The following is a 57667-nucleotide window of genomic DNA, read 5'->3' as shown; positions in this document are numbered from 1 at the left end:
TGATAGGCTGGGTGTGTAAGCGTAGCGATACGTTGAGCTAACCAGTACTAATGAACCGTGAGGCTTAACCTGACAACACCGAAGGTGTTTTGTCTGAGAGACGAACAGTAGATGAAGTAAGCTTGTTTAAGATTGAATATTGCTGGTTATTGCGTAGAGATACACAATAACGGGTAATAAAACCGAATTTGCTTGGCGGCCATAGCGCAGCGGACCCACCTGAATCCATGCCGAACTCAGAAGTGAAACGTTGTAGCGCCGATGGTAGTGTGGGGTCTCCCCATGTGAGAGTAGGGAACTGCCAGGCATTAATTAAAGCGTTAGTGTTAAATAACATTAATCGCGCAAAGAATACGCGGAGCGGTAGTTCAGTTGGTTAGAATACCTGCCTGTCACGCAGGGGGTCGCGGGTTCGAGTCCCGTCCGTTCCGCCAACTATTTAGGGGCGTAGTTCAATTGGTAGAGCACCGGTCTCCAAAACCGGGTGTTGGGAGTTCGAGCCTCTCCGCCCCTGCCAGTTACCAATTAAGTAATAACAAAATTTATACTTCTTTGTAGCCCAGTTAATTAACTGGGCTTTTTGTTATTTATATATTCTCAATATTTACTGCTCTAAACACTCATCAACTAACCTACCAATACACTCCTTTTACCAATGTTTATCGGTAATATTTTCTGTTATATATTATGAATTCTAGAGATAAAGCTTAAATCCAAAAGTTATTCGTTAATATCATGGATAACTATATAGAGTAGATTTAAGCTTTATTGATTATTTATCGGCTGTTTTAATAGTTGTTGTATCAATACTTGCTGATCACTAGTATTTAGCCAAACCGCAAATAAAGGTTTTTGAATAATTTCTGTTGAGGCAGGAGCAAGATCTGAATAAAGATCGAGCCAATGTGTAGGTAGAAATGCAACTGCTTGAGTTGTTTTCATTAATTGATAAGCAATCATGGCGGAGTTAGTGGTCAAAATAGGATCAATTTTTTGCACCGCTCCATTAGGAAGAAAAGGCTGAAAATCAGCGCTCCATTCAATTTTGATAAATTGTGCTATTTCTTCTGTTTTATTTGATGCTATTTTCATCAACTGGAAAGTAATATCACCAATAATTTTACTTTCTAATTCATCCATCTTTGGTGATTCAGTCGTAAAAAGAAGGTCGAGTTCTCTTGCATGAAGTTGTTTTACAAGAGATTGCCTTGTAGAGACTCTAGATTCGATTCTGAGCTCTTTTCTTTCTAGATAAGATTCCTGTAACCAAGATGTTAGATATGCTTCCCAGAGTGATGCTGTGGCGCCAATTGATAGCTCTGAATGTTGTGAAGCATGGCTAATCTCTTTTTTAGCGAGAAGCCATGTATTCATTAACGATTCAGCATAAGGGATCAGCCTTTCACCCGCGACAGTTAGGCGAATATTATTGCGATGGCGTGTAAAGAGATTTGTGCCTAATTGTGTTTCCAATTGTCGTATTCTAAAACTAACCGCAGACTGCGTTAAATAAAGAGATTCAGCGGCTCGTCCAAAGTGTCTAGTCTTACTGACTTCCAAAAAGGTTTTCAGTAATTCGGTATCCACATCTATCTCCAAAAAAATTTGTCGTTACGATTTAAATATTTTGTTTTACAGAACCGCATGACTATCTAATACTCCGCGCCATAAGTATGACGATAGAGAATTAGGAGTGTGTCAGATGGCAGAAAGTTTTATCACGACTAATCGTTTTTTTGACAATAAACATTATCCGCGTGGTTTTTCTCGTCATGGCGATTTCACTATCAAGGAATCCCAGATATTGGAACGTCATGGTCAAGCCTTTAATGAGCTTGATTTAGGCAAACGAGAGCCTACAACTGAAACGGAAAAATTATTTGTTGCCATGTGTCGTGGCGAACGAGAAGCAGCAACGGTCGAAGAAAAAATTTGGAAGAAATATACTAGTCGTATAAGTCGTCCAAAACGTTTTCATACATTATCGGGTGGAAAGCCGCAGCTCGATCCATCTGATGACTATACCGACTCTGATGATTAATATCATTAGTTTTAGTTAAAAGGGGCGTATTTTCGCCCCTTTTTATTTATCCATCTAGTTGCTTTTGTAAATAGATCATTAATCTATCCATTGCACGAAAGCTTAATGCTTCAATTAAATGATTTCTTTGTATTTTTTCTTCATTTTCAAGGTCTGCGATAGTTCTCGATACTCTTAAAATCTTATGCCAAGCTCGTATTGATAATCCTAATTTATTTAGTGTGTCCTCAAGAAAAGTTGCATCATTAGTACTCAACGAGCAATAACATTCAATCTCTTTTCCGGTTAAATAAGTATTCACTTTCCCACATCGCGCAAATTGCTTTTCTCTTGCCTTTAGAACACGTTCTCTAATTGTAGTACTACTTTCCGCGGTAAGTGTAGGATGAATAAGCGCGCCTTGAGGAAGCAGTGGCATTTCGACAGATAAATCAAACCTATCTAAAAACGGCCCAGAAACCTTGTTTAAATAACGTAGGATCTGTTTTATTGGTACTCGATTGTGAGTACCTTGATAGTGCCCTGTTGGGCTTGGATTTAATGCACCGACTAATAATACGTTGGCTGGGTAGCTTATTTTGGCTTTTGCTCGTGAAATAGTAATTTCTCTAGCATCTAGAGGTTCTCGTAATGCATCGAGTACACGGCGTTCGAATTCAGGCAGTTCATCTAAAAATAAAATACCATGATGTGCTAATGTAATTTCTCCTGGTTTAGGCAGAGAACCTCCTCCTGTTAAAGCAACCGCAGAGGAAGTATGATGTGGGGCTCTAAATGGTCTTGTTGGCCACTTTTTTTCATCAAATGTCACTCCTCTTAAACTACTAATGATTAATACATCAAGTGCTTCTTTAGCAGTTAAAGGTGGAAGAAGCGTACTTATCCTTTGTGCTAACATTGTTTTGCCTGTTCCTGGTGGGCCAAGAAATAAAATATTGTGATTTCCTGCTGCTGTGATTTCTGCTGCCCTTTTTGCATTATTTTGGCCAATTATATCGCTCATATCTTTATTATCTTGATTTTCAATTTCATCATTAATAATAAAGTTTTCTGTTTCAATTAATGGCGTATTATTTTCTAGGTGGTGGCAAATCTCTAAAAGATGAGAGGCTAATAAAGCCGATTTATTGGGTAATAATGAAACTTCAGTTTGATGTTCTGTTGATACAATGCATATTCGACGATCTTTTGAAGCACTAAGAATTGATGGAATAACTGCATTAACTCGTTGTAATTTACCAGAAAGCGCAAGCTCTCCAATAAACTCATAACATTCTAATTTATTTGATGTTAATTGTTCAGATGCAATGAGTATTGCCAGTGCAATAGGTAAATCATAACGTGCACCTTCTTTGGGTAAATCGGCAGGTGATAGATTAATTGTTATTCTTTTTGCAGGATATGTATACCCGCTATTAATTAGTGCACTTCTTACTCTGTCTTTTGCTTCTTTTACGACAGTTTCAGGTAATCCAACTAATGTTAATCCGGGTAATCCCTGACTAATATGAGCCTCAATAGTAATAAGCGGAGCTGATATTCCTAAAGAGGCACGTGTATATATTATTGCTAATGCCATTTTTTTATTCTCCATTATTTTTTTCTTTTTAAATTATTTTTTCTTTTGTGTTAAATGGAGAATTAAATAAATGAGAAGTATCTCTAAAACAACATAACATATTGAAATATAGAGATTAATTTAATAAATAAATAATTTAATAAATTAATATAAATATAATAAAAAATATGTTCTCTTTTGGGATTTAAATAATGACGTGTAATAGTAGAAAAAACAAAATAAAGGGTTCTTTCTTAGCACCAATAACTGAGAAATAAACATTTCATAGATAAATATTCTGATGGAGATTTGAGTTATAAAAATATATATAAAATTCATTGCGTTACGATTATTTTTAAAATAAACGTTGTCAATTCTAAAATATCATGATAACTCTAAAAGGACAGAGTGAAAGAAAACACAACATAACAAACATACATACATTTTAAATAAGAAAAGAAGTTATAAAACTATGAATACTATCGTCCTAGTGATTAGCCTAATTATTGTCAGCGTGGTGGTGATTATTAACCCACCGTGCGGGGCTGCACTAGGACGAAGAAAGGCTAACTAAACTAGCCGGATCTCTTAAAAACCCCCGCACCGAAAGGCGCGGGGTTTTTTTTTGAGCCTCAGTTTTAAAAAGAGATTAAATAGAAAACAAATTCAAATTAAACAAGAAGTTAAGATGGCAGGGTGAAATAATGAATGGAGCACAATGGTTAGTACAGGCATTACGAAAACATCAAGTCGAAACAGTCTTTGGTTACCCTGGCGGTGCGATTATGCCTGTTTACGATGCCCTTTATGATGGCGGTGTTGAACATGTTTTGTGTCGCCATGAACAAGGTGCCGCGATTGCTGCTATTGGTTTTGCTCGCTCTACAGGTACAACGGGTGTTTGTATCGCGACATCAGGCCCAGGCGCTACTAATGTTATCACTGGACTTGCTGATGCATTGTTAGATTCTGTGCCTGTTGTTGCTATCACAGGGCAAGTTGCTTCCAATTTAATTGGTACAGATGCATTTCAAGAAATTGACGTTTTAGGACTTTCGTTAGCGTGTACAAAACATAGTTTTTTAGTTTCGACCGTTGATGAATTACCAAGAGTGTTATTAGAGGCATTTTCTATCGCATCTCAAGGTCGCCCTGGGCCTGTTTTAATTGATATTCCTAAAGATGTTCAATTGGCTGATGCTTCCCATTTATCAAGTTATGAATTGCCAGAAGAGCAAGAGTTTCCTTACCCAACACAAGAGCTGGCTCAAGCTAAGCTGATGTTAGCGAAGGCACAAAAACCTATTTTGTATGTAGGTGGTGGTGTTGCCATGAGTAATGCTGTGGAAACGTTAAGAGAATTTGTGACGCAAACAGAAATGCCCGTTGTTTCCACTTTAAAAGGATTAGGCTGTGCTGATGCATTAGATGCCAATTATTTAGGTATGCTAGGTATGCATGGTACTAAAGCGGCAAATTATGCTGTTCAGCGTAGTGATCTATTAATTGCGGTTGGTGCTCGTTTTGATGATCGCGTAACGGGTCGATTAAATACTTTTGCACCTAATGCCAAGGTTATCCATATCGATATCGACCATGCAGAATTAAATAAATTGAAACAGGCGCATGTTGCGTTATTGGGTGATGCAAAAGTGTTGTTACCGGCTTTGTCTCAGCCATTATCCATCGCAATTTGGCAACAAGAGGTTCAAGAATTAAAAGCAGAACATGCGTGGCGTTATGACCATCCCGGCTCTGCAATTTATGCACCGTTATTATTAAAACAATTATCAGATGCGAAACCTGAAAATACGATTGTGACAACAGATGTCGGCCAACATCAAATGTGGTCAGCACAACATATGACATTTGATGCACCTGAAAATTTTATTACCTCGAGTGGTTTGGGCACGATGGGATTTGGTATCCCTGCAGCAGTGGGCGCTCAAATTGCTAGACCTGATGCGTGTGTTATCTGTGTATCAGGCGACGGTTCTTTTATGATGAATGTGCAGGAATTGGGGACAATTAAACGTAAGCAATTACCTATCAAATTGGTGTTATTAGATAACCAACGTCTTGGTATGGTTCGCCAATGGCAAGAGCTGTTTTTTGAACAACGTTATAGCGAAACCATTTTAACAGACAATCCAGACTTTGTTGCCTTAGCTAAAGCTTTTGATATTCCTGGGCAACGCATCACAGAAAAAGCACAAGTTGCTGATGCAATAAAATGTTTATTAGAGAGCGATGGCCCTTACTTATTACAGGTATCTATCGATGACGCAGAGAATGTCTGGCCTTTAGTTCCGCCGGGCGCAAGTAATGATGAGATGATGGAGAAATCAAAATGAACCAACACAATATCACAATTGAAGCCCGTTTTTGTCCAGAGATCTTAGAACGTATCCTGAGAGTTATTCGTCATCGTGGTTTTCATATATGCTCAATGAATATGAATATCACAGAAAGTAACAATATTAATTTAAGCCTGACGGTGAGTAGTCAGCGGCCATTAGAACTTCTGTGCAGCCAGTTAACAAAATTAGCTGATGTTGCAGGTATTCAAGTATCACACCAACAGAAAGAAAAATTACGATTCATGAATGCACTAAGTGCCATGTAAGGATAAAAGAATGACAAAGCAAGCTGATTATATTTGGTTTAACGGTGAAATGGTTCCATGGGCTGAGGCAAAGGTTCATGTGATGTCTCACGCATTGCATTATGGTACTTCCGTATTTGAAGGTGTGCGTTGTTACAATTCTCATAAAGGGCCTGTGGTATTTCGCCATCGTGAGCATATGCAACGTTTACATGACTCAGCCAAAATTTATCGTATGCCTGTTGAGCAAAGTGTTGATGAGTTAATGGAAGCATGTCGTGAAACCTTACGTAAAAACAAATTAGTCAGCGCTTATATTCGTCCATTAGTTTTTATTGGAGATGTCGGTATGGGGGTTAACCCACCTGCGGGCTATAAAACAGATGTGATTATTGCTGCATTCCCATGGGGGGCATATCTCGGTGAAGAAGCTTTAGATAAAGGTATTGATGCAATGGTTTCTTCTTGGCACCGTGCTGCACCAAATACTATTCCAACCGCAGCTAAAGCTGGTGGTAACTATTTATCTTCATTATTAGTGGGAAGTGAAGCTCGCCGTCACGGTTATCAAGAAGGGATTGCATTAGATGTTCATGGCTATTTATCTGAAGGTGCCGGTGAAAACCTATTTGAAGTAAAAGATGGCGTTATTTTTACACCTCCATTTACTTCATCAGCACTGCCGGGGATCACGCGTGATGCCATCATCAAATTAGCAAAAGATCTAGGTTATGAAGTGTGTGAACAAGTGCTTTCTCGTGAATCACTTTATCTTGCAGACGAAGTTTTTATGTCAGGTACAGCCGCAGAGATTACACCAGTACGTAGTGTTGATGGTATTCAAGTAGGTATAGGGCGTTGTGGCCCTGTGACCAAAGCAATTCAAAAAGCATTCTTTGGTCTGTTTACGGGTGAAACAGAAGACAAATATGGCTGGCTAGATCCAATCAATTCATAAACATAATCAAATAAATTTGTTTAGCGGGTAGATCGTTCCCTACTCGCTTTCTTTATCGCAGGAGTGTAAAAAATGCCTAAATACCGTTCAGCGACAACGACACACGGTCGTAATATGGCTGGAGCCCGTGCCTTATGGCGTGCAACGGGAATGACTGATGCTGATTTTGGTAAACCCATTATCGCAGTTGTGAACTCATTTACGCAATTTGTACCGGGTCATGTGCATCTGCGGGATTTAGGAAAACTCGTTGCTGAGCAAATTGAAGCTGCTGGTGGTGTTGCTAAAGAATTTAATACTATTGCGGTTGATGATGGTATCGCAATGGGGCACGGTGGCATGCTTTACTCTTTGCCATCCCGTGAACTTATCGCAGACTCTGTTGAATATATGGTTAATGCGCACTGTGCTGATGCGATGGTGTGTATATCAAACTGCGACAAGATCACCCCAGGAATGTTAATGGCGTCCTTACGTTTAAATATTCCGGTTATTTTTGTTTCTGGTGGCCCTATGGAAGCGGGTAAAACGAAGCTTTCAGACCAACTGATCAAATTAGATCTGGTTGATGCCATGATCCAAGGGGCAAATCCAAATGTCAGTGATGCAGATAGTGAGCAAATCGAACGATCAGCCTGTCCAACATGCGGATCATGTTCAGGCATGTTTACCGCAAACTCAATGAACTGTTTAACAGAAGCGCTGGGATTATCTCAACCGGGAAATGGCTCATTACTTGCAACACACGCAGATCGTGAAACGCTGTTTATCAATGCAGGTAAGCGCATTGTTGAATTAACCAAGCGCTATTATGAAAAAGATGATGAGTCCGCATTACCGCGCAATATCGCTAAAAAAGAAGCCTTTGAAAATGCGATGATTTTAGATATTGCAATGGGGGGCTCGACAAATACGGTTCTGCATTTATTGGCTGCCGCGCAAGAAGGTGAGGTTGACTTCACGATGGAAGATATTGACAGACTCTCTCGCCAAGTACCTCATTTATGTAAAGTGGCACCAAGTACACAAAAATATCATATGGAAGATGTTCACCGCGCAGGCGGGGTCATGGGTATTTTAGGTGAATTAGACAGAGCCGGATTACTTAACCGTAATGTAGATAATATCTTAGGGTTAACTTTGCCAGAAACATTAGCGCAATATGACGTGATGTTAACGCAAGATGAGAAAGTAAAATCGATGTTCCAAGCGGGCCCTGCTGGTATTCGTACCACGAAGGCATTCTCTCAAAATTGTCGTTGGCCAACCTTAGATACCGATCGTGAAAACGGGTGTATCCGCAGTAAAGAGCATGCTTATAGCCAAGATGGTGGATTAGCGGTTTTATCCGGTAACTTAGCAGTCGATGGCTGTATTGTTAAAACAGCAGGCGTTGATGAAGATAACTTAATTTTTAGTGGTCCTGCAAAAGTATATGAAAGCCAAGATGATGCTGTTGAGGCTATCTTAGGTGGAAAAGTAGTAGCTGGCGATGTGGTAATTATTCGCTACGAAGGCCCTAAAGGTGGGCCAGGTATGCAAGAGATGCTGTATCCAACCTCTTATTTAAAATCAATGGGATTAGGTAAAGCTTGCGCACTTATCACTGACGGGCGTTTTTCTGGTGGAACATCAGGTTTATCTATCGGACATGTTTCCCCTGAAGCAGCAAATGGTGGTGTAATTGGTTTAGTGGAAGAGGGCGATATCGTTTCTATCAATATTCCAACTCGTGAAATCTCATTAAAGGTAGATGATAAAATATTATCTGCTCGCCGTGATGCACAAAATGCTCGTGGTGATAAAGCGTGGACACCACAAAATAGACAGCGCCAAGTTTCGTTTGCCTTACGCGCTTATGCTTCTTTAGCCACTAGTGCCGATAAAGGCGCGGTGCGTGATAAATCTAAATTAGGGGGCTAAAAATGGCTGCCTTTAGACCTTTAAATTCAGCGCCAAGTAGCGCTGAATATTTAAAAGCGGCGCTGAGTGCACCGGTTTATGAAGTTGCAATAGTCACCCCGCTCCAAGAAATGATAAAAATCTCTGAGCGTTTAGAAAATACAATTTTAGTTAAGCGTGAAGACCGACAGCCTGTTCATAGCTTTAAATTACGTGGTGCTTATACCATGATTGCAGGGCTGACTCCTGAACAAAAAGCGAAAGGTGTAGTGACGGCTTCTGCGGGTAACCACGCTCAAGGTGTTGCGCTGTCAGCGAATCGAATGGGTGTAAAAGCATTAATCGTGATGCCAGTAGCAACGGCGGATATTAAAGTTGATGCTGTTCGCCAATTTGGTGGAGAGGCATTGCTTTATGGAGCCAACTTTGATGAAGCAAAAGCGAAAGCTATCGCGCTGTCTGAAGAGATGGGATACACCTTTGTTCCACCTTTTGATCATCCTTCTGTCATTGCAGGACAGGCAACACTGGCAATGGAACTCTTGCAACAAGATGTTCATCTTGACCGTATTTTCGTACCGGTTGGTGGTGGTGGTTTAATTGCTGGGGTGGCGGTATTAATTAAACAGCTTATGCCAGAAATTAAAGTTATTGGTGTTGAAGCAGAAGATGCTGCATGTTTAAAAGCCGCATTTGAGGCGGGACACCCTGTCGAATTAGCTCGAGTAGGCTTATTTGCAGAAGGTGTTGCCGTTAAGCGTATTGGTGATGAAACTTTTCGTCTATGCCAAAAATATGTTGATGATGTAATAACTGTTGATAGTGATGAAATTTGTGCCGCAGTAAAAGATTTATTTGAAGATGTGCGTGCAATTGCAGAGCCTTCAGGCGCATTGGCATTGGCTGGGCTTAAAAAATACGTCGAAGAGCACCAGATCAAAGGTGAGCGTCTAGCGCATGTGCTTTCTGGTGCAAATGTGAATTTTCATGGACTACGTTATGTCTCTGAACGCTGTGAATTAGGTGAAAAACGCGAAGCATTACTTGCTGTGACAATCCCTGAACAAAAGGGCAGTTTTTTACGTTTCTGTCAGATCTTAGGTCAACGCGTTGTTACTGAATTTAATTATCGTTATAGCGATGCTGATCCTGAAAATGCACGTATTTTTGTTGGTGTACGTTTAATCCAAGGACTTGCAGAGCGTAAGGAAATTTTGCGTGAACTTACGACTGCTGGTTATCAAGTGGCTGATTTGTCTGATGATGAAATGGCAAAACTTCATGTGCGTTATATGGTCGGGGGCCGTCCTAATAAATCGCTTAAAGAGCGTTTATTTAGCTTTGAGTTTCCTGAATCACCGGGCGCTTTAATGAAGTTTTTAAAAACATTAGGGACTTATTGGAATATCACGTTATTCCACTATCGTAGTCATGGTACTGATTATGGACGTGTGCTGGTGGCATTTGAACTGCCCGAAACAGAAGGGCGTTTCGAGCGACATTTAGATGCATTAGGTTATGAATATCATGATGAGACAGGTAATCCCTCTTTTCAGCTATTTCTGTCACCACAAACGACAAGTTTAGTCGTGGAGTAATCGCCAAAAAGCACTGATCACAGGCTCTTGAAGGCGTTTGTGTAATCCGCAAACGCCTAACTCGAAAGGTTCTACCATTGAAATATTATCCAATGAAGAGATGCGGTTACGAACGGGCTCAGGGCAGTTATCAACGACAACTTGTGGGATAAGTGCAATACCACAACCTAACGCAACCATTGAGACAATTGCTTCATGCCCTGAAACAGTCGCATAAATTAAAGGATTATGGATACGGTGGCGTTTAAACCATAACGCAATTCGTTGTCGCGATGGGCCATGCTCAGGAATGATAAATGGAATATTGAGCCAATCGGGTTTCTCTTGTGTTGCAAGATGGCGAACATTGCAAGGCAATGCCGGTGCAATCAATACTAATGGAATTTCACCTATTTTCTCAAAGCAGATATTTTCAGGAAGCTTTTCAGGTTTTCCTGCAATACCTAAATCAGCTTCATCAGATTGCACTTTATCGACCGCATCAGCCGCATCTCCTGTGGTGAGCTTTATTTCAACTAATGGATTTTCTGCACGAAAACGGTCAAGAATGGGTGGCAAATGGCTGTAAGCCGCTGTTACAGAACAAAACAGGCGTAGCTCACCAGAAAGGCTGGGGCTATTTTGATTTAGCGTGTGCTTAAGTTGTTTATATTGCAATAAGGTTTGTTGAGCATAGCGTTTTAGCTGTTCGCCCGCATCGGTGAGAGTCACTTGTCGGTTATCACGTAAAAACAGAGGATGGCCTAAGCTTTCTTCAAGACGTTGAATTTGACGAGAGAGAGTAGAAGGGCTGACGTGCATTGCTTGTGCTGTCTTGGTGAAGTGACAACTTTCAGCTAAATGCAGGAAGAGTTTGAGATCACGAATATCCATTGCCAGCCACCTTAGGTGATAAAAAAGAACGTTGCATTTTTTGCAACACTGTCTTGTAAATATATCAATTTAAGCAATGGCTTTCATCCCATATAGTAAAGTCATGCAACACCTCACTGAGAGTGAGGATAATAATAGCAAACACATACACAACGATTTTGGAGTCTTCTATGACAAATTATTTTAATACATTGAATCTGCGTCAGCAGCTATCGCAATTAGGTAAATGTCGCTTTATGTCACGTGAAGAATTTGCTGATGAAGCAAATTACCTGAAAGGCAAAAAAGTCGTTATTGTTGGTTGTGGCGCTCAAGGTCTTAACCAAGGTTTAAATATGCGTGATTCAGGTTTGAATATCGCGTATGCCTTACGCCAAGAAGCGATTGATGAAAAACGTGCATCATGGCGTCGTGCAACCGAAAACGGTTTTGAGGTTGGAACCTATGAAGCATTGATCCCTCAAGCTGATTTAGTTGTTAACTTAACACCAGACAAACAGCACTCTGCTGTTGTTCAAGCTGTTCAACCGTTGATGAAATCAGGTGCAGCATTAGGTTACTCTCATGGTTTTAATATCGTTGAAGTTGGTGAAAAAATTCGTGATGACATCACTGTTGTTATGGTTGCACCAAAATGCCCAGGTACTGAAGTTCGTGAAGAATATAAGCGTGGTTTTGGTGTTCCAACACTGATTGCAGTTCACCCTGAAAATGATGCAAAAGGCGAAGGTATGGCCATTGCGAAAGCATGGGCTGCTGCAACAGGTGGTCATCGTGCGGGTGTTTTAGAATCCTCTTTCGTTGCTGAAGTAAAATCAGACTTAATGGGTGAGCAAACTATTCTGTGCGGTATGTTACAAGCAGGCTCGCTGTTATGTTACGACAAGATGGTTGCTGATGGCGTTGAGCCGGGATATGCAGGTAAGTTGCTGCAATTTGGTTGGGAAACGATTACAGAAGCACTAAAGCAAGGTGGTATCACCTTGATGATGGACAGATTATCTAATCCTGCAAAAATGCGTGCTTTCGCATTATCAGAGCAACTGAAAGAGATCATGGCTCCACTGTTTGCGAAACATATGGACGATATCATTTCAGGTAAATTCTCTGAAACTATGATGGCTGATTGGGCAAATGATGATAAAAACTTGCTGACATGGCGTGAAGAAACCGGAGCAAGTGCATTTGAAAATTATCCTGAATATGAGGGTAAAATCAGTGAGCAAGAGTATTTTGATCACGGTGTATTAATGGTTGCAATGGTTAAAGCTGGTGTTGAATTAGCCTTTGATACCATGATTGAAGCAGGGATCTTTGCAGAGTCAGCTTATTATGAATCACTGCATGAGCTGCCATTAATTGCAAATACCATTGCTCGTAAGCGTTTATATGAAATGAACGTGGTTATCTCTGACACTGCAGAATATGGTAACTATCTGTTCTCATTCGCGGTTGTTCCTATGTTGAAAGAGTTTATGACAACATTGCAATCTGGCGATTTAGCGAAGAAAGTTCAAGATAATGGAACAGATAACGCACAATTACGTGATATCAATGAAGCAATTCGTCAGCATCCAATTGAAGCCGTAGGTAAAACGTTGCGTGGGTATATGACGGATATGAAGAAGATTGCTGTTGCCAACTAATTTTTCAATTTTTCGTCACTCTTTACGCGATAAGTGCGTTGACTACACTCGGTTACCCAAGTCACATACTAATGTATGCTCCTTGGGATAACCTCTTTTGCCGCCTTCTTCTCACGTAAATAGCTTAGAAAAATAAGCGAAAAGTGAAAAGTGAAGGTTAAATTTTTTTGAAAACCGTATTTCTTAATGGAGTACGGTTTTTTGTTTTTATAGTGTGAAAAGAATTGAAAGAGGGAATACTCAAGTCTTTGATCGCTTTCTGCTACAATTATCCCCCGTTATGTTCTTGGTTAATGAAGTTTGGAAAAAGTATGCGATTAAATCCTGGTCAACAAAAAGCAGTAGAATATGTGTCTGGCCCTTGTTTGGTCTTGGCTGGTGCAGGATCGGGTAAAACACGGGTTATTACCAATAAGATTGCACACCTCATTCGTCAATGCCAATATCCAGCAAAGCAAATTGCAGCAGTTACATTTACCAATAAAGCTGCACGTGAAATGAAAGAGCGTGTTGCTCAAACCTTAGGTCGCCAAGAAGCGAAAGGATTAATGATCTCAACGTTCCATACATTGGGATTAGAAATTATTAAACGCGAATATAAAGCGTTAGGTATTAAAGCTAAATTTTCATTGTTTGATGATCAAGACCAATCTGCATTACTTAAAGAATTAACGGCTGATTTATTAGAAGAAGATAAAGATTTACTTTCTCAGTTAAAGAGCCAAATTTCTAACTGGAAAAATGACATGCTCACGCCAGATCAAGTAATAGGAATGGCGAGATCGCAACAAGATCATACATTTGCCGAATGTTTTCGACGTTATGAACAACATCTGCGTAGTTGTAATGTGCTCGACTTTGATGACCTAATTAGCCGACCAACTCTGTTATTACGCACAAATGAAGAAGTCAGAGAGCGTTGGCAAAGACGTATCCGTTATTTGCTGGTGGATGAATATCAAGATACAAATACAAGCCAATATGAATTGGTCAAATGGCTGGTCGGTGAAAGAGCTCGCTTTACGGTTGTAGGCGATGATGACCAATCAATCTATTCATGGCGTGGTGCTCGACCTCAAAATTTAGTGTTATTACAAAAAGATTTTCCACAACTTAATGTGATTAAGCTTGAGCAAAATTATCGTTCTTCTGGGCGTATTCTAAAATCAGCGAATATCTTGATTGAAAATAATCCCCATGTTTTTGAAAAACGGTTATTTTCAGAATTAGGTTATGGCGATGAATTACGAGTTTTAACTGCTAATAATGAAGAACATGAAGCAGAACGTGTGGCTGGTGAATTAATTGCTCATCACTTTATTAATAAAACCAATTATAAGGATTACGCGATCCTTTATCGTGGTAATCATCAGTCCCGTATTTTTGAAAAATACTTGATGCAAAATCGTATTCCTTATCGTATTTCAGGTGAAACTTCTTTTTTCTCGAGGGAAGAGATAAAAGATATTCTTGCCTATTTGCGAGTGATTACCAATCCTGATGATGATGCGGCATTTCTACGTATTGTGAATAAGCCTCGTCGTGAAATCGGCCCTATGACGATCCAAAAGTTAGGTGAGTGGGCAAAAGTTCGAGATAAGAGCTTATACAATGCCTGTTTTGATTTGGGATTAGGTCAAACCTTAACAGGTCGAGGCTTAAATTCATTACAAACATTCTCTCAATGGATGTCACGTATAGTGCAAAAATCAGAACGAGAGCCACTGTTAGCTGTACGTGATTTATTGCATGAAATGGATTATGAAAGTTGGTTATATGAAACCTCAAGTAGCGCAAAAGCGGCTGAAATGAGAATGAAAAATATTAATCAGCTGTTTTTATGGATGAGCGAAATGCTAGAAGGTGATGAATTACATGAACCTATGACACTTTCTCAAGTTGTTAACCGTTTTACCTTGCGCGATATGATGGAGCGAGGAGAAACAGAAGAAGAGTTAGACCAAGTTCAGTTAATGACATTACATGCCTCTAAAGGTCTTGAGTTTCCCCATGTATTTTTAGTAGGAATGGAAGAGGGCATATTGCCACACCAAAGTAGTATTGATGAAGATAATGTAGAAGAAGAAAGGCGCCTTGCTTATGTGGGTATTACTCGAGCACAAAAAACACTCACTTTTACGTTATGTAAAGAAAGGCGTCAATATGGCGAATTAATTAAACCCGACCCAAGCCGTTTTCTTTATGAGTTACCTCAAGATGATTTGAATTGGGATACTAATAAAAAGAAGGTGTTAAGTGCTGAAGAAAAACAAGAGAAAGGGCAAAAAGGTGTTGCGGGATTAAGGGCTATGCTGGCAAGACATAAACCTGAATAGTATAAGGTTTGGTAGATAAAATGAACCCCTTGGCATATTGATGTTCAAGGGGTTTTTATTTTTGTATAAGTAAAAAAATTAACTTATACGAGAGCTATTTTGTTCTTCAATCATTAAAGACCAATGGACATAGCTCTGAAGTTGGATCTCTTCTTGGAGATTTTCAGCTCGTAATGGGTGCTCATTAATCCATTGATATGGCAGTGTAATAATGAGTTTCTCATCTTCAGTACGTAATCGTAATGCTGGGAGAGTATCATCACGGCGACGGCTAGCAAAAATGATGGCTAATCGCAGTAAACGCACCAGTCGATTGGCTTGAGTTATCGGTAGTGCGTTTTGATGGTTAAGGGGTGCAAGATCGATGATCCCTGTTTGGTTTTTTAGCAAAGAAGCTAATAATCGTCGTTGTGCAGGTGTGTATCCCGGTAAATCAAGATGAGAGATCAGATAGCTTGCATGTGAAGGTGCTTGGCGAAAATCAACACTTAGGCCAATTTCATGTAATGCACTGGCGCTGTTAAGTAACTCGCGGCAACGATTATCTAATTGCCAACTCTTACTGACTTGGATAAAAAAGTGTTCTGCAAGTTGTTGAACTCGGTGTGCTTGCTCAATATCAATCTGAAACCGACGTTGGACATTACGAAGAGTACGTTGACGGATATCTTGCTCAATAGGAAGATGCAACATTCCATAGACTAAGCCTTCTCGTAATGCACCACCTGCTAAGATCATATTGTCGATATGCAGTGTTTCAAATATGGCGATTAAGATAGCAAGTCCACTTGGAAACACTAAGGCTCGTTCAAAAGTAAGCCCTTCAATTTCCAGTTCTTCTAGTTTCCCACACTCAATGGCTTTGTGTTTGAGTCGCTCAAGCTTAGGTAAGGTGATTAATTCATCCATACCCTGGGCAATCATGATCTCTTGCAACGCTTGTACAGTACCGGAGGCACCTACACACACTTGCCAGCCTTGCCCAATTAATTTATCCGCCACTGGGGCGAGTATCGCTTTGGCTGCGTCTTGTGCTTTAGCAAAATTTTCTTGAGTTAAAGAGCGGTCAGTAAAATAGCGCTCTAACCAAGTTACACAGCCCATACTTAAGCTCATTAATTGTGTCGTTTTAGCACCAGTACCTGTAACCAGTTCTGTGCTACCACCACCAATATCGACAACTAAACGTTGCTCTGCACCACCAGTGGTATGTGCAACGCCACGATAGATAAGGCGTGCTTCTTCCTCACCACTAATAACATGAACAGTATTGCCCAATATTTCAGACGCTTTTGCGACAAAAATATCTGCATTTTTAGCAATACGTAATGTGGCTGTTGCTACGACTCTGATTTGTTCAGCCGGAATATCACGTAGATATTCAGAAAAAAGTCGTAAACATTGCCAACCGCGTTCCATTGCCTGCTCTGACAATTCATTTTCACTGTTTAGGCCAGCAGCGAGTCGAACTTTACGTTTCACGCGGGAAAGAACTTGTATAGAGCCCGCGATTTCTCGAACGACTAACATATGAAAACTGTTAGAACCTAAATCAATAGCAGCATAAAGTGATGAGGATTTCAGCATAATTTATGGATGACTCGGGCGTTTATTTCGGTTGTTACGTTGAGTATTATTTCCTCTGTTATTTCGCGCCGGCGCATTGTTGCGACGAGGCTGACTTTGGCGAGGACGGTGACGGCGTTTAGGCTCAGGAAGATCAGCTAATAACGCATCACTATTATATTTACTCACGGGGATAGCATGTTGAATATAGGTCTCAATAGCAGGTAAATTCAGCGCATACTCTTCACATGCAAGGCTGATTGAGTTACCACTATTTCCAGCGCGTCCTGTTCTACCAATACGGTGAACATAGTCTTCACAGTCATCAGGTAAATCATAGTTAAAAACATGTGTTACTGATGGAATATGGAGACCTCTAGCGGCAACGTCAGTGGCAACCAGAATATCAATATTACCTTGGGTAAAATCTTCTAAAATGCGTAGACGTTTTTTCTGAGGAACATCACCGGTTAATAAGCCAACACGGTGCCCATCTGCGGCAAGGTGCGCCCAAATGTCGTCACAACGATGTTTTGTATTGGCAAAAATGATACAGCGATCTGGCCATTCTTCTTCAATCAATGTTTGAAGAAGACGCATTTTTTCTTCATTTGAAGGATAAAAGAGTTCTTCTTTTATGCTAAAACCTGTTTTTTGTTCAGGTTCAACTTCAACATATTCTGGATTATTCATCTGCTCAAAAGCCAGTTCTCTTACACGGTAAGAAAGCGTTGCAGAGAACAGCATATTCATACGCTCAGTCGCAACTGGCATACGACGGAAAATCCAACGAATATCTTTAATAAAGCCGAGATCGTACATTCTGTCAGCTTCATCAAGTACCACAACTTGGATTGCGCTTAGGTTAATATGACCTTGCTTAACGTAATCAATTAAACGACCTGTTGTGCCAATAACAATATCAACACCATTATTTAATACTTTGAGTTGTTCGTCATAGCCATCGCCACCGTAGGCGAGACCCATTTTAATCCCTGTATTTTGCGCAAGCTCTTTAGCATCAGAATAGATCTGCACGGCTAATTCGCGTGTTGGCGCCATAATAAGTGCACGAGGTTGATTGGTTTCATGCCCTTCTTTAGCAGGGTGCGTTAAAAGATAATGAAACGTTGAAGTTAAAAACGCCAACGTTTTGCCTGTTCCTGTTTGGGCTTGCCCGGCAATGTCTTGACCTTTCACAGTGATAGGTAACGTCAATGCCTGAATTTGTGTACAATTAGAGAACCCTTTTTTCTCAAGGGCTTCTATCACTTTTGGATGCAAGGCGAAGTCGGAAAACTTCTTTTCTGTCAAATATGTTTTGCTCATAATGTAATAGAATATCAGTTATGGGTTGCATTACAAAAGTTTATCCGCTGAAATGCAGACAGACTTTTGTTATTTAATGTTACACTGGTACGGTCAATATTATTCTTTGGAGTAGAACAATGAGCGATAAAATCCTTCACTTATCTGACAGCAAATTCGATGCTGATGTATTAAATGCAACCGGCCCTGTGCTCGTTGATTTCTGGGCTGAATGGTGTGGCCCATGTAAAATGATTGCTCCTATTCTAGATGAAGTTGCAACAGAATACGCTGGTAAATTAACAGTTGCGAAGCTAAACATCGATCAAAACCCGCTGACAGCACCAAAATACGGTATTCGTGGCATTCCTACACTGATTTTATTCAAAAACGGTGCAGTTGCTGCGACTAAAGTAGGCGCATTGTCAAAAACTCAACTGAAAGAGTTTTTAGACGAAAATATCTAATTTGATTTAGATATCAAAAATAAAGTAGGACGTTTAGACCTTGTCAGTATTTCTGTTATTGACCGCTAGACGTCCGCTTCGAAGCATGATAAGTTAGCGCCACTTACTTACATAATATATCGGATCTACTTGTCAATATGATTAGACACGATTAAATAAGTCTGAGATATTGAATATCAAGCGTACAAAGTAATAGAATTGAATAACATGATATGATATTTAATCTAAGTAATCTGAATTCATCTAACCAGTCAAGTTGCCTTAGAATAATCTATAGTATTCAAGGAATATAAATTTTTCCAAAGTATGTTCCTAACCCATAAGTTGAAAGTACGCTCATGCATCGCGAAAATGAATGTCACTTCTCTGGGATAAAGCAGACTGGTCTAATAGTATTAACACTCTCTAACATTATCATTTTAGTTATACCCTTATGTTAGAAAGTTATAATCTGTAATTTTACACATGACGAAACTGACAGCGATTCGCTGTTATACTATTCACGTTCATAGTTCGAGAGTTACCCCGAGTTATTAAGAACCCACCATTATGAATCTTACCGAATTAAAAAATACGCCGGTATCAGAACTGATAGCACTTGGCGAAAATATGGGGCTAGAGAATCTGGCTCGAATGAGAAAGCAAGACATTATTTTCTCTATCTTGAAGCAACACGCGAAAAGTGGAGAAGATATTTTCGGTGACGGTGTGCTGGAAATATTGCAGGATGGCTTCGGCTTCCTACGTTCCGCAGACAGTTCCTACCTTGCTGGTCCCGATGATATCTACGTTTCTCCAAGTCAAATTCGCCGTTTTAACCTTCGCACTGGTGACACCATCGCAGGGAAAATTCGTCCTCCTAAAGAAGGTGAACGTTATTTTGCCCTCCTAAAAGTTAATGAAGTTAACTTTGATAAACCAGAAAATGCCCGCAGTAAAATCCTCTTTGAAAACTTGACACCTTTACATGCTAATAATCGTTTACGCATGGAACGTGGTAATGGCTCAACGGAAGACTTAACCGCGCGTGTTCTTGACTTAGCGGCGCCAATTGGCCGTGGTCAACGTGGTCTTATTGTTGCTCCACCAAAAGCAGGTAAAACCATGTTGCTGCAAAACATTGCAGCAAATATTGCTCATAACTACCCTGATTGCGTATTAATGGTACTTCTGATTGATGAACGTCCAGAAGAAGTGACAGAAATGCAACGCTTAGTAAAAGGTGAAGTTATTGCTTCAACCTTTGATGAACCCGCTTCTCGTCACGTACAAGTTGCAGAAATGGTGATTGAAAAAGCGAAGCGCCTAGTTGAGCATAAAAAAGACGTTATCATCCTGTTAGACTCCATCACACGTTTAGCGCGTGCTTATAACACGGTTGTTCCTTCATCAGGTAAAGTGTTAACAGGTGGTGTGGATGCAAACGCATTACATCGTCCTAAACGTTTCTTCGGTGCGGCTCGTAATGTTGAAGAAGGTGGTAGCTTGACTATCATTGCAACAGCATTAGTCGATACGGGTTCTAAGATGGACGAAGTTATCTACGAAGAATTTAAGGGTACAGGTAATATGGAATTACACCTGTCTCGTAAAATTGCTGAAAAACGTGTTTTCCCTGCGATTGATTACAATCGTTCTGGTACACGTAAAGAAGAGTTACTGACGTCTCAAGATGAGCTACAAAAAATGTGGATCTTGCGTAAAATTATTCATCCAATGGGTGAGATTGACGCAATGGAATTCCTCATTAATAAGTTAGCAATGACTAAGACAAATGAAGAATTCTTCGACTTTATGAAACGTTCATAAAGTGTATTAACAAAGTGATTGAGCTGAGAATAGGATTAAAATATTAAAATAGTGTGCTCTGTTACAGAATAAGTAATATCACCTCAATTTATATGCTGTTAAGCTCGTTTACTTTGTAAGAATGACGATATGATGAAAACGCCACAATAGTTTGTGGCGTTTTTTGTTTTTTATGGGTGTAATTCAATTTTAGATTGCAATATTTTATCTGGATGTTGGTACATATATTGCATGTTTTGGTAATTGATAAAAATAGCGATGGCATCAATAAAAATAGTTAAGGAAAACTTATAATTGATGAAGGGTGGTGGGTTTTGAATAAACTCGTCGTGGTGAGGCTGGAAAAAAGAATAAAAACACATGGAAGCGTAAAATAACCAGCTATATTTATTATAGAGAACCGTACTGTGGATATACTAAAAATGAGCACAAGCGTTTTTTATGTGTTCTTATTTTCTTTCGCATTTTTATTCTTGGCTCGTAAAATTGCAAAGAAAATTGGACTCGTGGATAAACCGAATTATCGTAAGAAACATCATGGATTGATCCCTCTAGTCGGAGGAATATCAGTCTATTTTGGTATTGTTTTCGCATTTTATATTTCAGATATTTATATTCCTCATAAGGAATTGTATCTGGCATGTGCGGGACTTCTTGTTTTTATCGGCGCATTAGATGATCGCTTCGATATTAGTGTCAAAATTAGAGCAACAATCCAAGCTTTTGTTGGGATCGTGATGATGGTGGGTGCAGGATTAAAACTCGACACTCTGGGTCATGCTTTTGGTCCTTGGGAAATGCATTTAGGGCCTTTTGGCTATATTGTTACACTTTTCGCTGTTTGGGCAGCAATCAATGCCTTTAATATGGTTGATGGTATTGATGGGTTATTAGGTGGCCTTTCTTGTGTCTCTTTTGGCGCGCTTGGTATTTTATTATATCAAGGCGGTAATTCAGCTCTCGCATTCTGGTGCTTCTCATTTATCGCGGCAATTTTACCTTATATCCTTCTAAACTTAGGGGTCTGTGGTAAAAAATTCAAAGTCTTTATGGGAGATGCGGGAAGTACATTGATTGGATTTACCATTATTTGGTTATTGGTCGCGTCAACACAAACTCAGCCTCGTCCTGTTAAGGCAGTAACTGCATTATGGATAATTGCTATTCCACTTATGGATATGGTGGCAATTATGTACCGTCGTTTACGCAAAGGGATGAGTCCTTTCTCTCCAGACCGTCAACATATTCACCATTTGATCATGCGTGCAGGTTTTACCTCTCGCCAAGCCTTTATTTTAATTACAGTGGCTGCTGCGCTATTAGCCGCGATTGGTATTATCGGTCAAAACCTATCATTTGTCCCTGAATGGTTTATGTTGGCATTATTCTTGCTTGCATTTGTTATGTATGGTTATTGCATTAAACGCGCGTGGCGAGTCGCTCGTTTTATTAAACGACATAAGCGTCGCTTACGTAGAGCAACACAACAGCATTAATATAAGCAGAGGTTTTTTAACGTGATGAACTCGGAAAATAACGCCTCCCGACAGGGTGAACAGCCAGATAATGAACTCGATATTCGAGGCCTTTTTTGTGCACTTTGGTCAGGCAAAAGCTGGATTATAGGGTTCGCTCTGCTTTTTGCAGTGATTGCACTCGGTGCATCTTATTTGATGCAACCTAAATGGAGCGCAATCGCAATGACAGAGAAACCAACGATTAATAACTTAGGTAGTTATTATTCGCAATCTCAGTTCTTGCGTAATCTTGATACACAGATTAATCCAGCAGCACAAACCCCAGCTTTAACTATTTCAGATGAAGCTTATCAAGAGTTTATTACTCAAATCGCGGCATTTGATACACGTCGTGATTTTTGGTTGCAAACGGATTATTTCAAACAGCGCAAAGAGAGTGATGAACAGGCTAATGCTGCGTTATTGGATGAGTTAATTAACAATATTCAATTTACGCCTGCTGATGAGAAAAAATTAGTTAATGATCAACTGAAACTCATTGCGGAAACATCAAAAGAAGCGAGTCAATTATTAAATGAGTATATTGCTTTTGCTAATAAGAGAGCATCTACTCATCTTAATGATGAAGTGATAACCGCTTGGGCAACTAGAACTCAATCAATGAAAGCGCTAGTTAAACGCCAAGAAATGGCGGCTCAATCTGCGTATCAACGCCAAGTTAACTTATTAGAGCAATCAATCAAAGTGGCTGAGAAACAAGGTATTTCTCAAAAACAAACATCGATTGCGATTGATGAGTTACCAGATTCTAAACTGTTTCTGTTAGGTGTTCCTCTGTTGCAATCACAGCTAGAAACTTTAGTGGCAACAGGTGCTGATTTTGATAGTGATTATGATCAAAATACGGCAATGTTAGCGACCCTTGCTGTGGGTGCAAAATTACAAGATAACTTCCAAACTTACCGCTTTCTACGTACCCCTGAAGATCCTGTGAAACGTGATAGTCCTCGTCGTGCCTTTATGATGGTACTTTGGGGTGCTATTGGTGTTTTAGCGGGTGCAGGTGTTGCATTAGTAAGACGCAGTTCATTAAAAAAATAATAATTAAATTTTGTCATTGATGACAATAACGAGACATCAGGTGTTTCGGCACCTGATGTACTGAGTATAAGGGCATATTGCTTTCCCAAAAATAAGCGATATAACAATGAAAAAAAGAGAGCCACTGTGAAAGTGTTGACTGTTTTTGGCACACGCCCTGAAGCGATAAAAATGGCACCTTTAGTGCACGCTTTAGCAAATGATGATTCGTTTGAAGCGAAGGTATGTGTTACGGCCCAACATCGAGAAATGCTTGATCAGGTATTAAATCTTTTTGAGATCAAACCAGATTACGATCTCAATATTATGAAACCAGGACAAGATTTAACGGATATTACCTGTCGTATTTTAGAAGGGTTAAAACCGGTATTAGCGTCATTTCAACCTGATGTTGTTTTGGTACATGGTGATACAACAACGACCATGGCAGCAAGTTTAGCCGCATTCTATCAACGAATTCCTGTTGGGCATGTGGAAGCTGGGTTACGTACTGGCAATCTTTATTCCCCTTGGCCTGAAGAGGCAAACCGTACTATTGCAGGGCATCTTGCAATGTATCACTTCGCACCAACAGAAACTGCAAAATTAAATCTGGTGCGAGAAGCGGTTGCGGATAAAAATATTTTTGTTACAGGAAATACGGTAATTGATGCGTTGTTTTGGGTAAGTGACAGAGTGATGGGCAATCAAACACTCTTAAATGAGCTTGCTGTAAACTATCCATTTATTCAGCCTGACAAGAAAATGATCTTGGTAACAGGGCATCGTCGAGAAAGTTTTGGTGGTGGTTTTGAACGTATCTGCCAAGCTTTAGCTGAAATTGCATTAGCACACCCAGATGTAGAAGTTGTCTATCCTGTTCACTTAAATCCTAATGTGAGTGAACCGGTTCAACGTATCCTTCATGGTATTGATAATATTAAATTAATACAGCCACAAGATTATCTCCCATTCGTTTATTTAATGAATCATGCTTACCTTATTTTGACCGATTCGGGTGGAATTCAAGAAGAAGCCCCTTCATTAGGTAAGCCAGTTCTTGTAATGCGAGACACAACGGAGCGCCCAGAAGCTGTTGAAGCGGGCTCTGTTCGCTTAGTGGGAACAGATACTAAACGTATTGTTAGCGAAGTAACCTCTTTATTGACAGACGAAAACGCGTATCACCAAATGAGTAAGGCGACAAACCCTTATGGTGATGGTCATGCCTGCCAACGTATTCTTGAAGCATTGAAAAAAAATCAGGTGACATTATGAGTTTTGAAACTATTTCTGTTATCGGCCTCGGCTACATTGGTTTACCTACAGCGGCAGCTTTTGCCTCTCGTAAAAAAAGCGTCATCGGTGTTGATGTTAATCAGCATGCCGTTGATACGATTAATAAAGGTCAAATTCACATTGTTGAGCCTGATCTTGATAAAGTCGTTAAACAAGCGGTTGAAGAAGGCCATTTAAAAGCCTATACCACGCCACAGCCAGCAGATGCTTACCTTATTGCTGTACCTACACCATTTAAAGGTGAGCATGAGCCTGATTTGGCTTATGTTGAAGCAGCCGCACGCTCTATCGCACCTGTATTGAAAAAAGGTGACCTTATTATTCTAGAATCAACCTCACCAGTTGGCTCTACTGAAAAAATGGCTGAGTGGTTAGCGGAAGCTCGCCCAGACTTAACATTCCCTCATCAACAAGGTGAAGATGCTGATATCGATGTAGCTTACTGCCCTGAGCGTGTATTACCGGGTCAAGTGATGATTGAACTTATCCGCAATGACCGTGTTGTGGGTGGTATGAATCGTAAATCATCAGAGCGTGCAAGCGAGTTGTACAAAATCTTCCTTGAAGGTGAATGTGTTATTACTAATGCACGTACCGCAGAAATGTGTAAGCTGACTGAAAATAGTTTCCGTGATGTTAATATTGCGTTTGCTAACGAATTATCACTGATTTGTGCTGACCAAGATATCAATGTGTGGGAGCTAATTAGCTTGGCGAATCGCCATCCTCGCGTCAATATTTTACAGCCAGGTCCAGGTGTTGGTGGCCATTGTATCGCGGTTGACCCTTGGTTTATCGTGTCACAAAATCCCAAACAATCTCGTTTAATTCACACTGCCCGTTTGGTCAATGATGGCAAACCAGTGTGGGTTATCGATCAAGTTAAAGCCGCTGTTGCTGATTGTCTTACTGAAACAGGTAAACGCGCAAACGAAATTAAAATTGCCTGCTTTGGTTTAGCCTTTAAGCCTAATATTGATGACTTACGTGAAAGTCCAGCGATGAATATCACTAAACAAGTCGCTGACTGGCACAGTGGTACGACATTCGCAGTTGAACCTAATATTCATGAGTTACCAACAAAACTGAAAGGGATCACAGAGTTAGTATCAACAGAGCAAGCATTGAAAGACGCGGATATTGTCTTAATGTTAGTTGATCATCAACAGTTTAAAGCGATCCCAGGTAGTAAAGTCACTCAAAAATGGATTGTAGATACTAAAGGAGTATGGCGTTGAAACGCATTCTAGTTACAGGCGGAGCCGGTTTTATCGGCTCTGCTGTTGTTCGACATATTATTGATAACACCAATGACAGCGTTGTTGTGGTGGATAAACTGACTTATGCCGGTAATTTAGAGTCATTAGCAACCGTAGCTGACAGCGAACGCTATGCCTTTGAGCAAGTCGATATCTGTGATAGAGCTGAGCTTGATCGCTTATTTGCTCAATATCAGCCAGATGTTGTTATGCACTTAGCGGCAGAAAGCCATGTTGACCGTTCTATCGATGGCCCCGCTGCATTTATTGAAACCAATATTGTGGGTACTTACACCTTATTGGAAGCGGCTCGCCATTTTTGGCAAGTTCTACCTGAAGAGAAGAAAACGGCATTTCGTTTCCACCATATCTCAACAGATGAAGTGTATGGCGATTTAGAAGGTACAGATGATTTCTTTACTGAAACTACGCCTTATGCACCAAGTAGCCCATATTCTGCGTCTAAAGCTTCAAGCGACCATTTAGTTCGTGCTTGGTTGCGTACTTACGGTTTACCAACAGTGATCACGAACTGCTCGAATAACTACGGCCCTTACCATTTTCCTGAAAAATTAATCCCATTAATTATCTTAAATGCGATTTCAGGAAAACCATTACCTGTTTATGGTAAAGGTGAACAGATCCGTGATTGGCTCTATGTTGAAGATCATGCTCGTGCTCTCTATTTAGTCGCAACAACAGCAACACCGGGTAAAACTTACAATATTGGTGGACACAATGAGCGTCGCAATATTGATGTTGTTAAAACGATTTGTGCGCTGTTAGAAGAGTTATATCCAGCAAAACCAGAAGGTGTTGCTCAGTATGTCGATCTCATCACTTATGTGAAAGACAGACCAGGTCATGACCTGCGCTATGCGATTGATGCAGCGAAAATTGAAGCTGAATTAGGCTGGAAACCAGAAGAGACATTTGAATCTGGCATTCGTAAAACTGTTTTGTGGTATTTAAATAACGAAACTTGGTGGAAACGGGTGTTAGATGGCTCTTATGCAGGTGAACGTCTAGGGCTTGGGAACTGATTAAGTAAAGAAGGATAAATGATGAAAGGTATTATTTTAGCGGGTGGCTCGGGTACACGACTGCATCCGATAACCAAAGGGGTATCGAAGCAATTATTGCCTATCTATGATAAACCCATGATCTATTATCCGCTTTCAGTTCTGATGCTTGCTGGTATTCAAGATATTTTGATCATTACAACACCAGATGACATGACCTCATTTCAGCGCTTATTGGGTGATGGTTCTGCATTTGGTGTTCGTCTTCAATATAAAATTCAGCCATCTCCTGATGGCTTAGCCCAAGCCTTTATTTTGGGTGAGGAATTTATTGGTGATGATCATTGCTGTTTAGTTTTAGGCGATAATATCTATTTTGGTCAAGGGTTTAGTCCAAAACTGAAACAAGTTGCACTACGTGAACGTGGTGCAACAGTCTTTGGTTATCAAGTTATGGATCCTGAACGATTTGGTGTTGTTGAATTTGACGATGATTTTAAAGTGTTATCGATTGAAGAAAAACCAGAACAACCTAAATCTAATTGGGCTGTCACGGGGCTGTATTTCTACGATAACCGAGTGGTTGATTTTGCCAAACGAGTCAAACCTTCGATTCGTGGTGAATTAGAAATTACGTCGATTAATCAGATGTATCTTGAATGTGGTGAGCTTAACGTTGAACTACTGGGGCGTGGTTTTGCGTGGTTAGATACCGGAACTCACGATAGTTTAATTGAAGCCAGTACCTTTGTTCAAACTGTTGAAAAACGCCAAGGATTTAAAGTGGCGTGCCTTGAAGAGATTGCTTGGCGTAATGGTTGGCTTAGTGATGACCAAGTAAGAGAAAGCGCAAAATCACTGTCTAAAACTGGTTATGGTCGCTATCTATTGGATTTATTACATGTCCGTCCTCGCCAATATTAATTATCTTGAGTGGGAAAGTGAGTATTTTTCCCTCAAAACAGGGCGTCTTGAGTTTGATACACAAGCGCCCGTGTTAACAGACGAACAGCTTGATGCTTTTGCTGTGGTTCAAGCAAAAGTCGCATCTCATGAGCTTTCTCTCATCGATAAACTCAGCCAATTAGGTTTTCAATTTGCGGAAGGTGAAATTGATTTTAAACTTTCAATTGGCACAGAAAATGCTTGTAAGAAAGCGACTGAATATTGTTTTAGAAAAGCCAATGAAGATGATATCGATTTATTGATGGCAACGGCTTCAGAGGCTTTTGTACAAAGTCGTTTTAGAACACCTTGGTATCAAGAAGGTGATAGCAGTCGTTTTTATGCATTATGGGTTAAAAAAGCGGTGTTAGGCACATTCGATGATATTTGCTTACTGACTTATGATGCTGAAAATAATGTCAGTGGTTTTGTCACTTTACGCCGTCTATCTGAAAATGAAGCAAGAGTGGGATTACTAGCGGTAATGCCCAACAGAATAGGACAAGGCATTGGTAAACAACTGATGTCGGCCGCGAAGTTTTGGTGTCAACAACAAGGTATTTCGACCTTATATGTTGCAACACAGATCAGCAATATTGCAGCTTCGCGTTTATACACACACAGTGGGGGCTTAATAGAGAGCACCACTTATTGGTTATACAGGGGATAATATGATTCCGTTTAATAAACCACCGGTCGTCGGCACAGAATTAGAATATATGAAACAAGCTATGGAAAGTGGCAAGCTCTGTGGTGATGGCAATTTCACAAAGAAATGTGAAAAGTGGTTAGAAGAACAATTTCATTGTCATAAAACGCTGTTAACACCATCTTGTACAGCATCGCTTGAAATGGCTGCTATATTATTAGATATCAAGCCTGGCGATGAAGTCATTATGCCAAGTTTTACCTTTGTTTCGACCTCTAATGCGTTTGTATTACGTGGCGCAACGATTGTTTTCGTTGATATTCGTCCAGATACTATGAATATTGATGAAACAAAAATTGAAGCGGCAATTACAGAGAAAACCCGCGCTATTATTCCCGTTCATTACGCAGGTGTTGCGTGTGAAATGGACACGATTATGGCGATTGCGAAAAAACATAATCTGTTTGTTATTGAAGATGCTGCACAAGGTGTCATGTCAACTTACAAGGGTAAGGCTCTTGGCACAATTGGTCATATTGGTTGCTATAGCTTCCATGAAACTAAAAACTACTCATCAGGCGGTGAGGGTGGCGCAACGCTGATTAACGATCCTGATTTAATCAATCGCGCAGAAGTTATCCGTGAAAAAGGTACCAATCGTAGCCAATTTTTCCGTGGTCAGGTAGATAAATATACTTGGCGTGATATTGGTTCTAGCTACTTGATGTCAGACTTACAAGCGGCTTATTTATGGGCTCAACTTGAAGAAGCTGAAAAAATTAATGAACGTCGTTTAGCATTTTGGCAGATTTACTATGATGCATTGGCTCCATTAGCGGAAAAAGGTTTATTAGCGCTTCCAATCGTTCCTGAAGGTTTAGAACACAATGCGCACATGTTCTATATCAAACTGAAAGATATCGAGCAACGTACCGCATTTAATGACTACATGAAAGAACACGGCGTTTTAACAGTGTTCCACTATGTGTCATTACATACTAGCCCAGCAGGTATGAAGTTTGGTCGCTTTGATGGTGACGATATTTTCACAACGCAAGAAAGTGAGCGTTTAGTGCGTTTACCTATGTTCTACAACATGACAGAAGAAGAGCAGCAGACTGTTATTGGCCATATCCGCGACTTCTTTGCTTAATTATGTCATTAGCCAAAGCATCAATTTGGACAGCCGGATCAACCCTGATAAAAATCGGGGCTGGTCTGCTTGTCGTCAAGTTACTTGCAGTCTCTTTTGGGCCAACAGGGGTCGGGTTAGCAGGTAACTTTCGTCAATTAATCACCGTACTAGGTGTCTTATCTGGTGCGGGTATTTTTAATGGTGTGACAAAATTAATCGCACAATATCAAGATGATGATATTCAACGCAAAAAAGTGTTGGGTACTTCATCATCCATGATTTTGCTGTTTTCTACACTATTAGCTATTTTATTTCTTCTTTTTTCTGCTCCTATTAGCCAAGTGTTATTTGGTGATGATTATCATCAATATCAGGATATTGTAAGAGCCGTTGCTTTTATTCAAATGGGGATAGCATATAGCAACTATTTTCTTGCCATCTTAAAAGGTTATCGTGATGCGGCAGGTAATGCTTTATCAGTGATTGCCGGTAGCATTATTGGTGTTGTTGCTTATTATTTATGCTATTTATTTGCGGGTTATCACGGTGCATTAATTGGACTTGCATTAGTACCTGCACTTATTTTATTTCCTGCTACATTTTTAGTAGCAAAGCGTAAGCGTTTCGCTTTAAGCGAGCTTAAACCTCATTGGGATAAGGCGATAGCAAGTCATCTTGGTAAGTTTACCATTATGGCGATACTAACATCGATTACATTACCCGTTGCTTATATCATGATGCGTAACTTACTTGCTGAGCACTATAGCTGGGAAGACGTAGGAATTTGGCAAGGAGTGACCAGTATTTCAGATGCTTATTTGCAATTTATTACTGCATCTTTTTCTGTTTATTTATTGCCAACACTCTCTCGATTAACGCAAAAGAGTGATATTACCAAAGAGATCGTTAAATCACTGAAATTTGTATTACCTGCAGTCGCTGCTGCGAGTTTTATGGTGTGGTTATTACGTGATTTTGCGATTTGGTTACTGTTTTCAGATAAATTTGTCGCTATGCGTGATTTATTTGCATGGCAGCTTGTTGGCGATGTTTTAAAAGTAGGCGCTTATGTCTTTGGTTATCTGGTCATCGCAAAAGCGGCACTACGTTTTTATATCCTTACAGAAGTAAGCCAGTTTGCCCTATTGACGCTATTTTCGCGTTGGCTTATTCCTGAGCATGGTGCGTTAGGTGCCGCTCAAGCCTATATGGCAACGTATATTATTTACTTCCTTCTCTGTAGTTCTGTTTTCGTGATTTATTGCAGGCGCAAATGACAACTTTGATTTACGTACTAGGTTCAGACATTGTGCATCATAACAACACAATGTTACGGTTTTTTAACGACCACCTCGTGACTGAGGCGGGGTTAACGTATAAACCTCGTTTTATCGTTGCCAGTAAAAATACTTCACTGCAAGAAAGCTATCCAGCTTTAGATATTGAGTGTTTAGCTGATAAAAAGCAGGTTGCACAGAGAGTGGTCACATTGGCCAAGGCCGATACTCACCAACGATTCCTTTTTTTAGGTCAGTTTAATGCGCCTATTTGGTTGGCATTATTAACTGGCAAGATCAAACGTCATCAATTTTGGTGGCATATTTGGGGTGCTGATTTATATCAGGATTCTAAACAGCTAAAATTTAAACTCTTCTATCTTCTTCGTAAACTCGCTCAAAAGCGTGTGGGCCGAGTATTTGGCACACGAGGTGATCTGAATTACTTCGCACAATTTAACGTTAATATTCCAGCCAGTTTGCTCTATTTCCCAACAAGAATGGATCCTGAGCTTACGGTGACAGAAAAAGCGCCTATTGATGAAAAACAGCTCACCATTATTGTGGGTAATTCAGGGGATAGATCGAATCGCCATATTGAAGCTTTACAGGCAATTGCCGAGCAATATGGAACGCGTGCAAAAGTGATTATTCCAATGGGATATCCTGAAAATAATCACGTTTATATTAATGAAGTAGCCCAAGCAGCTAGCCAATTGCTTCCCTATAATCAGGTTGAAATATTACGTGACAAATTGGCATTTGACGATTATCTCGCGTTATTAAAAACATGCGATTTAGGCTATTTTATTTTCCACCGTCAACAAGGTATTGGCACGATTTGTCTGCTTATTCAATTTGCGATCCCTTTTGTTATTAGTCGTCAAAATCCATTTTGGCAGGACTTAACTGAACAAAGTGTTCCTGTTTTTTTCTCAGGGGATAAATTAGATGTTGCGCTGATTGAAGAGGCTAAACGTCAATTGCTGATGCTTGATCGCCAAAATATTGCCTTCTTCGCGCCTAATTTCACGGATGGTTGGAAAGAGTTAATTGAGATGAGTACAGGAGAGCCGCAATGACATTGGCGGAACTGGGTGGCTTAGCACTTGTTTATTTTATCTCTTTAAGTTTTATTTTATTGCTGACTTATCAAGAGTTTCGTCGAGTTCGCTTTAATTTTAATGTTTTTTTCTCAATGCTCTATCTACTGACCTTTTATTTTGGTTTCCCACTGACTTGTATGTTGGTATTCCAATTTGATGTCGCAGTTGTACCCGTTGATTCATTATTATACGCGCTATTAGCCTCTACCAGCTTCTATGCCATTTATTATGTAACCTATAAGGTAAGACTGAGAAAAGCGGTTGACGGCTCTTCTAGGTCGCTATTTACGATGAATAGAGTAGAAACCAACCTTACTTGGATCTTATTGGCATTAATAGCGTTTGTAACTGTGGGAATTTTCTTTTTACAAAATGGCTTTTTACTCTTTAAGCTTAAAACGTATAGCCAAATTTTTTCAAGCCAAGTGTCAGGTGTTGCGCTTAAGCGCTTTTTCTATTTCTTTATCCCTGCAATGCTGGTGGTTTATTTCTTAAAACCCACTCAACAACGATGGATTTTCTTCCTCTGTGCAACGGTGGGTTTTGGGATCTTAACCTACATTATCGTGGGCGGAACCCGCGCTAATATCATCATCGCTTTTGCGCTGTTTTTGTTTATCGGTATTGTTCGAGGTTGGATAACCTTATGGATGTTGGTTGCCGCAGGGGTTATGAGTATTGTTGGAATGTTCTGGTTGGCATTAAAACGCTATGGCCTTGATGTGAGTGGTGCAGAGGCATTCTATACTTTCTTATACCTCACTCGTGATACGTTCTCTCCTTGGGAAAATCTAGCTTTATTACTTAATAATTATGACAAGATTGAGTTCCAAGGACTTGCACCGATTATTCGTGATTTTTATGTTTTTATTCCTTCTTGGGTATGGCCAGAACGCCCAGATGTAGTGCTGAACTCAGCAAACTACTTTACATGGGAAGTACTTAATTACCATGCGGGTCTTGCTATTTCACCGACCTTAATTGGCTCTCTGGTTGTTATGGGGGGCATTGCCTTCATCCCATTGGGCGCGATTGTTGTAGGGCTGATTATTAAGTGGTTTGATTGGCTATATCAGCAAGGGCTCAATGAAAGCAATCGTTATAAATCGGCTATTTTGCAAGCTTTCTGCTTTGGGGCTATTTTTAATATGATTGTTTTGGCACGAGAAGGTGTTGATTCTTTCGTTTCTCGCGTTGTGTTTTTCTGTTTAATTTTTGGTTTATGTTTGGTGGTTGCCAAACTGCTTTATTGGTTATTTGAAAGTGCGGGATTAGTGCGTAATTACGTGACTCGTCAAATACAAAGTGAACCTCGTTGTTTAGAGAAAAAGGAAAAGTAATGGGATCCAATTCAATTCCGAAGTATTCAATCCGCGGACATGATATCTGGGGATTTCGCGATATGGCTCATTTTCTGGATTATCTCTATGAAGGAGCACAAATAAAAAGTGGCTCTCTGATTGCCATTAATGCAGAAAAAATTCTCACAGCAGAAACAGACTCAGCACTTAATGAGCTACTCAATGAAGCTGATTATCTTTATGCGGATGGTATTAGTGTAGTGCGAGGTATTCGTCGTAAATACCCTGATGCAAATGTTTCTCGTATTGCAGGTGCGGATTTATGGGAAGCGTTAATGGAAAGAGCAGGCAAAGAGGGAACCCCTGTTTTTCTTGTTGGTGGTAAACCTGAAATTCTTTCTCAAACCGAAGATAAGCTTAAAGCGCAATGGAACGTAAATATTGTGGGTAGCCAGAACGGTTACTTCACACCACAAGATAGAGAGGCGTTATTTGAGCGTATAAAGGCCTCTGGTGCGAAGATAGTAACTATTGCCATGGGATCACCTAAGCAAGAGTTATTTATTCGTGCATGTCGTGAAATTTACCCTGATGCTTTATACATGGGGGTTGGCGGAACTTATGACGTATTTACAGGCCATGTTAAAAGAGCACCGAAAGCATGGCAAAATCTTGGGTTAGAGTGGTTATATCGTTTGTTATCACAACCAAGCCGAATTAAGCGTCAATTTAAGCTGTTAAAATTCGTTGGGTATTACTATTCCAACAAATTGTAATAGAGATTGCGTCTTTTTTGTTAGACATGACTGAGTAAATGATTTATTCACGCTTTTATCTAGCATCTTGATTGTTTAATTATTATACTGATGGGGCGTTTAGCGTGTAAAAATGCTCCATTTATCGACGAAATGCACAAACTATCGTCAAACAAACTTTTTTTTTCAAAAAGCACTAGACAGACAGAGCGTAAATCCGTACTATCCTCTCCCGCAACGGCGTGAAGCGCCCGTAGCTCAGCTGGATAGAGCGCTGCCCTCCGGAGGCAGAGGTCTCAGGTTCGAATCCTGTCGGGCGCGCCATTAAAGCGTGCTAAGAGTTACGGTGAAGAACGTTGTTGTAAGAAGTAATAAGATAGCTGTTATGGTGGCTATAGCTCAGTTGGTAGAGCCCTGGATTGTGATTCCAGTTGTCGTGGGTTCGAGTCCCATTAGCCACCCCATCTTATCTTAGTTATTGTTTATGCGAGGGTGGCGGAATTGGTAGACGCGCTAGCTTCAGGTGTTAGTGTTCTAACGGACGTGGGGGTTCAAGTCCCCCCCTTCGCACCAATAAACAAGATAAGAGCAGTGATGCAGACGGCGAGTAGCGCAGCCTGGTAGCGCAACTGGTTTGGGACCAGTGGGTCGGAGGTTCGAATCCTCTCTCGCCGACCAATAAGAAAAAGCCTCGATTATATCGAGGCTTTTTCGTATCTACGACTTGCCTTTTTAAAAGCCACAACACCATTTCTACATCTACATCTACATCTACATCTACATCTACATCTACATCTACTTCTATAATTAGTTACTCTTTTCATATTTTTATTTATTGTTATGTGTTCCAGATAAGAAAGCCAAAATAACGTTTTTAACAAAAATGCCATCCTTGTCACTTAAGGGTTATTGATAATTTAATTTATTGCCGAATTTTAATCTTCATAAAAAGATAGGTAAAATACGTAAAATAATTGATTATAATTATATGAAATATAAGACTTTTATTTTATATGTCGGTAAATGCCAACACTCGCCATTTTTAATGTCTCCAATAAGAGACATTTAACATGTTGATTTTATTTGATTAAATGGTTGGTATGTTTTTCTTGTCGTGAAAAAGAGACGTATATCAGACCCTATATTTTCTTTTCTATTTAGCAATAGCATGGTGAAAGCACAGGCCATAGCTTTTTTATCATTGAAAATGAGTGAAGCCGGAAAGGAAAACTAAAATTCAATAAGTTACCTTATGCTTTTTTTAGAGAGAGAATATTTTTCATAAAAAATGAAAAATTGGCACACTTAATGCAATATCTATCTTGTAGATGCTCATTCCACTCCTTATGACAGCACATGGCTTCATAAACCTAGGAATGATGCAGAGCCGATTATTCGGTGCCTACGTCCACGTTAACGATGAACATCATTCATCATCAACAGGACGAAACGTTGAGTGAGGCACCATCCGTCTGTAGACCTGATTGTATATTTATGCGCCTGTATAGTTTTATACAGGCGTTTTTTTATATACCAACCACACATCTATTTTGTATTCATCGCATTATCACGCTATTATCCAGCGCAAGGGTAGATTGGAGATAGCATCATTATGATAAATAAAAAAAAAGCATATCTTGCACAAGAAAAACTCTTTCTTATAGAGAAGTTTGGCCCATTATTATTCTTTTTGATCCCTCTTATCGTGCTTATTATTGGTGGCAAATCATGGGCTAAATATGTGGCTTTTCTTTGTCAGGGGATCGCTCTGATTTATATTGTTGTGTTTTATCAGGCGAGAAAATATTACCTGTCATTTAAGCAAGAAAATGAGAAGGGAATACCCACTCGTTTTTATCGAATTGCTTGGGTGTATATATTTTTGGCTCTATGTGTAGAAGTGGTATTGCTATTTCAACATGGCTTTTAAATCAAATAAAAAACCCTCAATAAAGAGGGTTTTTAAATCAGTCGATCAAACAATTTATGATCACGTTCTTATTGAATGAGTTTATTTACTTTTTTTCGGCTCTTCAAAAATGACAGAATTTTTTTTCAGTGTCATTAATAAAGCATCTTTGCGCACCTTCGCCGACTCTTCAGATTTTTTCTGTTTATCTAATGCATCAGCAAGCCACGCAAAGTCATGGACATCAGGACGTTGCTTTAACGCATTACGGAAGGCCTCTTCAGCTTGAGCCCATTGTCCTTGTTGCATTGCAATCTGACCTAATGTGCTATTGAGTAATGGCGTTGGCCCATGTTGTTTAATTAATGAATTGAGTACTTTCAAAATAACATTGGCATCTGTATTTTTTAAACGAGGTAATAGTAAGATCAATCGTTCATCATACTGACGTTTAACGCCGTCTAAGATGATCGTTTGAGCAGTCTCTGGATCGTTGCACTCAATAAGGTGTTCAGCTAAAACGACACGTAATGCATTATCGTGATGTACTTTACGCGGTTGTGCTTTCCACCAATTCTTCAGCCCATCACAGCCATTTTCGGACATTTTCTGTCCCATAATACCGATATAGGCTTTTTGGCGTAATTGCTCTAGTTCATCATCCGTATGTAATGCAATTTTTTGCATAGAAGGAATGATATCAAGCAATGCTTGCCAAGCCGCTGTTCGTGTATAAGCGACTTCTGCAAGACGTAACACTTCTGGATGGCGTGGTGCTTGATTTAATAATTCATCAACCCCTGTACGTGCTGCATGATTTTCGTTTTGTGCTAATAAAATACGCACTCGTGTGATATCAACAGGAAGCTGATTGGTATCGGCAAGTTCAGCTGCACGCTCAAGGTGTTGCTGAACTCGGAACTCATCACCACGTTGTTGTGCGGCTTCAGCGGCTAACAGGTAGTTTACAACGGGCTGTTCTGCATAATCTGCATTACGGCTCATCAGTTTTTCAACTTCTTTAAAATCACCTTCCGCTAATTTCATTAATGCCATGCTGGTTTGTTTACGTGCACGATTACGTTTACGGAAAGAAAACCAACTATATGCTTTTGAGCCTGTACCAATAAAACGGCGATAACTCCAACCAATGAGTAACAGTGCTAATTGCAGTAAAACAAACATAATGACAAGGCTGGTCACACTGGTTTCAATATCCCAATCATCAGTTTGTATAAGCACGTAACCTTGGTGGCCAGCCAAGAGTGGGCCAAAAATGATGCCGGCAATAAGCACCACAAAAAGGAGCAGTATTTTTAACATAAGCTTATTCTCCTTGTTGTGTTACTGGCGTATCAGTCGTTGCGCTATCAGCCGCAGCATCTTTCACGTTCTCTGATGCATTATGCTCAGCCTCTACGGGTTGGGCATCTTGGGCTTCAACAGCTTGTGCTTCAGCCACTTCTGGCTCTGCATACTCATTTTGTGCCAGTAGATTGCGGATTTGCTTTTCTACACGTTTCTCTAGCAGTGTCGGGCTTTTCAATTCTGATGGCATTGCAAGCGTAATAGATTGCTTCTCTAATTCAGATACCGTATCTAAAAATGCGGTTGTACTTGGATCAGAGGTATCAAAATAAGCTCGTACCCAAGTGGATACCGCTTCCAGTGATTGCTGATAAGTTTCTGTTTGGTGACGAGGCACGGCTTGAGAAGCGATTAATAAACGTGAACGGATATTCTCACGTAAATAGACATCTTGATTAGGTGCTAATAAAGGAACAGCCGCGGTATCACGGCGACGAATGGTAATAAAATCATCCATAAAGCTTTTCCAGCTCTTACTTAGATTTTGTTTCCAATCAGAAAGTGAACCTGAAATGGTTTCGTCGTTTTTATCCATTGGTGAGCCGTTACGCTCCAAGCCCGCTAAACGGAGATTATCAATCTGATTCGCTAACTGGTTTAATTGTAAGATGATGCCATCATTATCAATTTTGGTGAGCGCGGCTAAACTGCTGATATCTTCATTAATAGCACGACGGATCTCAAGTAAACTCGGATCGTTCATTTCCGCTAAGCTACTGTCAGCACCTTTTAGTAGACTTACAGCGGTTACGACATCTTGATCATTCCATAACTTACGACCAGCCATTTTCACCATAAAATCAGCTTGAGCTAATAACCAGCTTTTGACGTCTGCACTGGAAATAGCGGCAAATCGAGTTTGTAGATCTTGAATTTGACGCTCTGTTGTTTGGCGCTCGTTTTGTAATTTATCGATAGTCTGTTTTTGTGAGTTAAACATGCTATCAATATTGTCAAAGCGTTGTTGATAAGTATTTTGGAGTTGTTGTAATTGGGCAAGCTCAGATTTGAGTGATTGATTTTCTACACTCAGCTTTGATGCTTGTTGATTGGTGTAATAGTAAAGGCTACCACCGATTGCCAAAATAACCAGGATAGCAACAGCACTTCCAATTAGACCTGAGCGCTTGTTATTAACAGGTTTGACTTCCTGATAGCGGACATTCTCATCAGCTTTAGCTGTATCTTTTGGCAAGTCATTATCATTCGTATTTTTCTGTTCCGTCATATCGGCGTCTCATTTAGGTTCTATATTAATGCATGAAATAAAGCATCATTATTGGCACTTTCAGCAACGGTGACGGTTTCCCACCCTAATGTTTTTGCTATTGTTGCTAATCGTTCACTGACCACAACTAAATGGCAGTTTAACAGCCATGCTTTTTTAGATTCAGCGACCAGATCAAAGAGTTGTTGTAACATTTCACCGCTAGTGACAACAAGCGTATCAACCTGTGCTTTTTCCCATTGAAGCGCAAAGTCTTCAGGGGAATAATTAATAAATAGGCGTTGGTAACATTCGCATTCATCAACGATCGCACCTCGTTGACTCAATGTTGTCGCGAGTAAGTCACGACCACCATTACCTCTAAGCAGTAAAATTCGTTTGTTTTTCACCTGATTAAGTGCAGGAAGTTGGAGAAGATCTTCACTGGTTTCTCCTTGCTCAGGGTAGCAAATTGGAAGACTGCTTAAATGTTGGAAATCTTTCGCTGTGCTTTGGCCTATTCCATAATAGGATAGCGTATCTGGCCATGATTGTTGTAATTGATTTAGCTGCCAGTTTGCGTATAACACCGCATTTTTGGAAAGTAAAAATACACAATCACCCGCCCTTAATCCTTTTAGTTTAGCATTTAATAACGGGAGTTCATGACCCGCAGTGATCTCGATTAAAGGTGCTTGAAATGCTGTTTTCCCCGCATCAATTAAGCGCTGAGTTAATACCTCTCCTGCTGGATTGGGGCGAGTGACTAGAATACTCATGCAGGTGTGTTGCCTTGATACACGGAGGTTAAAATAGCTCGTGCACCTTTATCTAAAAGCTCTTCAGCCAATGAGATACCCGCAGTTTCGGCCTCTTCTGGAGTCACTAAACGTTCGCCACGTAAAATAGTTTCACCATCAGGAGAACCGACTAAAGCACGTAACCAAATTTTGTCATCTTGCCAAATGGCATAGCTTCCAATAGGAACTTGGCAACCGCCTTCAAGACGAGTATTCATTGCACGCTCCGCTTTAACGCAAACTGCGGTGCGTGTGTGATTAAGAGCATCTAATAGCTGGCGAGTTTCATTGTCATCTAAGCGGCACTCAATTCCAACAGCTCCTTGTCCAACCGCGGGTAAGGATTGCTCTGCAGATAATGGCGTGCGAATACGTTCGTTAAGACCTAGACGCTTTAAGCCAGCAACGGCAAGAATAATGGCATCGTAATCGCCATTATCTAATTTTCCTAAGCGAGTACCCACATTACCCCGCAAATCACGAATAATTAGATCTGGGCGTTGTGCTTTTAATTGGCATTGGCGGCGTAAACTGGATGTACCTACAATGCTACCTGCAGGCAGTTCTTCTAAAGAATCATAATGATTAGAGACAAAAGCATCACGGGGATCTTCGCGTTCACAAATAGTAACTAACCCTAAACCTTCTGGGAAATCAATAGGAACATCTTTCATAGAGTGAACGGCAATATCTGCCCGTGATTCAAGTAGAGCAAGTTCTAATTCTTTTACGAATAGTCCTTTGCCACCTACTTTAGCTAAAGGTGTATCTAGAATGATGTCACCTTTAGTGACCATCGGTACTAATTCGACGACTAAACCTGGATGAGTAAGTTGTAGTTGTTCTTTCACATAAAGTGCCTGCCACATAGCAAGGGGGCTTTGGCGGGTAGCAATACGGATGGTACTTTTTGACATAATAGTATTATCTCTTCCAAGCGATTAGCGATATTTTTGTTTAGAAATAAGGCATTGTTTTAACACTTTAAGGCCCAATTTTCCAGTTAAGGCGCTTTGTGTCGTGATTATAACGAAAGAAATGAGGTCATCATCGAAAAAGAAAAAAAGAAAAAGGAAATAGAAAATAAGTAAATTATTAATGAATGCAATTGAGTTTAGTTATTTTTAGAATTTTATTCTTCTTATATCTATATAAAAAGTGTGGTTATTTACAAAAACAAAACATCGGGTCAAATTTTTTAACATTTGGTGGGTGGAAGATGATATAAATATCATCTTTAATCTGAAGGCATTGATAAAACAACTATTATTTTAAATTCGCTTATCTTTCTTATTATTTTTTAATATATAAAAACACGATAAATTTTAACAAAATTATTTTTAAATAAAAGAAGGAGAAATAATTAAAATAAAGAAAAGAATTTATTTTTGAATTAAATAAATAACTAATAAAAATTAAATATTATTTTAAATATTATTATTGCAATATTAAAAATAGAATCCTTATTTTCATCGGAAATATAGAAAATAATCAAAAAATAAAAATAATTCATTATTATCAATTAGTTGCTTTTATTTTTTGCTTTTTTATCTGTTTTTTATGTTTTGTCAAAATTTATTTTTAGTTTCATCATCAAGTAAACAGGGTTTTTTGTGGGGTAAAGGGAGGATTGAGAGATTTTTTTATCATTTTTTTTATAAGTGAAATAACTTATCATTATGATTATAAAGGTGTTTATTCAGCGGCTTTACACGATTAAGCGCTTAAATATCACTTTTAGATCTTGGTGCTATATTTTGAGATCCTCTTTACGCCTTGCGCTCAAGGTGTTAAATTGATCACGTTTCCGAGATTTTGTTAGTAAAGTTTTATCTATTAATATACCTAACTCAACCTTGGTCACTTATAAACTCAGATTCTACTATCTTCTTAGTATTGTTCAGGCGAAACTCTTGTATCTTTATATTGAAACACTGAAGCAACGGCTGGATGCGATTAATCAACTCAGACTGGAACGAGCATTTGCATCGATGTGTGATGTTTTTAAACAGGTCTATGGTTTAATTCCTGTTTTATTACATTACCACCATCCTGAGTTGCCCGGCTACATACAAGGAAATGTTCCTCACGGTACATGTTTCTTTGAACCTGATGACATGCAACGTCAATGGGCGAATAAGCTGGTTAACGCATTATGTGATGATCCGATGGATGGATACGCCAATGGAGAGCTGCCAATTACTGGCATCTATTCAATGGGGAGTACTTCTTCTATTGGTCAAAGTCACTGCTCCGATATTGATATTTGGGTCTGCCATCAATCATGGCTGGATCAAGGTGAACGTGCACTTTTACAACGCAAATGCCAATTGATTGAACAATGGGCTGGTGAACTTGGTATTGATGTTACGTTTTTCTTAATTGATGAAAATAGATTTCGTCATCATGCAAGCGGTAGCTTAGGTGGAGAAGATTGTGGCTCTACCCAACATATTCTTTTACTTGATGAATTTTATCGTACAGCGGTACGCCTAGCAGGTAAGCGCTTGCTATGGACGATGGTGCCTATTGAAGAAGAGAATCATTATGACGAATATGTTAACTCCCTTTATGCCCAAGGTGTATTAACGCCAAATGAATGGCTAGATCTAGGGGGTTTAGGTGAACTTTCTGCTGAAGAGTATTTTGGCGCAAGTTTATGGCAACTCTATAAAAGTGTCGATTCACCTTATAAAGCGGTATTAAAAAGTATTTTATTAGAAGCCTATTCAGCGGACTATCCTAATGGGAAATTGCTGGCATTAGAAATGAAACAACATCTACATCGTGGCGAAATCGTCAATTACGGTTTAGATGCTTATTGTATGATGCTTGAGCGTGTCACTCGCTATTTGGTTTCTATCAATGATTTAACTCGCCTTGATCTTATCCGTCGTTGCTTCTACTTGAAAGTGTGTGAAAAATTATCTAACGAAAAAACACAAAACGAGCCAGAAGGTTGGAGACGACAAGTCTTATCGCAATTGGTCACTCAATGGCAATGGGATAATGAACGCTTAACCGTACTTGATACGCGTGATAGTTGGAAAATCGAACGAGTGCGCGATGCACACAATGAATTATTAGATACGATGATGCAAAGCTATCGAAATCTTATTCGTTTTGCGCGTCGTAATAATTTAAGTGTTAGTGCAAGCCCGCAAGATATTGGCGTCTTAACTCGCAAACTTTACGCTGCGTTTGAGGCATTACCCGGTAAAGTTACACTAGTTAACCCACAGATATCACCTGATTTATCAGAGTCACATTTAACCTTTATTTATGTACCACAAGGTCGAGCAAATCGTAGCGGATGGTATTTATATAATCGAGCCCCTGATTTTGAAAATATCGTTGGACATCAACCATTAGAATATAACCGCTATTTAAATAAATTAGTGGCATGGTCTTACTTTAATGGGTTGTTAACGAAAGAGTCTCGAGTTTATATTCATCAAGGAGAATCCTCTTGTGATGAAATTAAACTGCATGAATTAGTTAGGGATATGTCGAGCCATTTCCCAATTCGTTTACCTGCACCAACACCGAAAGCACTGTATAGCCCTTGTGAAATTCGACACCTCGCGATTATTGTTAATTTAGAAACTGACCCAACAGAGAGTTTTTCTGATCAAGTGGTTCACTTTGATTTTAGAAAACTCGATGTTTTTAGTTTCGGTGAAAAAGAGCAGTGTCTTATTGGTAGCATTGATTTGTTGTATCGTAACTCTTGGAATGAGGTCAGAACCCTTCATTTCAGTGGTACACAATCTATGTTGGAATCGCTAAAAACGATTTTAGGTAAAATGCACCAAGATGCGGCTCCACCTGCTTCTGTTGAAGTATTTTGTTATAGCCAACATTTGCGTGGTTTAATTCGTACTCGTGTTCAGCAGTTAGTCTCGGAATGTATTGAATTACGGTTATCAACAAATCGTTTGGAGCCAGGTCGTTTTAAAGCTTTACGCATTGCTGGGCAAACGTGGGGATTATTCTTTGAACGCCTTAATGTGTCGGTACAAAAATTAGAAAATGCGATCGAGTTTTATGGTGCAATTTCATATAACAAACTTCATGGATTGCCGGTTAAATTAGATAAAGATGCTCGCTATTTACCTGCGGTGATTGATGGTTTTGCTTGCGAAGGGATTATTCAATTCTTTTTTGAAACCACAGAAGATAATAATGTCTTTAATATCTATATCTTAGATGAAGCGAATCGCGTTGAAATTTATTCCCATTGTGAGGGAAGTAAAGAAGAGTTAGTAAAAGATGTTAGCCGTTTCTACTCTTCATCTCATGACCGATTCACATATGGCTCAAGCTTTATTAATTTTAACCTGCCACAGTTTTATCAAATTGTGAAAGTGGAAGGATTAACACAAGTGTTACCTTTTGCGGGTGGATCCTTTGGTAAATTATCCGATCTGGGAAGTAAAGAAGCCCAACCTGAGATGAATGTTATTGCCCACGGATTTACAGATTATAAAGCGGTGCAACATTCTTAATTGAGTACAAGCCAGTTAATACAAATGGGAGCCTTGATAGCTCCCATTATTGTAGTTAACTGTTGTGGCTAGCTACGTTTCTTAGAAAGAAAACGCTTCCCCACTTTGTTCTGTTATCGCTTGTGCTAGCATGGTTAAAAATTCACCGCCACTTCTATCACAAATCCATTGTTCATCTTTCCAATCAAAGTGATAGCCACCAGAGCGTGTCGCTAACCAAACTTGATGAAACGCTTCCTGACGATTAATAATAATTTTACTATTATTTTCAAAGGTTAATGTCATTACACCGCCATTGATTTCACAATCAATATCTGCATCACCTTCATAATTATCAATAGTTTGTTCTATTTCTGACAAGAGTTCGTCAGCTAATTGGTGAAATTCACTGTCGTTCATCTTCATTTCCTATTTGCTTTTCGAGATCTAACTGCGATTATAGAGGATATTAACCAAATAAATGACAGGCAGATTTCGAATGAAAACGTATTTACGTTGCACTCTTGCTATAATAACACTGATTTCTCTTTCTGGTTGTGGCTTGAAAGGCCCTCTTTATTTCCCTCCTGAAGATACTCAGGCAAAAATGACACAGTCATCCCAGCCAACCCAGCAAGTTGAGAGCGCCTCAACTCAGACCAATTAGTCAATCTTAGAAACGGTAACTTCGTTTCAGGCAGGGGCAAGATGCAATTTTCAAAAATGCATGGTCTTGGCAACGACTTTATGGTGGTCGATGCTGTGACTCAAAATGTTTATTTTTCACCAGAATTAATATGTCGATTAGCGAATCGTCATACTGGTGTTGGGTTTGATCAATTGTTGGTGGTTGAAGCACCTTATGATCCCGAACTCGATTTCCATTATCGTATTTTTAATGCAGATGGAAGCGAGGTTGCGCAGTGTGGTAATGGTGCTCGTTGCTTTGCTCGATTTGTGAGATTAAAAGGTCTTACAAACAAAAGAGAGATAAAAGTCAGTACACAGTCTGGCAGAATGACTTTGCATGTTATGGACAATGACGATGTGTGCGTCAATATGGGCGAACCTGAGTTCGAACCTCAAAAAGTCCCTTTCCGTGCACAAAAGGCAGAAAAGACCTATATTATCAGGGCAATGGAACGCACTGTATTGTGTGGTGTGGTTTCAATGGGAAATCCTCATTGCGTTATTCAGGTTGAAGACATTAAAACAGCAGAAGTTGAGTTGTTAGGACCAGTGTTAGAGCAACACGAACGTTTTCCTGAACGTGCTAATATTGGTTTTATGCAAATCGTAGACAGAAGTAACCTTCATTTACGGGTGTTTGAACGTGGTGCCGGTGAAACGAAAGCCTGTGGTAGTGGGGCTTGTGCAGCAGTCGCAATTGGTATTTCACAAGGTTTATTAGATAAACGAGTGAAAGTGAATTTACCGGGTGGATCGTTGCTAATTGAATGGAAAGGAGAGGGTAACTCTCTTTATATGACTGGGCCTGCGACGCATATTTATGATGGGATCATTCAGCTATAATATTATTTTTTGAGAGGCTATCTGTATGACGGATAAAAATGAGCAGTTCTGTTGCCCTGAAACAAACGAACTTAATGATCAACAAGTGATCCGTTATCTCAGGGAGCATCCTGGCTTTTTTATCCGTAATGCAAGTTATATTGAGCAAATGCAAGTTCCTCATCCCGTCAGAGGAACCGTTTCTTTAGTCGAATGGATAATGTCACGCCAGCGTAACCGCATCCATTATCTTGAAGAAGATATGCGTTTGTTGATAGAACAAGCCTCTGAAAATGAAGCACTGTTTAGCCAACTCTTATTATTAATTTCTGAACTATCCAACAGTGCTTCTCTTCACGAAATGCTCGAACGCTTAAACCTTTGGGCTAAGGGATTAGGGCTTTATTCAGTTCAATTACGCCTATTTACCGATCGCTGGCAATTACAGCCACCTTTAGATGCACAAGATCTACCATTATCTCGCCAAGCATTTGAACATTTTCGCATTCAGCGTATGGGCGATGATAATCACTATTTGGGTACATTAAATGGGCAAGAGATCATGTTATTGATGCCTAATGTACGACGCTCAGGTTCCGTTGCGCTCTCTTTGCTAGGGCATTATGGTGATTTGGGGGTGATTATTTTTAATAGCCGAGATAACCAACACTTTCAGGAAGGGATGGGAACAGTGATGCTTGATAAGCTCGCCCATATTTTACCAGAATTGTTACTTCGTTGGGTTGCAAGGCAATGAACCAGCAAATAGATATTCCAGAAACGCTCTCTGTCTCTATCGAACAATTCCTGCGTTATATTCAAGTTGAACGCCGATTAAGTCCTGTTACCGTAGAAAATTATCATCGCCAACTAACTGCATTAGCGCAAATGATGATAGCGATGAAAATCACACAATGGGTATCACTTGAAAGCCAACATGTACGAATGTTACTAGCGAAAAGTCATCGTAGTGGGTTACAGCCGACTAGCCTTGCTTTGCGCTTTTCGGCGTTACGTAGCTTTCTTGATTGGCAAGTGGCACAGGGAATGTTAGCGGTTAATCCAGCAAAAGGTATTCGTACACCTAAATCTGGTCGTCATCTTCCTAAAAATATGGATGTCGATGAAGTTAGCCAATTGATGAATATCGACTTAAAAGATCCCCTTTCTGTTAGAGATAGGACCATGTTGGAAGTGATGTATGGTGCAGGATTGCGTCTATCAGAATTGACTAACTTAAACATGAGCGATATCGACATGAATGAAGGTGAGGTTCGTGTTTTAGGTAAAGGAAGTAAAGAACGAAAAGTACCGTTAGGAAGAAAAGCGATAGAGTGGTTACAGAATTGGTTTCCGATGCGAGAGCTCTATGCACCTGAGGATAAAGCTGTCTTTATCTCAACCCAAAGTGGTAAGCGTTTATCTGTGCGCAGTGTACAAAAACGGTTTGAACTTTGGGGTATTAAACAAGGACTAAGTAGCCATGTAAATCCTCATAAATTACGTCACTCGTTTGCCACGCATTTATTGGAATCGAGTGGTGATTTACGTGCTGTACAAGAGTTATTAGGGCACGCTAATTTATCGACCACGCAAGTCTATACCCACTTAGATTTTCAGCATTTAGCGAAAGTCTATGATGCTGCTCATCCGAGAGCTAAGAGAGAAAAATCATAATGCGCTTTTACAGAACTCTGACGCCAATTGCTGCGATGACTTTTGATTTAGACGACACACTGTATGACAATGTGCCAGTAATGGACAGAACTGAAAAAGAGACGATGGATTTTATTCGTCAATATGATCTGCGTTTTAATCATTTTACAGAAAAAGATGTGAATGCCTATAAAAAGCCACTTATAGAAAATAATCCTGATATTTTTCATGATATTACGCAGTGGCGTTGGCTTGCAGCTAGAAATATGCTGTTAGATTACAACTACAGTGATGCCAAAGCACAACAAGGTGCTGATGAAATTATGGCGCACTTTGCTTATTGGCGTAGTCGCATTAATGTGCCTAAAAATACCCACCAAGTTCTCACAGAATTGGCACAGAAAATTCCATTAATTGCGATTACAAATGGTAATGCAAACCCATTAAGTTGTGGTCTAGGGCAGTATTTTTCACATATTTTAAAAGCCGGCCCTGATGGTCGCTCTAAGCCCTATCCTGATATGTTTGATAAAGCCGCTTCACTGTTAAATCTTCCACATGAGAAAATCCTACATGTGGGTGATCACCTTGTAACAGATGTCGAAGGCGCCGTTAATAGTGGATTGCAAGCGTGCTGGATTAACCTTGATAACCGTAGTTTGTTTGAAGAAGGTGAAACCAGAGTAATGCCACATATTGAAATTACAGATTTAAGCAAACTGATAGAACTCGTTTAATGTGATATTCGGTAAGAATGGTACAGATACACGCGGCTAAAAAAGGCTTTATTTTGCATAGCGCGTGAATTCCTGTTAGTTTGTTGCTTACTCTCTATTTCTGTATATATCCACAGTATTTTCTTCACTAAATGATTGGTAATTATGGACGTCTCATATCTGCTAGAAGGCCTTAACGACAAACAGCGTGAAGCTGTAGCCGCACCTCGTATTAATATGCTGGTGTTAGCTGGTGCAGGCAGTGGTAAAACACGGGTACTGGTACATCGTATCGCTTGGTTATTATCTGTTGAACAAGCTTCTCCTTTTTCGATTATGGCTGTGACGTTTACCAATAAAGCCGCCGCAGAGATGCGCCATCGTATTGAAGACTTAATTGGTACAAGTCAAGGCGGTATGTGGATTGGCACTTTCCATAGCCTTGCTCATCGCTTATTACGCGCACATTATCTTGATGCGAATTTGCCACAAGACTTCCAAATTATTGACAGTGATGATCAATATCGCCTTATTCGCCGTATTGTTAAGTCAATGGGTCTTGATGATAAACAATGGCCTGCACGTCAAGGTATGTGGTATATCAACGGTAAAAAAGATGAAGGTTTACGACCACAACATATTCAAACCTATGGTAATCCTGTTGAAACAACGTGGTTGAAAGTATATCAGGCCTATCAAGAAGCTTGTGATCGCGCAGGGCTGGTGGATTTTGCTGAGCTTTTATTACGCGCTCATGAACTTTGGCTTAATAAACCTCAAATTTTAGAGCATTACCAAAATCGCTTTACCAATATCTTGGTTGATGAATTCCAAGATACTAACCGCATTCAATATGCATGGATAAGAATGCTGGCAGGTCAAACGGGTAAAGTGATGATTGTTGGTGATGACGATCAATCTATTTATGGCTGGCGTGGTGCGCAAGTTGAAAATATTCAAAACTTCTTAAATGAGTTTCCTGGCGCAGAGACTATCCGATTAGAGCAAAATTATCGTTCTACAAGCAATATTCTAAAAGCTGCAAATGCGCTTATTGCCAATAACAGTGACAGGTTAGGTAAAAACTTGTGGACTGAAGGTGCAGAAGGCGAGCCTATTTCGCTGTATTGTGCTTTTAATGATTTAGATGAAGCACGTTATGTTGTTGGCCGAATTAAGCGCTGGCAAGAAGAAGGCGGTGCGCTAACAGACTGTGCCATTCTTTATCGTAGCAATGCTCAATCTCGTATAATGGAAGAGGCGTTATTACAAGCCGCTATGCCATATCGTATCTATGGTGGTCAGCGTTTCTTCGAGCGTCAAGAAATTAAAGATGCACTCTCTTATATGCGATTAACGGCTAATTGCCACGATGATGCTTCTTTTGAACGTGTTGTGAATACACCAACACGGGGCATTGGTGATAGAACATTAGATATTGTTCGCCAAGTCGCGAGAGATAACCAAATTACCTTATGGGAAAGCGCATTACAGGTTATCGAACATAAAATGTTGGCGGGACGTGCAACCGCTGCAATTCAACGATTCTTAGAACTGATTGAAACACTCGCCTCTGAGACAGCAGATATGCCATTACATGTGCAAACAGACCGAATTATTCGTGATTCAGGTTTAAAAGCGATGTATGAGCAAGAAAAGGGTGAAAAAGCCCAAGCCCGTATTGAAAACTTAGAAGAGCTGGTCACTGCGACTCGTCAATTTAGTTATCAAGATGAAGACGAAGATTTAATGCCACTGCAAGCGTTTCTTTCGCATGCCGCATTAGAATCGGGAGAAAGCCAAGCAGATGCATATCAAGATGCCGTACAGTTAATGACACTTCACTCTGCTAAAGGACTCGAATTTTCACAAGTCTTTATTGTGGGTGTCGAAGAAGGAATGTTCCCTAGTCAAATGTCGCTAGATGAAGGCGGACGTTTGGAAGAAGAGCGCCGCTTGGCTTATGTCGGTGTCACTCGAGCAATGAAAAAGTTAACACTCACTTACGCTGAAAATCGCCGTTTATATGGAAAAGAAGTCAGCCATCGACCTTCTCGTTTTATTGGTGAGTTACCTAAAGAGTGTGTCGAAGAAGTCCGTTTACGCGCAACAGTTTCACGCCCTGTTAATCATAGCCGCTTAGGCACGCCGATTATCAGCAATGATAGTGGCTATTCACTTGGGCAACGTGTGAAGCACCCTAAATTTGGTGATGGCACCATTATTAATATTGAAGGTAGCGGTGAGCATTGCCGATTACAAATCGCCTTTAATGGTGAAGGGATTAAATGGCTGGTGGCAGCATTTGCTCGGTTGGAATAAGCCTCGATTTAGAGTGAATTCGCATTACCCCATATAAAAAACACCCTTACTTATTTGGTAGATAAGTTGGGGTGTTTTTTTTAAGGGAAGTTCAAGTTGGTTACTTAATAATCTCGTTATCTATTCTTGCTTAATGGGATTAATTGATGAAACTCTCTAGTGTCTTCTTTCATACTTACTCTTTTATCGCACCTTGCTCGCGAACTTCGCCTGTCTTTTTTTCTAGTAATGAATTATTGATCGAAAATACTGAGGAAATTCTTTGTGATATTTATCATCCCAGTGAACCCATCAATGAATTTGAAGAAGATTTGTATTGTAAGCTATTGAGACACCAGCGTGATTTTGTTCCTCGCATTAATCTCTATTACAGTATCGTGATTAACCATATTCAATTGATTCATAACGCAATATCAACGTTATTTAGGCATTCACATCGCTACGCAGAGGAGATATCAAAGAGTGCGCATTTATTAAAGAAGAATAAGAAGAAAAAACTCTCTTCCGCTTTTATACAAATCAGCAATTTAGCGGAAGAGCGAGTTTTAGAGGGTTAACTACGTCTTAAATGGCGTTGTGTATAGAGTGCATCAAGTGTAAAGAGGATCAGCGCAACCCAAATAAAGCCAAAGGTGACTAATCGTTCTGCATCAATTTGTTCACCATATACCATTGTCGCGAGAATAAACATCAAGGTTGGGCCAATGTATTGGAAAAAGCCCAAGGTGGATAAACGCAGATGGTGCGCCGCCTCTGTAAAGAGTAATAACGGTACTGTGGTAATAATACCAGCTGCAATTAACAAGGTATTTAATGACCAACTATTTTCAAGCATATTGCTAGTCGGTGAATGTGTGAAAAATAAGATATAAACTAATGCGACAGGAAATAACCATAATGTTTCTACCAGCATGCCTGTTTGTGCATCAACACCCAATTTTTTACGCAGTAAGCCATAAAGGCCAAAGGTCACGGCGAGGCTTAATCCAATCACAGGTACTGAACCAAAGTGCCAGAGTTGAATAAATACACCAGTAAATGCTAAACCTACTGCTACCCATTGCATACGACGGAAACGCTCGCTTAAGAAAAGCATGCCAAACAGTACGTTAACCAGTGGGTTAATAAAGTAACCAAGACTGGCTTCTAGCATATAGCCGTGGTTAACCGCCCATATATAGGTAAGCCAGTTAGTTGCGATAATGATGGCAGTTAGTGCTAAAAGAAGAATCTTTTTAGGTTGGCGTATTAATTGGCGTAAATAAGGCCAATGACGGCTAATCGTCATTAAAATCAACATAAAAAAGAACGACCATAAAATACGGTGTGTTAAGATCTCTTCTGCAGGCACTTCTTGAATGCTTTTAAAATAGACAGGGGCAATACCCCAGATCAAATAGGCGCCTAAGGCACATAAAACGCCTTTCATCGTGTTTTTCTGGCTCATGCTATCTCTGGAATTGATGGAAAGGAAATGTGTGACGGGGTTATCATACCCAATGACATTATCTACTGTGTCATTAGGCATGTATTTTTACAAGTAATTAATACTAATCGAAGCATCATCGTGCGCAATGAGTTTTAACAAAGGCTTAACCTACAATATAGGTTGCTGTTCCACTGGCAATATGAACTTGTTTTTCATTATGTAATTCAACACGAGCAACAGACACTTTATTGCCACTGCGTAAAATATGGCTACTCGCTGTAAAACATTCCCCACGCCCTGGTCTTAAATAATCAACACGTAAGTCGATTGTGCCCATGTTAGCGAGTTTCTGTTCAAGTTGCTCTTGGGATATTGGTGCTAAACGTGTTAATGCGTTACCGACACAAACTAATCCCGCACTGACATCAAGTACAGAAGCAATGAGCCCGCCATGTAAGATACGTTGAGCAATATTACCGACAAGTTTATCTTGATACCGAAATTGAATTTCAGCGTAGTCTTGTTCAAAGCGAACTAGCTCTAAGCCGATTAATTGATTAAAGGGCATCTTATAAACAAAAACATGACCAATTAGTGTTTGAGCCTCTTCTAATGTTAATTGTTTTTCCATTTTTAGAACCCCTGATATCACGTCATTAAGTTAATACTATGTTAATAATACATGACAAAATCGTAATTGCACATTCGTGCTATAAATATAATGGTGTAAAAATATACGAGATTTAATGGCGATTACGTGTAAAATATGGACGCTAAAGTGTAATAAAGCACATATATAAGAACTAATTCTAAAGTAAGTACTAACTTCTATATTATTCAATAATGAAACAGGATAATTAACTATGCGTTACATCCGTTCTTTACTTGCGGTGGTTTTATTCTATCCAGCATGGGGATTTGCATCCGAAATACAAGCATCATCATCTCCTGCACCGCTTGTTCAGGGCAGTATCATTTCTGGTTTATTACAAGAATACGACTCACCTTTTGTTCTTTATCCTTATGAATCCAATTATATTATTTACACTGATACCTCTGATATGAATAAAGAGGCTATTCAAAGTTATGATTGGGGCAATAAGGCTAAAAAAGATGAGGTGAAATTCCAGCTTAGTTTGGCCTTCCCTTTATGGCGAGGTATTGCGGGTGAAAACTCTGTTTTAGCGGCATCTTATACCCAACGCTCTTGGTGGCAATTAAGTAATAAGAAAGAATCTGCCCCTTTCCGTGAGACAAACTATGAACCGCAACTTTTTCTAGGTTGGGCAACAGACTATAAATTTGCAGGTTGGACTCTTCGTGAAATAGAAACCGGCTTTAACCACGAATCGAATGGTCGTTCTGATCCCACATCTCGTAGCTGGAACCGTGCTTATGCGCGTTTTATGGTACAAAAAGGCAATTTACAGCTTGATCTAAAACCTTGGTATCGCTTTAGTGAAAGTGCTCAACGTGATGATAATCCAGAGATTAATCGCTATATGGGGTATTACCGTTTAAAAGCGGGCTATCGATTAGGCGAAAGTGTGATCACTGCGACTGGGCGTTATAACTGGAACAGTGGTTATGGGGCGGCTGAATTAGGTTGGAGCTACCCAATTACTAAGCATGTGCGTTTTTATACCCAAGTATTTAGTGGTTATGGCGAATCAATGATTGATTATAACTTTCGTCAAACACGAGTCGGTGTTGGCGTCATGCTTAATGATATGCTGTAATTTTCCCCGTTCTGGGTTAGCATAGCGCTATAAATGATGATGGCACCTTCAACATTGGTGCCTTTTCTTTTACTCCTCATCATAGTTTTTATCAGCAGCTTTTCAGAGGAACGGTGTGTCCACAGCAGAAGTTCTTAATTCAATGCCATCAGCACAAGCTATTTTGCGAGAAACCTTTGGTTATCAGCAATTTCGCCCTGGTCAGCAAGAAATCATCCATACCATTACAACTGGAAGAGATTGCCTAGTTGTGATGCCGACAGGGGGTGGTAAATCCCTTTGTTATCAAATTCCCGCATTATTACTTGATGGGCTGACAGTGGTTGTTTCTCCACTCATCTCACTGATGAAAGATCAGGTTGATCAACTTTGCCTTCATGGTATTGAAGCTGCTTATTTAAATTCAACCCAAACGCGTGAAGAACAGTTTGATGTTCAAATGCGTTGTCAAAAGGGTGAAATAAAACTGCTGTATATTGCCCCTGAGCGATTAATGATGGAGAGTTTTCTTCATCAATTAGTACAATGGAAACCCGCATTACTCGCTGTTGATGAAGCACACTGTATTTCACAATGGGGACATGATTTCCGTCCTGAATATCGCGGCATAGGGTTATTAAGGCAATATCTTCCTGATGTTCCCATTATTGCGCTGACGGCAACGGCGGATAATACAACACGTTACGATATAATTAATCAGTTAGTGTTGCGTGATCCGTTAATCCATATCAGTAGTTTCGATAGACCGAATATCCGCTACACTTTAGTAGAGAAATACAAACCACTTGATCAGCTTTGGTTATTTATTCGTGGTCAGAAAGGAAAGTCAGGCATTATTTACTGTAATAGTCGCAATAAAGTCGAAGAAACAGCAGAGCGCTTGAGTAAACGAGGATTAAGCATAGCGGGTTATCATGCTGGAATGGAAATTGCACAACGTGCGAAAGTACAAGAAGCTTTTCAGCGTGATGATTTACAAATTGTGGTAGCCACTGTCGCGTTTGGTATGGGAATAAACAAGCCCAATGTCCGATTTGTTGTTCACTTTGATATTCCGCGAAATATTGAATCTTATTATCAAGAAACAGGGCGTGCAGGGCGAGATGGGTTACCTGCAGAAGCCGTATTATTTTACGATCCTGCCGATATGGCGTGGTTGCGTCGTTGTTTAGATGAAAAGCCAGAAAGCGATCAAAAGGCCATTGAAATGCATAAGCTTAATGCAATGGGAGCATTTGCTGAAGCTCAAACATGCCGACGCTTAGTGTTACTAAATTACTTCGATGAACATCGACAAAATGCTTGTGGTAACTGTGATATTTGCCTTGATCCTCCTAAGCAATATGATGGTTTAGTGGATGCGCAAAAAGCATTATCTTGTATTTATCGTACTGGTCAGCACTTTGGTATTGGTTATATTGTTGAAATTTTAAGAGGTGCGAATAATCAGCGTATTCGAGATTCAGGGCACGATACATTACCTGTTTATGGTATTGGTAAAGCGCAAAGTCATGAGCATTGGGTGAGTGTTATTCGTCAGCTTATTCACCTAGGTATGGTGACACAAAATATTGTTCATCGCTCGGCATTACAACTGACAGAGATGGCAAGGCCAATCTTACGTGGTGAAGTACCATTACAATTAGCTGTACCGAGATTATTAAGCCCGACAAAAAGCCGTAATCAACAAACAAAAAATGCCCATAGACAGTACGATAGAAAATTGTTTGCGAAACTACGTAAATTACGTAAGTCTATTGCTGATGAAGAAAACATTCCGCCATTTGTCGTCTTTAATGATGTCACATTGATTGAAATGGCAGAGCAGTGCCCTGTTTATCCAGATGAACTGTTATTAATAAACGGTGTTGGACAACGAAAATTAGAACGATTTGGACCCGCTTTTATGACACTCATTCGTGACCATATTGAGGGCTTCGAATAACGCCAATAAGGAGAGCCAATGACAACCACTCTGTTTAAATATTCGTGGTTATCGCGTGAAAAGCAATTTTCTGCATTTACGAACGGCGCCTTATTGGATTTTTGGGGGCAACGCGAAGAGGGTGAATTTGTTGGTGTTGATGGTGCAAAAATTCGCTATGTTCATTGGCGTTCACCATCGCACAATAAAGCACTGGTTATTGCTTCAGGCCGTAGTGAAAGCTATGTAAAGTACCCTGAAGTTGCATTTGATTTCTTTCACTCAGGCTATGATATTTTTCTTCTCGACCATCGAGGACAAGGACTTTCTGACAGACTATTAGAAGATACGCAAAAAGGGCATGTAGAGAAATTCAGTGATTATATCGATGATTTCTCGACATTTGTTGATACGGTAGTGTTACCTTTTCAATACACACATTATTTTGCGTTAGCTCACTCAATGGGCGGCGCTATCTTAGCGGGATATCTTCTAAAGCAAACTCATGTTTTTAAAGCAGCGGCATTAAGTGCGCCGATGTTTGGTATTAAATTACCCATACCTCGCTGGGTAGCTAATTTTTTAGTTAACCGAGCAGAACAAAGTCAATCTGAAAGAAATAACTATGCGGTATCAACAGGTAAATGGTTTCCACTGCCATTTATCCTTAATGTGCTAACACATAGCCATGAGCGATATCGCCGGTATTTACGTTATTATGCTGATTTTCCAGAACTACGATTAGGCGGACCTACTTATCATTGGATGGGGGAAAGTCTAAAAATGGGAGATTGGTTAATTGAACATGCGGGAGAGATTAATACCCCTCTATTAGTGCTCGAAGCAGAGCATGATAAGGTGGTAGATAATCAAGAGCTAAGGGCTTTCTGTGAACGTTATAGTCAGTCCAGAACAAGAGAAGAAAAGCAAAAACTGCCACTGGTGATTGAGGGTGCGCATCATGAAATCTTGTTCGAAATAGATAAGCTACGCTCACAAGCATTAAATGAAATCTGTGAGTTTTATGATAAGCATTTATTTTAATCAGGAATGTGTATGTATTCGATAGTCGCTTCAGATCTTGATGGCACACTGTTATCACCTAATCATGTATTAACTCCCTATACGCAAGAAACCCTGCACCTACTTATTAATAAAGGTGTGCATTTTGTATTTGCAACAGGTCGTCATCATGTTGATGTCGCTCAAATTCGTGATGGATTAGGCATTAACGCTTATATGATAACCTCTAATGGTGCGCGAGTGCATAACACGCATGGTGATCTTATTTTTAGCCAAGATCTTGAGCCTGAAATTGCGTATGACTTGGCTCTTATGGTTTTTGATCACCCTGAAATTGAAACTAATATCTATGCTGGTGACTACTGGTATGTTAATAAAGAGATGCCTGGGGCTTGTGAGTTTTTTCGAGAATCAGGCTTTGGCTATGAGTTATATTGCAAAACAGGATTTCCAACCACCAATGTGTGTAAGGTCTTCTTCACCTCTGATGATCATGAACTATTACTGAAGCTAGAGAATGAAATTAATCAGCGCTGGGGTGATAAGGTCAATGTGAGTTTCTCACTGCGTAATTGCTTAGAGGTGATGGCAGGGGGCGTATCCAAAGGTGAGGCCCTAGATAAAGTGGCTGAACTGATGCAACACTCTGCAAAAGATGCTATCGCATTTGGCGATGGTATGAATGATAAAGAGATGCTACAGATGGCGGGTAAAGGTTGCATTATGGAAAATGCTCATCAGACATTAAAAGATCTACTACCCAATATGGAAGTGATTGGTACTAACGTTGATGAAGCCGTTCCTCGTTTTTTACGTAAGCTGTACCAAGTGTGATTTTCTCTAAAGCAAAAGGCGAACAACATGTTGTTCGCCTTTTTGTATTTTTACATTCATTAAAGTGAAACTTATAATCCACCCACTTCTCTTGGTGTTGATCGCATTGAACTACGAATTGTATTACCCATCATATCCACTCTTGCTTGGAATGGTGGGAACGGTAATGGGATACCGTGCTCTGCAAAGGCTAAGAGAATATTTTGGTGGATTTCGTGTCTTGCAGGCATTCTATGTCCCATCTCTGCAGCATAAACACGTAATTCGAAAATCTGAATACCTTGCTGTAAATCGACCAGATAAACTTCAGGTGCTGGGTTTTCTAAAATCATCGTAGAGCGTTTTGAGGCTTCTAATAACACATTTGTCACTTGCTCACTGTTGCAGTCTGCTGGAGCAGGGATTGTCATTACGATACGGGTGACGGAATCTGATAGTGACCAGTTAATAAATTGCTCTGTAATAAAGGCTTTATTCGGTACGATAATTTCTTTTCTATCCCAGTCAGTCAACGTAGTTGCCCGTGTGTTGATCTTAGAAATATTTCCGGTCAAATTACGAATGGTAACGGTATCGCCAATCCGGATTGGTTTTTCAAATAAGATCATTAAACCAGAAATGATGTTGGCAAAAATTTCTTGTAAACCAAAACCTAACCCAACCCCCATAGCGGCTACTAGCCACTGTAATTTTGACCATTCAATCCCTAATAAAGAGAAGCCCACAATACTACCAATTAAAGTTATGGTGTATTTGGTCATGGTAGTA

Annotated in this window: 49 protein-coding genes, 6 tRNA genes and 1 rRNA gene (1 of these 56 only partly in view); 43 read left to right on the top strand and 13 right to left on the bottom strand. The window is 39.8% G+C overall.

Going from position 1 to position 57667, the window contains the following annotated elements; genetic code table 11:
* The first annotated feature begins 191 nt into the window (after positions 1-191).
* From rrf to C0T34_RS12185, 3 genes are all read left to right on the top strand, one after another.
* Positions 192-307: ribosomal RNA gene (rrf, locus tag C0T34_RS12195) — 5S ribosomal RNA — on the top strand.
* Positions 308-357: 50 nt separating this feature from the next.
* Positions 358-434: transfer RNA gene (locus C0T34_RS12190), tRNA-Asp, on the top strand.
* A 7-nt stretch (positions 435-441) separates the two neighbouring features.
* Positions 442-517 (top strand) — tRNA-Trp (locus C0T34_RS12185).
* Between the two features lie 248 nt (positions 518-765).
* On the opposite strand, the gene hdfR is transcribed toward C0T34_RS12185, so the two are convergent.
* Positions 766-1587 carry an HTH-type transcriptional regulator HdfR gene (gene hdfR, locus C0T34_RS12180; RefSeq protein ID WP_098941414.1) on the bottom strand — a complete coding sequence of 274 codons (822 nt, stop codon included), beginning with the start codon at positions 1585-1587 and terminating at the stop codon, positions 766-768.
* 115 nt (positions 1588-1702) lie between these two features.
* On the opposite strand from hdfR, the gene C0T34_RS12175 reads away from it, so the two are divergent.
* Entirely contained in the window at positions 1703-2041 is a 339-nt protein-coding gene (locus C0T34_RS12175; RefSeq protein WP_072070866.1) for a DUF413 domain-containing protein, read from the top strand.
* 46 nt (positions 2042-2087) lie between these two features.
* On the opposite strand, the gene C0T34_RS12170 is transcribed toward C0T34_RS12175, so the two are convergent.
* A complete protein-coding gene (locus tag C0T34_RS12170; RefSeq protein WP_109850222.1) occupies positions 2088-3620 on the bottom strand; it encodes a YifB family Mg chelatase-like AAA ATPase in 1533 nt (510 codons plus the stop codon).
* Between the two features lie 451 nt (positions 3621-4071).
* Between C0T34_RS12170 and ilvL the strand changes: the two genes are divergently transcribed.
* The 6 genes from ilvL to ilvA all read left to right on the top strand — a co-directional run bounded on the left by ilvL (position 4072) and on the right by ilvA (position 10662).
* Positions 4072-4173: an ilv operon leader peptide gene (gene ilvL / locus C0T34_RS12165; RefSeq protein WP_071788577.1), complete on the top strand. Its 102-nt coding sequence runs from the start codon at positions 4072-4074 to the stop codon at positions 4171-4173.
* A 130-nt stretch (positions 4174-4303) separates the two neighbouring features.
* Complete coding sequence (gene ilvG / locus C0T34_RS12160) at positions 4304-5953, top strand: acetolactate synthase 2 catalytic subunit (RefSeq protein WP_098941413.1); 1650 nt, start codon at positions 4304-4306, stop codon at positions 5951-5953.
* Entirely contained in the window at positions 5950-6225 is a 276-nt protein-coding gene (gene ilvM / locus C0T34_RS12155) for an acetolactate synthase 2 small subunit (RefSeq protein WP_023583660.1), read from the top strand. Before ilvG ends, ilvM begins: the two co-directional genes overlap by 4 nt.
* Positions 6226-6235: 10 nt before the next feature.
* Complete coding sequence (locus C0T34_RS12150) at positions 6236-7162, top strand: branched-chain amino acid transaminase (protein WP_109850220.1); 927 nt, start codon at positions 6236-6238, stop codon at positions 7160-7162.
* A gap of 72 nt (positions 7163-7234) precedes the next feature.
* A complete protein-coding gene (ilvD, locus tag C0T34_RS12145; RefSeq protein WP_098941411.1) occupies positions 7235-9085 on the top strand; it encodes a dihydroxy-acid dehydratase in 1851 nt (616 codons plus the stop codon).
* Between the two features lie 2 nt (positions 9086-9087).
* A complete protein-coding gene (ilvA, locus tag C0T34_RS12140; RefSeq protein WP_109850219.1) occupies positions 9088-10662 on the top strand; it encodes a threonine ammonia-lyase, biosynthetic in 1575 nt (524 codons plus the stop codon).
* On the opposite strand, the gene ilvY is transcribed toward ilvA, so the two are convergent.
* Positions 10648-11535, bottom strand: a complete 888-nt coding sequence (ilvY, locus tag C0T34_RS12135; protein WP_075674047.1) for an HTH-type transcriptional activator IlvY — start codon at positions 11533-11535, stop codon at positions 10648-10650. The two genes, ilvA and ilvY, sit on opposite strands and share 15 nt — an antisense overlap.
* A gap of 170 nt (positions 11536-11705) precedes the next feature.
* Between ilvY and ilvC the strand changes: the two genes are divergently transcribed.
* Positions 11706-13181: a ketol-acid reductoisomerase gene (gene ilvC / locus C0T34_RS12130; RefSeq protein WP_098941409.1), complete on the top strand. Its 1476-nt coding sequence runs from the start codon at positions 11706-11708 to the stop codon at positions 13179-13181.
* Between the two features lie 311 nt (positions 13182-13492).
* Positions 13493-15517 carry a DNA helicase Rep gene (gene rep / locus C0T34_RS12125; RefSeq protein ID WP_109850218.1) on the top strand — a complete coding sequence of 675 codons (2025 nt, stop codon included), beginning with the start codon at positions 13493-13495 and terminating at the stop codon, positions 15515-15517.
* 78 nt (positions 15518-15595) lie between these two features.
* Here the strand turns inward: rep and gppA are convergent, their stop codons facing one another.
* Both gppA and rhlB read right to left on the bottom strand, forming a co-directional pair.
* Positions 15596-17104 (bottom strand): guanosine-5'-triphosphate,3'-diphosphate diphosphatase, encoded by a 1509-nt coding sequence (gene gppA / locus C0T34_RS12120; protein ID WP_098941407.1) that lies wholly within the window; start codon positions 17102-17104, stop codon positions 15596-15598.
* Between the two features lie 3 nt (positions 17105-17107).
* The gene (gene rhlB, locus C0T34_RS12115) at positions 17108-18412 is read right to left on the bottom strand and encodes an ATP-dependent RNA helicase RhlB (protein ID WP_098941406.1); all 1305 of its coding nucleotides are present in this window, start codon (positions 18410-18412) and stop codon (positions 17108-17110) included.
* Between the two features lie 119 nt (positions 18413-18531).
* On the opposite strand from rhlB, the gene trxA reads away from it, so the two are divergent.
* From trxA to C0T34_RS12020, 19 genes are all read left to right on the top strand, one after another.
* Positions 18532-18858 (top strand): thioredoxin TrxA, encoded by a 327-nt coding sequence (gene trxA, locus C0T34_RS12110; protein ID WP_006535838.1) that lies wholly within the window; start codon positions 18532-18534, stop codon positions 18856-18858.
* Positions 18859-19407: 549 nt separating this feature from the next.
* A complete protein-coding gene (gene rho, locus C0T34_RS12105; protein WP_023583649.1) occupies positions 19408-20667 on the top strand; it encodes a transcription termination factor Rho in 1260 nt (419 codons plus the stop codon).
* 407 nt (positions 20668-21074) lie between these two features.
* Positions 21075-22163 carry a UDP-N-acetylglucosamine--undecaprenyl-phosphate N-acetylglucosaminephosphotransferase gene (gene wecA, locus C0T34_RS12100; RefSeq protein WP_036939595.1) on the top strand — a complete coding sequence of 363 codons (1089 nt, stop codon included), beginning with the start codon at positions 21075-21077 and terminating at the stop codon, positions 22161-22163.
* 24 nt (positions 22164-22187) lie between these two features.
* The gene (wzzE, locus tag C0T34_RS12095; RefSeq protein ID WP_098941405.1) at positions 22188-23246 is read left to right on the top strand and encodes an ECA polysaccharide chain length modulation protein; all 1059 of its coding nucleotides are present in this window, start codon (positions 22188-22190) and stop codon (positions 23244-23246) included.
* Positions 23247-23372: 126 nt separating this feature from the next.
* Entirely contained in the window at positions 23373-24503 is a 1131-nt protein-coding gene (gene wecB / locus C0T34_RS12090) for a UDP-N-acetylglucosamine 2-epimerase (non-hydrolyzing) (protein WP_069369918.1), read from the top strand.
* Positions 24500-25762, top strand: a complete 1263-nt coding sequence (gene wecC / locus C0T34_RS12085; protein ID WP_098941404.1) for a UDP-N-acetyl-D-mannosamine dehydrogenase — start codon at positions 24500-24502, stop codon at positions 25760-25762. Before wecB ends, wecC begins: the two co-directional genes overlap by 4 nt.
* Complete coding sequence (rffG, locus tag C0T34_RS12080) at positions 25759-26826, top strand: dTDP-glucose 4,6-dehydratase (RefSeq protein ID WP_098944023.1); 1068 nt, start codon at positions 25759-25761, stop codon at positions 26824-26826. Before wecC ends, rffG begins: the two co-directional genes overlap by 4 nt.
* A 21-nt stretch (positions 26827-26847) precedes the next feature.
* Entirely contained in the window at positions 26848-27729 is an 882-nt protein-coding gene (rfbA, locus tag C0T34_RS12075; RefSeq protein ID WP_098941403.1) for a glucose-1-phosphate thymidylyltransferase RfbA, read from the top strand.
* On the top strand, positions 27707-28420 hold the full coding sequence (gene rffC / locus C0T34_RS12070) for a dTDP-4-amino-4,6-dideoxy-D-galactose acyltransferase (protein ID WP_098941402.1): 714 nt from the start codon (positions 27707-27709) through the stop codon (positions 28418-28420). Before rfbA ends, rffC begins: the two co-directional genes overlap by 23 nt.
* Before the next feature lies 1 nt (position 28421).
* A complete protein-coding gene (gene rffA / locus C0T34_RS12065; RefSeq protein ID WP_109850217.1) occupies positions 28422-29552 on the top strand; it encodes a dTDP-4-amino-4,6-dideoxygalactose transaminase in 1131 nt (376 codons plus the stop codon).
* A 2-nt stretch (positions 29553-29554) separates the two neighbouring features.
* Positions 29555-30811, top strand: coding sequence for a lipid III flippase WzxE (gene wzxE / locus C0T34_RS12060; RefSeq protein WP_098941400.1), 1257 nt, complete (start codon positions 29555-29557; stop codon positions 30809-30811).
* The gene (locus C0T34_RS12055) at positions 30808-31893 is read left to right on the top strand and encodes a TDP-N-acetylfucosamine:lipid II N-acetylfucosaminyltransferase (protein WP_109850216.1); all 1086 of its coding nucleotides are present in this window, start codon (positions 30808-30810) and stop codon (positions 31891-31893) included. The genes wzxE and C0T34_RS12055 overlap by 4 nt, the downstream gene beginning before the upstream one ends.
* Positions 31890-33257: an ECA oligosaccharide polymerase gene (gene wzyE / locus C0T34_RS12050; RefSeq protein WP_098941398.1), complete on the top strand. Its 1368-nt coding sequence runs from the start codon at positions 31890-31892 to the stop codon at positions 33255-33257. The genes C0T34_RS12055 and wzyE overlap by 4 nt, the downstream gene beginning before the upstream one ends.
* Entirely contained in the window at positions 33257-33994 is a 738-nt protein-coding gene (gene wecG / locus C0T34_RS12045; protein ID WP_098941397.1) for a lipopolysaccharide N-acetylmannosaminouronosyltransferase, read from the top strand. Before wzyE ends, wecG begins: the two co-directional genes overlap by 1 nt.
* A gap of 226 nt (positions 33995-34220) precedes the next feature.
* A tRNA-Arg gene (locus C0T34_RS12040) sits at positions 34221-34297 on the top strand.
* 64 nt (positions 34298-34361) lie between these two features.
* Positions 34362-34437, top strand: a tRNA-His gene (locus C0T34_RS12035).
* A 22-nt stretch (positions 34438-34459) separates the two neighbouring features.
* Positions 34460-34546 (top strand) — tRNA-Leu (locus C0T34_RS12030).
* Between the two features lie 28 nt (positions 34547-34574).
* Positions 34575-34651, top strand: a tRNA-Pro gene (locus C0T34_RS12025).
* A gap of 934 nt (positions 34652-35585) precedes the next feature.
* Complete coding sequence (locus C0T34_RS12020) at positions 35586-35903, top strand: hypothetical protein (protein WP_109850215.1); 318 nt, start codon at positions 35586-35588, stop codon at positions 35901-35903.
* Positions 35904-35984: 81 nt separating this feature from the next.
* On the opposite strand, the gene hemY is transcribed toward C0T34_RS12020, so the two are convergent.
* The 4 genes from hemY to hemC are packed head-to-tail and all read right to left on the bottom strand — an operon-like array spanning position 35985 to position 40174.
* Positions 35985-37205 (bottom strand): protoheme IX biogenesis protein HemY, encoded by a 1221-nt coding sequence (gene hemY, locus C0T34_RS12015; protein WP_098941395.1) that lies wholly within the window; start codon positions 37203-37205, stop codon positions 35985-35987.
* Between the two features lie 4 nt (positions 37206-37209).
* Positions 37210-38478 carry a uroporphyrinogen-III C-methyltransferase gene (gene hemX, locus C0T34_RS12010; RefSeq protein WP_109850214.1) on the bottom strand — a complete coding sequence of 423 codons (1269 nt, stop codon included), beginning with the start codon at positions 38476-38478 and terminating at the stop codon, positions 37210-37212.
* 20 nt (positions 38479-38498) lie between these two features.
* The gene (hemD, locus tag C0T34_RS12005) at positions 38499-39236 is read right to left on the bottom strand and encodes a uroporphyrinogen-III synthase (RefSeq protein WP_098941393.1); all 738 of its coding nucleotides are present in this window, start codon (positions 39234-39236) and stop codon (positions 38499-38501) included.
* Positions 39233-40174 carry a hydroxymethylbilane synthase gene (gene hemC / locus C0T34_RS12000; protein WP_098941392.1) on the bottom strand — a complete coding sequence of 314 codons (942 nt, stop codon included), beginning with the start codon at positions 40172-40174 and terminating at the stop codon, positions 39233-39235. The genes hemD and hemC overlap by 4 nt, the downstream gene beginning before the upstream one ends.
* Before the next feature lie 996 nt (positions 40175-41170).
* Here hemC and C0T34_RS11995 point away from each other — a divergent pair.
* The gene (locus C0T34_RS11995; RefSeq protein ID WP_098941391.1) at positions 41171-43765 is read left to right on the top strand and encodes a class I adenylate cyclase; all 2595 of its coding nucleotides are present in this window, start codon (positions 41171-41173) and stop codon (positions 43763-43765) included.
* Between the two features lie 81 nt (positions 43766-43846).
* Here C0T34_RS11995 and cyaY read toward each other — a convergent pair whose 3' ends face one another.
* Positions 43847-44164, bottom strand: coding sequence for an iron donor protein CyaY (gene cyaY, locus C0T34_RS11990; RefSeq protein WP_088494024.1), 318 nt, complete (start codon positions 44162-44164; stop codon positions 43847-43849).
* Positions 44165-44243: 79 nt separating this feature from the next.
* On the opposite strand from cyaY, the gene C0T34_RS11985 reads away from it, so the two are divergent.
* From C0T34_RS11985 to C0T34_RS11955, 7 genes are all read left to right on the top strand, one after another.
* Positions 44244-44411, top strand: coding sequence for a lipoprotein (locus C0T34_RS11985; protein WP_071788576.1), 168 nt, complete (start codon positions 44244-44246; stop codon positions 44409-44411).
* 41 nt (positions 44412-44452) lie between these two features.
* Entirely contained in the window at positions 44453-45277 is an 825-nt protein-coding gene (gene dapF, locus C0T34_RS11980) for a diaminopimelate epimerase (protein WP_098941390.1), read from the top strand.
* Positions 45278-45302: 25 nt separating this feature from the next.
* The gene (locus C0T34_RS11975) at positions 45303-46013 is read left to right on the top strand and encodes a DUF484 domain-containing protein (RefSeq protein WP_075674324.1); all 711 of its coding nucleotides are present in this window, start codon (positions 45303-45305) and stop codon (positions 46011-46013) included.
* Entirely contained in the window at positions 46010-46933 is a 924-nt protein-coding gene (gene xerC, locus C0T34_RS11970) for a tyrosine recombinase XerC (protein WP_109850213.1), read from the top strand. The genes C0T34_RS11975 and xerC overlap by 4 nt, the downstream gene beginning before the upstream one ends.
* Positions 46933-47649: a 5-amino-6-(5-phospho-D-ribitylamino)uracil phosphatase YigB gene (gene yigB / locus C0T34_RS11965; RefSeq protein ID WP_098941388.1), complete on the top strand. Its 717-nt coding sequence runs from the start codon at positions 46933-46935 to the stop codon at positions 47647-47649. The genes xerC and yigB overlap by 1 nt, the downstream gene beginning before the upstream one ends.
* Positions 47650-47793: 144 nt before the next feature.
* Positions 47794-49950, top strand: a complete 2157-nt coding sequence (gene uvrD, locus C0T34_RS11960; RefSeq protein ID WP_109850212.1) for a DNA helicase II — start codon at positions 47794-47796, stop codon at positions 49948-49950.
* 146 nt (positions 49951-50096) lie between these two features.
* Positions 50097-50507, top strand: a complete 411-nt coding sequence (locus C0T34_RS11955) for a hypothetical protein (RefSeq protein WP_098941386.1) — start codon at positions 50097-50099, stop codon at positions 50505-50507.
* On the opposite strand, the gene rarD is transcribed toward C0T34_RS11955, so the two are convergent.
* Positions 50504-51397: an EamA family transporter RarD gene (rarD, locus tag C0T34_RS11950; RefSeq protein WP_109850211.1), complete on the bottom strand. Its 894-nt coding sequence runs from the start codon at positions 51395-51397 to the stop codon at positions 50504-50506. The two genes, C0T34_RS11955 and rarD, sit on opposite strands and share 4 nt — an antisense overlap.
* 145 nt (positions 51398-51542) lie before the next feature.
* Positions 51543-52010, bottom strand: a complete 468-nt coding sequence (locus tag C0T34_RS11945) for a thioesterase family protein (protein WP_075672777.1) — start codon at positions 52008-52010, stop codon at positions 51543-51545.
* 232 nt (positions 52011-52242) lie between these two features.
* Here C0T34_RS11945 and pldA point away from each other — a divergent pair, with 232 nt between their 5' ends.
* The 4 genes from pldA (at position 52243) to yigL (ending at position 56899) form a co-directional block, all read left to right on the top strand.
* A complete protein-coding gene (gene pldA / locus C0T34_RS11940; protein WP_088494016.1) occupies positions 52243-53118 on the top strand; it encodes a phospholipase A in 876 nt (291 codons plus the stop codon).
* Positions 53119-53233: 115 nt separating this feature from the next.
* Positions 53234-55063 carry an ATP-dependent DNA helicase RecQ gene (gene recQ, locus C0T34_RS11935; RefSeq protein WP_098941384.1) on the top strand — a complete coding sequence of 610 codons (1830 nt, stop codon included), beginning with the start codon at positions 53234-53236 and terminating at the stop codon, positions 55061-55063.
* Between the two features lie 18 nt (positions 55064-55081).
* Positions 55082-56086 carry a lysophospholipase L2 gene (gene pldB, locus C0T34_RS11930; RefSeq protein ID WP_098941383.1) on the top strand — a complete coding sequence of 335 codons (1005 nt, stop codon included), beginning with the start codon at positions 55082-55084 and terminating at the stop codon, positions 56084-56086.
* Positions 56087-56098: 12 nt separating this feature from the next.
* Complete coding sequence (yigL, locus tag C0T34_RS11925) at positions 56099-56899, top strand: sugar/pyridoxal phosphate phosphatase YigL (RefSeq protein WP_098941382.1); 801 nt, start codon at positions 56099-56101, stop codon at positions 56897-56899.
* A 71-nt stretch (positions 56900-56970) separates the two neighbouring features.
* Here the strand turns inward: yigL and mscM are convergent, their stop codons facing one another.
* A protein-coding gene (mscM, locus tag C0T34_RS11920; RefSeq protein ID WP_098941381.1) for a miniconductance mechanosensitive channel MscM crosses the window boundary here: on the bottom strand, positions 56971-57667 show its final stretch. The gene runs 2639 nt beyond the window's last position; the window shows 697 of its 3336 coding nt (coding positions 2640-3336); its start codon lies beyond the right edge, outside the window — the gene reads right to left on this strand; the stop codon is at positions 56971-56973.

The sequence above is a fragment of the Proteus sp. CA142267 genome (assembly GCF_003336825.1).
GTDB lineage: Bacteria > Pseudomonadota > Gammaproteobacteria > Enterobacterales > Enterobacteriaceae > Proteus > Proteus terrae.
This window is presented reverse-complemented; position numbering and strand designations above follow the sequence as displayed.

Bases quoted from the DNA above. Each gene is read 5' to 3' on its own strand.
- C0T34_RS12175 (WP_072070866.1), top strand. From the start codon at position 1,703: ATGGCAGAAAGTTTTATCACGACTAATCGTTTTTTTGACAATAAACAT.
- C0T34_RS12170 (WP_109850222.1), bottom strand. From the start codon at position 3,620: ATGGCATTAGCAATAATATATACACGTGCCTCTTTAGGAATATCAGCT.
- ilvL (WP_071788577.1), top strand. From the start codon at position 4,072: ATGAATACTATCGTCCTAGTGATTAGCCTAATTATTGTCAGCGTGGTG.
- ilvG (WP_098941413.1), top strand. From the start codon at position 4,304: ATGAATGGAGCACAATGGTTAGTACAGGCATTACGAAAACATCAAGTC.
- ilvM (WP_023583660.1), top strand. From the start codon at position 5,950: ATGAACCAACACAATATCACAATTGAAGCCCGTTTTTGTCCAGAGATC.
- C0T34_RS12150 (WP_109850220.1), top strand. From the start codon at position 6,236: ATGACAAAGCAAGCTGATTATATTTGGTTTAACGGTGAAATGGTTCCA.
- ilvD (WP_098941411.1), top strand. From the start codon at position 7,235: ATGCCTAAATACCGTTCAGCGACAACGACACACGGTCGTAATATGGCT.
- ilvA (WP_109850219.1), top strand. From the start codon at position 9,088: ATGGCTGCCTTTAGACCTTTAAATTCAGCGCCAAGTAGCGCTGAATAT.
- ilvY (WP_075674047.1), bottom strand. From the start codon at position 11,535: ATGGATATTCGTGATCTCAAACTCTTCCTGCATTTAGCTGAAAGTTGT.
- ilvC (WP_098941409.1), top strand. From the start codon at position 11,706: ATGACAAATTATTTTAATACATTGAATCTGCGTCAGCAGCTATCGCAA.
- rep (WP_109850218.1), top strand. From the start codon at position 13,493: ATGCGATTAAATCCTGGTCAACAAAAAGCAGTAGAATATGTGTCTGGC.
- gppA (WP_098941407.1), bottom strand. From the start codon at position 17,104: ATGCTGAAATCCTCATCACTTTATGCTGCTATTGATTTAGGTTCTAAC.
- rhlB (WP_098941406.1), bottom strand. From the start codon at position 18,412: ATGAGCAAAACATATTTGACAGAAAAGAAGTTTTCCGACTTCGCCTTG.
- trxA (WP_006535838.1), top strand. From the start codon at position 18,532: ATGAGCGATAAAATCCTTCACTTATCTGACAGCAAATTCGATGCTGAT.
- rho (WP_023583649.1), top strand. From the start codon at position 19,408: ATGAATCTTACCGAATTAAAAAATACGCCGGTATCAGAACTGATAGCA.
- wzzE (WP_098941405.1), top strand. From the start codon at position 22,188: ATGAACTCGGAAAATAACGCCTCCCGACAGGGTGAACAGCCAGATAAT.
- wecC (WP_098941404.1), top strand. From the start codon at position 24,500: ATGAGTTTTGAAACTATTTCTGTTATCGGCCTCGGCTACATTGGTTTA.
- rfbA (WP_098941403.1), top strand. From the start codon at position 26,848: ATGAAAGGTATTATTTTAGCGGGTGGCTCGGGTACACGACTGCATCCG.
- rffC (WP_098941402.1), top strand. From the start codon at position 27,707: ATGTCCGTCCTCGCCAATATTAATTATCTTGAGTGGGAAAGTGAGTAT.
- rffA (WP_109850217.1), top strand. From the start codon at position 28,422: ATGATTCCGTTTAATAAACCACCGGTCGTCGGCACAGAATTAGAATAT.
- wzxE (WP_098941400.1), top strand. From the start codon at position 29,555: ATGTCATTAGCCAAAGCATCAATTTGGACAGCCGGATCAACCCTGATA.
- C0T34_RS12055 (WP_109850216.1), top strand. From the start codon at position 30,808: ATGACAACTTTGATTTACGTACTAGGTTCAGACATTGTGCATCATAAC.
- wzyE (WP_098941398.1), top strand. From the start codon at position 31,890: ATGACATTGGCGGAACTGGGTGGCTTAGCACTTGTTTATTTTATCTCT.
- wecG (WP_098941397.1), top strand. From the start codon at position 33,257: ATGGGATCCAATTCAATTCCGAAGTATTCAATCCGCGGACATGATATC.
- C0T34_RS12020 (WP_109850215.1), top strand. From the start codon at position 35,586: ATGATAAATAAAAAAAAAGCATATCTTGCACAAGAAAAACTCTTTCTT.
- hemY (WP_098941395.1), bottom strand. From the start codon at position 37,205: ATGTTAAAAATACTGCTCCTTTTTGTGGTGCTTATTGCCGGCATCATT.
- hemX (WP_109850214.1), bottom strand. From the start codon at position 38,478: ATGACGGAACAGAAAAATACGAATGATAATGACTTGCCAAAAGATACA.
- hemD (WP_098941393.1), bottom strand. From the start codon at position 39,236: ATGAGTATTCTAGTCACTCGCCCCAATCCAGCAGGAGAGGTATTAACT.
- hemC (WP_098941392.1), bottom strand. From the start codon at position 40,174: ATGTCAAAAAGTACCATCCGTATTGCTACCCGCCAAAGCCCCCTTGCT.
- cyaY (WP_088494024.1), bottom strand. From the start codon at position 44,164: ATGAACGACAGTGAATTTCACCAATTAGCTGACGAACTCTTGTCAGAA.
- C0T34_RS11985 (WP_071788576.1), top strand. From the start codon at position 44,244: ATGAAAACGTATTTACGTTGCACTCTTGCTATAATAACACTGATTTCT.
- dapF (WP_098941390.1), top strand. From the start codon at position 44,453: ATGCAATTTTCAAAAATGCATGGTCTTGGCAACGACTTTATGGTGGTC.
- C0T34_RS11975 (WP_075674324.1), top strand. From the start codon at position 45,303: ATGACGGATAAAAATGAGCAGTTCTGTTGCCCTGAAACAAACGAACTT.
- xerC (WP_109850213.1), top strand. From the start codon at position 46,010: ATGAACCAGCAAATAGATATTCCAGAAACGCTCTCTGTCTCTATCGAA.
- yigB (WP_098941388.1), top strand. From the start codon at position 46,933: ATGCGCTTTTACAGAACTCTGACGCCAATTGCTGCGATGACTTTTGAT.
- uvrD (WP_109850212.1), top strand. From the start codon at position 47,794: ATGGACGTCTCATATCTGCTAGAAGGCCTTAACGACAAACAGCGTGAA.
- C0T34_RS11955 (WP_098941386.1), top strand. From the start codon at position 50,097: ATGAAACTCTCTAGTGTCTTCTTTCATACTTACTCTTTTATCGCACCT.
- rarD (WP_109850211.1), bottom strand. From the start codon at position 51,397: ATGAGCCAGAAAAACACGATGAAAGGCGTTTTATGTGCCTTAGGCGCC.
- C0T34_RS11945 (WP_075672777.1), bottom strand. From the start codon at position 52,010: ATGGAAAAACAATTAACATTAGAAGAGGCTCAAACACTAATTGGTCAT.
- pldA (WP_088494016.1), top strand. From the start codon at position 52,243: ATGCGTTACATCCGTTCTTTACTTGCGGTGGTTTTATTCTATCCAGCA.
- pldB (WP_098941383.1), top strand. From the start codon at position 55,082: ATGACAACCACTCTGTTTAAATATTCGTGGTTATCGCGTGAAAAGCAA.
- yigL (WP_098941382.1), top strand. From the start codon at position 56,099: ATGTATTCGATAGTCGCTTCAGATCTTGATGGCACACTGTTATCACCT.